This is a genomic window from Paenibacillus sp. FSL M7-0134 (assembly GCF_038007865.1).
GTDB classification, from domain to species: Bacteria; Bacillota; Bacilli; order Paenibacillales; family Paenibacillaceae; genus Paenibacillus; species Paenibacillus polymyxa_B.
In genome coordinates this window covers 1,845,486-1,903,156 of the sequence record NZ_JBBOXV010000002.1, presented here as the reverse complement: position 1 = coordinate 1,903,156, position 57,671 = coordinate 1,845,486, and the positions used below count along the sequence as shown (strand labels likewise).

Sequence of the window (57,671 nt, the reverse complement as noted above, 5' to 3'; positions counted from 1 at the left end):
CCGTTGTTCCACACACGCGCTACTTGTTCATAATCAAAGTCAAAGCTGCTTTTTTCCAGCACTTCAAATCCTTCACCGATGGAAGCCATCATGCCGTATTCCACACCGTTATGAACCATTTTCAGAAAATGTCCGCTTCCGGATTTACCTGCATACAGATATCCGTTTTCCACTGCTGTGTCGCGGAAAATAGGCTCAACAACCGCCCAAGCTTCCGGATCGCCACCGATCATGTAACAAGCGCCATTGCGTGCGCCTTCCATCCCGCCTGAGGTTCCAGCATCCATGAAGCTGATACCATATGCTTGAAGACGGGCATGGCGAGCAATAGACTCTTTGTAATGAGAATTACCACCTTCAATAATGATGTCCCCTTTGGACAACATCGGTTGAAGCTGCTCCAGCACAGAATCCACAATTTGGTGAGGAACCATAATCCACAATACTCTAGGGGATTGAGTTGCCTGTACAAGCTCTTCCAATGTGGAAGCACCTGTAGCTCCATAATCCTTCATTTCTTGGATGGCGGCTGCATTGACGTCGTAAGCCACAAGTTCATGCTTATGATCGATCAAATTTTTCCCGAGATTTAAGCCCATTTTTCCCAAACCAATTAATCCTACTTGCATTGTAAAGGCCTCCTGCCGTAGCAAACATATTTTGTATATACTTTCTTATTGATGTTAAGAACGAACGACTGCTTTTTCAGTGCTTTCGGACTTTTCGTCCAGCCACCATGTAAAGCCTTGCTCTTCCAACAATTGATCTGAAGCTTCTGGACCGTAAGAGCCTGCTGCATACGTATGAAGTGGAACCTCACCACGAGCAAAAGCTTCCAGTACAGGTTGAACCCACACCCATGAAAGCTCAACTTCGTTCCAATGAGCAAAAAAGGTGGAATCGCCGCGCAGCGCATCAAAGATGAGGCGCTCATAGGCTTCTGGTACATCCTTGGCCTCGGAATGATAATTCATCAGAACCGTTTCCAGTTGACCAGCGTTTAACGGGTCTCTGCTATTCAGACGCAGCGTTACCTTTTCATCCGGGTTAACATGGATGATCAGCAAGTTCGGGTCAGTCGGTTGCCCTTGAGCGGCATAAGGATCTGTGCTGTCCTTTTTGAATTCCACAACGATACGAGTAGATTTTTCTTTCATGCGTTTGCCAGTACGAATATAGAAAGGTACACCCGACCATTGTTCGTTGTCAATCCATAGGCGAGCTGAAATGAAAGTATCATTTTGTGAATCAGGACCGATGTCCGGCTCTTCATTATAGGAAGGAACTGCTTTTCCGTTGATCTCACCGTTGGTATATTGGCCTCTAACCACGTTGGAAGCAATATCGGAAGGATCAAGTGCACGAAGCGCGTCCATCACCTTGCTTTTTTCATCACGCACCTGGTCAGCCGTGACATGTCCCGGCTTGTTCATAGCCGTCATCATCAACACCTGTAGCATGTGATTTTGTACCATATCACGAATAGCGCCGGAATGATCATAGTATCCTGCTCGCTCCTCCACCCCTACAGTCTCGGATGCGGTAATTTGCACATTGGCGATGTATTGATTGTTCCATATCCCTTGAAGCAATGGATTAGCAAATTTTAAGGCTTCCAGGTTTTGTACCATGGGCTTACCTAAGTAATGGTCAATACGATAAATCTCATCCTCAGCAAAGGTTCTGCTCAGGCGATCATTCAGCTCACGTGCTGATTCCAGATCATGTCCAAATGGTTTTTCGATAATGAGCCGTTTCCAACCCTTTGTTTCAGCTAAACCACTCTCCCGAATATTGAGGGCAATCACATCAAAAAATTCCGGTGCCACCGATAAGTAAAACATGCGGTTCCCCGGAATTCCCAAGTCATTTTCACGTTGCTCAGCAAGCTGCAGCAGCTTTTTATAATCTTCCGGGTGGTTGACGTTCAATGCGCTGTAACGGAAAGCACTTAAGAACTGATCCATCTGTGCACGGTCTTCATTCACGTGTCTGGAAAAATCCTTAATGGATTGCTCTACATTACTTTGAAATTGCTCGTCCGCCACTTCACGACGCCCCATCCCAATTACAGAAAAGGAAGCCGGAATTTTACCTTCTACAAACAAATTATACAAGGCAGGGTAAATTTTGCGTTTCGCCAAATCCCCTGTCGCTCCAAATAAGACAAATGTCATTGAATCCATGAAATATTCCTTCTTCCCATTATAAAGATGAGGTTATTAAAAGTTACCTGAGGAATTAACGTAACCCATAATACACCCAAAATAAGGGGCAAGTCAATCAAATTTTAGCGAAATCGTGAACATTCGATATATCCTGTAATGATAACGTTTTCTGTGGTATGATTGACGAAAGGAAAGAGAAAAAACTGTTAAATATGTCACAGTTGATACAAAGCGTTATAGTTACTATTGGTATACAGAGTTACTTTTAGTATACTGTTTAAAACAACAATGAAATTGAGGGGATTCAGATGAGCGACGACAGGCAGCCTAAGCTTTTGTGCGGTAAGGTGGAACAGTCCTTTCAGATCATCAGCAAAAAATGGACCGCTCTCATCATTCATACTTTGATGGAACATCCCAAACGATTTAGTGAAATTCACGTCTCCATACCTGATCTTAGTAAACGCATGCTGAACGAACGCATCAAGGAACTAGAGCTTTCCGGCCTGATCCTTCGCAATGTCATCACAGAGCGGCCTGTGCGTACCGAGTATTCGCTGACACGCAAGGGTAAAGAGCTAGGTGATGCATTAAATGGTGTGGAGAGCTGGGCCGAGAGATGGCTTTAACCGCTAACAGGAGGTCGTCACACAGGGTCTCCTGTTATTGTGTTACCCCATGTGGATCATAATACAAACTATAGTACGAAAATAATGGAACAGCCGCGCAGCAGCTCATGATTTCAGAATGAGCCAAGGAAGGATGAGAACGATGGCATTTGGCATTACCCGGCAGGAGCTTATGGCCTGGAAAAGAGAGGTCAGTCGTGGTGAAATTGCTTTCCTGACACATTACTGGCTGGATGATCGCTTTCCAGGCATTACAACCGTCACCAAGGTGGGATGTTCTGATTTGGACAAGCTGCGCTTATGGTGCAACCATAACGGATTGAACCCCCAATATATTCATCAGCGTCAGCCCTATCCGCATTTTGATCTTATCGGCAACAAACAGACGGAAATTTTACGTAAGTACGGCATGAGCGATCAATTAAAACGCTTCGAACTTCAACTCCCAACGAGTACACACCCATCGTTCTAAACCGCAGCTCTCAGAGCTGCGGTTCTTTTGTTTTCATACCAGTTAATACCTTGTGTATCCAAATCGCTGACATAGCTCCTTCTCCCATCGCCACAGTCGCTTGCTCGGCATGAGCTCCTAAGTCCCCGGCTACCCATACATTTTCCACATTTGTCATTTTGCTGCGAGGATGAGTCTCAATATGCTTATTATGCAGCAGATGTACACCCAGTTGCTCCGCCAGCTCTGAATGAACGTGATTGCTGCCAAAGGCTAAAAAGCCCCGCTCTGCTCGAACCACATGTCCATCAGCCAGCCGCACTCCTTCAAAACAGCCCCATTCTCCGGTTATAATCTCTGATATGGCTGCTTCCTTATAGCCAATCCCTTTTTCCCGCAGCTTTACGATCAGCTCGTCCGGCACCTCTGAACGCTCATGATTGACATAAACAAGTTGATCGGTGCGCGCTGATAAAGTCAGAGCCATGGAAGCTCCTGCTTTGCCTGCCCCCATAACGACCGTGCTGCGATCCTGAACCTCATAACCGTCACAATCCGGGCATACATATACACTGTTGCCCAAGCAGGCTTGTAACCCATCCAGCTTTGGAAAACGGTCCGTTAGCCCTGTCGCCAACAGCAGCGTTTTTGACGAATAGACGGATCCTGCCTCCACTTGAATGTCAAAAAGCTCATCTCTTTTGGTGGCTTTTACCGCCTTCCCTTCAACAAATTCAGTACCTAGTTTCGTGGCTTCACTGCGTCCAAGCCGTCGCAGCTCTTCACCAGAAATTCCGTCAGGAAAGCCCAAAATATTATGATACTGGTGGCACAGCGTAGATCGACCATTGCCCGAATCTATCACTAGAACTCGATGACTGCTGTATCTCCCCAATTGAATCGCTGCTTGCAATCCGGCAATTCCCCCACCAACAATAATGCAATCATAGTTCATCACTTTTCCTCCTTTGAATGCGCGTTATCCTAGACATCTGCATAAAATCGCAATAACACCTATGTAAACTTCTCATCCAATTTTAAACATAATATCACCCACTAACGGATGAATTAACCCCTGTGTCCGTATATATCAAAAGCTTACATGCCTTAAAAATGGAATGACAAAGAGCACTGTAGATAACCACAGTGCTCTAATCAGGCTGAACCTTAAACGTCATTTTATCGTGAACATTATTTAAATGTTTTTACGCGTTCCTCAACAGGCTGGAATTCTTTTTCACCTGGTTGGAATGTCGGTTTACCAAATGGCATTTCAGCAATCAGTTTCCAATGCTCAGGAATGTTCCATTCGTTTTTCACTTTTTCATCAATCAATGGGTTGTAATGCTGAAGGGATGCCCCCAGTCCTTCTTGCTCCAGAGCCGTCCATACAACCAATTGCAGCATACCATTAGATTGGTTGGACCAGATCGGGAAATTGTCCGCATAGGCTTCAAATTGTTGTTGCAGACCAGCCACCACGTTATTGTCTTCAAAGAACAAGACTGTTCCGTATCCGCTGCGGAAACCGTTCATCTTCTCGGCAGTAGACTTGAATTGCTCCTCATTGCCTACAACCTCACGCAAAATATCTTCTGTAATATTCCATAGTTTGTCATGATGCTCTCCAAGCAGCACTACAGCGCGTGAAGTTTGGGAGTTGAAAGAGGTAGGTGTGTACTTGACAGCTTCCTCTACAATCTCTTGAATCCGTTGGTCAGAAATGACCTGTTCTTTGCTAATACCATAATAGGAGCGTCTGTCTTTCAGAGCTGTGAAGAAGTCTTTAGCCATTTTGTTACCTCCTGAGAAAAATTAATTACTTTTCGTAACTTAATATACATTACATATATCTTAAAGTCAAGAGATTTCTTTTTAAATATTACCAGTTAGTTGATGATTATACGCCACCATTATATTTTTTCTCACTGGAAGAGGTGTGCTTGGTTGCATCCTTGTCTCTCTCCTCCTGCCTTTCCATCTTCAAATCCTCTACGGGAATGGCGTCTACCGTCTGCTCAATCTCAAAACGGTCAAACAAGCTTTCCTGCTCTGTCGGATACTGCTCTGCATGATCTCGATTGATCGACTGTTCCTGATGTTTAGACTCCGTTGTTCCTTTCCCCGTCTGTCCTTTCTGCTCATTCTGATCGTGCAGGTTATCTTCAAATGGGGCCATTTTACTTCCCTCCCTATCGGATTGGTGTTCACAGTATACTTTTACCTTTCACATCGAGGATTAAACGCAAAAAAGAGAAAATCTCCGCAAAGATTTTCTCTACTCATGTTCTTATAGATGGTTGATTGGATTATTCCGAGCTGGATTTACCTGTACACTCATGAAAAAGATGAGGTTCCAGCTTCTCTCCCGTTACGAGCTTCTGCACCAGTTGAGTCCCCGAGTCGGGGGTCATTTGACCATACCAGTCCCCTTGAGGATATACGATCACAACCGCAGCATCATGACAACGCCCATTACAGCGAGTTCTGGTCGTGTGAATATATGCTTCTGCATTTTGTTTACGAATTTCATCCCGAATTGCCTGTGTAACTTCTTCACCCTCATGTCGCATACATGTGCCTCCATTGCAGATCAACACATGATGCTTCATTGGTTCTAATTCAAAAATGGCCATAGCTTCCCCTTTAATCAACAGTTGTTGGTTTTAAATCAATGTTTATCTGGATAAAGAACAAGCTGTGCTTCCATCTGACCAGCTTCAATCGTCAGCACGATAAATGAATATTCGTCTTCGCCGCGTTTGTCCGTCGGAGACCCCGGATTAAGGACAAGCTGACCGTCAATCGTTTTGACCACCGGAATATGCGAATGTCCATAAATCAGGCAATCTAGCGTTTCTCCCTTAAACGTATTCAATGCGATATTTTCTGTCGTTCCTCGCCAGCCGTGACCGTGAACCATGCCGATCCGCTTGCCTTCAACTTCAACGATTCGCTGATAGCCTAAACGCTCCACGATGTCCATTCCATCATTGTTTCCAGCAATGCCTTGCACAGGCGCAAATTCAGCTAGACATTCATATACGAACCAATCCGTCCAGTCTCCGGCATGGAGAATGAGGTCACTGCCTTTTAACTCCTGTACAAGCCGACTAGGCAACGCTTTGCTTCTATGCGGCATATGAGTGTCTGAAAGTACGATGATTTTCATATAAATTCTCCTTACCAGCGTCTTTACACGGATGAACTTTGTTGCCCCACGCGCTGCTGAAGTGCCTGCTCCAGATCTCGCAGCGTAACGGTCTCGAAAAACGCCTGTATTTTCTGCTCTGCCACGGTATATAAACCATCCAACAATGCGTCTATGTTCCTGCCTACCTCACAATTATGATTGCTGTCGGTATGGATGGCGAACAACGGACCTTCATCCTTGGTCGCCTCATAGATCATTTTCAGATTGATGTTTGAACTGGACATGCTTAGACGAAAGCCGCGTGCTCCAGGCGACGAATCCACCAAACCCGCTTGTTTGAGTCGGCTCATAATCCTTCTCACAACTACCGGGTTTGTATTGATGCTGGAAGCAATAAGTGACGATGTCATTCGATCCGGTGCCCCTTCAGCCAGAAGAAGCAGACAATGGATACTAACGGAAAAATGGGTACTCATGTTAACCACCTTTATGTGTGTGCCTCATTAATTGTTTGGAAAAATGCTTGTTTCCATCATACCACAATAGAGGCACCAACACAGTGCTTACTGCACCTTACTCCGGAAAATAGTCATTTTCAGGACGTACTCGCACTTTTAATTGGCGTACACTATATTCCAACTGCTTAACGATATCCTCCAGTTGACGACGGTCCAGTCCATTAAGGTCGGCCGCAGGCTTGGGTGCATTTTTCAAATCACGTATGGTTGCCTGCTGCTCCTGCCACTTGTCCATCAGGTCGGCTATATTCGCATAAAAGCGTTCATAATCCTTGATCACTTCATCCAGAAAGGCATCCACCTCGTCCGGATCATAGCCGCGCATTTTATTCTTAAACTGTTTCTCATGAATGGAGAGCGCGTCCAGCTGAATGCCCAGTTGTTTAAACAACTGCTTTTGTTTATCCAGACGACGCTTCATATGTTCATCCATCGGTTATTCCCTCCTTAACACACTATTCTTTTTATATCACATTCTAGGCTGGGAATAAAAGTCTCTGCTGATTGCCCGGCCCTCTGAACGGGTATAAAAGAGCATACGTGTCACTTATATAGACTACGAAGGGGAGAGATGATCATGAACCATTTGAACGATTCGCAGCTTGCAGAGCTGAAACATATGTTGCTGGAGCAGAAAAAGGATTTAGAAAAGCATTTTGAACAAAACGGTCAGGAAAACGCTCAATTGGGAGAAACACTGACAGATTCCACAGGTGAGCTCTCGTCCTATGATAACCACCCCGCTGATATAGGGACAGAAACCTTTGAACGGTCCCGTGATCTGGCGATTAATGATTCGCTGCAAGACGAGCTGGAGCAAGTCAATGCAGCCCTTCAACGGATGAAGGATGGGACGTACGGAATATGTGTGGCGAGCGGGGAAGAAATTCCTTTTGAACGGTTGCAAGCCATTCCATATACAGCCTATACAGTCGAGCACACGCCAACTCGAGAATTATCGAATGACCGTCCTGTAGAGGAACAGGTCATGACTCCGCCGCCCAAGGGTGCAGGTGAGGTTCGCCAACGGAATGCAGGACGATTTGACGATGCGGGCGCATGGGACGCCGTGGAGAAATACGGTACATCGAACTCGCCTGCAACTGCCGCCAAGCGTGATGTCACTGATTATGATGAAAATATGTAATGCTATATGCTTATGTATTCGTTCATCTAAAAAAGCAGCTTGTCCTTTGGACAGGCTGCTTTTTATGTCTTTACGGGAATACAGTGATCCCGTTATCCAATTTCTATCCGTTTCCGACTGCGAGCTGACTCAATACAAGCGTCGATCACCTTCATATTGCTCACCGCATCTTCTGGCTCATACGGCAACGGGACACCGTCAAGCACCGCTTTAGCAAAAGCATCCGCTTGCAGTTCAAAGGAATTAAAACCTTTCAGACGTTCCTCACGCGTGACCGAACCGACGTGGACGAAAATTTGCGGTACAACAGACGTTCTTTCCCAACCGAACATTTTGGGCATCGCAATCGTACCCTTGCTACCGAGAATTTCCATGTTGGAACGATTAGCTGCCCACATGCCACAATCGAAAGTAAGGTTGACTCCACCCGGAAATTCCAGCAAACCGGAAGCCATCATATCGACGTTGTCATGCTCCGGGGAAAATAAGGCATGTACCGTCACTGCCTCCGGTTCCCGATCCAAATACATACGAGCGGCTGATATCGGATAGACGCCCACATCATATAGCGAGCCGCCGCCCATGTTTTTATTAAAGCGCACATTATCTGCCTGATCGGTATTGTTAAACGTAAACGTGCAATGGATGCCGCGAATGTCACCAATTTCCCCACTATTGATAATTTCCTTAATTCTTCGATGTTTGGGATGATAGCGATACATAAAAGCCTCTGCAAAGATCACTCCTGCATGTTGACATGCTTCGATCATGCGACTTGTCCCGGCCGAGCTAAGAGAAGATGGTTTTTCACACAAAACGTGCTTCCCAGCCTCCGCTGCCCGAATGGTCCACTCTTCATGCAGATGGTTCGGCAACGGAATGTACACCGCTCCGATTTCGGGATCAGCCAACAGTTCATCATAGCTTCCATAACTTTTCGGAATATCGAACTCCCGGGCGGTCTCAGCGGCTTTATCCGCATTACGACTAGCAATCCCAAGCACTTCTCCGCGTTCGGATTGCTGAATTGCCGGAATTACAGCGATTTGGGCGATCTCCGCAGTGCCTAAAATTCCCCATTTCAGCTTTCTACCCATCATTCTCATCCTTTCGTGGTTAGGAATAGTTGTCTTGTTCCGCTTTATGCAGCATACCTAAGCAACGGTCCAAATCAGCTTTGACCTGCTTCTTGTACAATCGTGCTTTCTCCTCCCCATCATCTGTAAAGTGATAGAGTACAATCTCCTGAAAATCCACGCGCGGGTCTGTTCCTTTCAATCGCTTGGTACGGTAAAAAACACCTTCCTGTACCAGCTCATGCAGCGCCCGGTAAACCTCGCTCTGAGGCGGAACATACCCAAAGCCACTAAACTCATCTTTCATCGATTCGAGCATCTGATATCCATAACCGCGATGCCTCTCCACCATTGTGATCAGATAAATTTTGATAAAAGCCCGCTGGGATATCATAAACGCCATTTCATAGCCTCCTCCACACCTTATTCGTGCACCTTATCTTCCATTATAAACCACTCTGCGTCCATACACTATTTCCTTTGATGATATGAGAGCGTATGAGAACCCTTCATCTCTTGTGACCTGTTTTAAGATGGCGAGAGATATAGAATGAGGCGATATAGAGTAGTGTGCGAAGCGCTGAGAAATGATTTTATTGTTTTTGCTATTATGAATTTTTCATATGTTGAAATAATATAACTAAAGCTAAAAAAATAGAGTTACAGATTACGAAGACTGGATTAATTGTTTTAAGGCCTCCGTATCGTTACTTGTCAAAACAGGAATATATTCTGTTATTTTTTGGATGTCCCAGTCCCACCATTTCAGGGTTTGGAGCATAGCTATAGTTTCCTCATCAAACCGAAAACGAATTAACTTCGCAGGATTTCCTCCTACAATGGAATATGGCCGAACATCTTTAGTCACCACGGCGTTTGACGCAATGATCGCGCCATCACCAATTTGAACTCCGGGCATAATGGTAACGTTGTAACCAATCCAAACATCATTTCCAACCACAGTGTCCCCTTTGTAGCCCCCACTTAAATTGGGTAAACCAACTTCCCAATCTCCGCCAAACGCTCCAAAAGGAAAAGTCGTAAATGCATTTGTATTATGATTAGCACCATTCATAATAAATTTGGCTTTGGCTGCAATCGCACAAAACTTACCAATCTTTAATTTGTCCCCTATAAAATCAAAATGATAAAGGACATTTTTCTCAAAATCCAAAGGGTTATCATTATCGTCATAATAGGTATAATCCCCGATTTCGATATATGGATTAACCACTACATTGTTCAAAAAACACAGACTTCTAATATTTTTCATTGGAAAAACGCTTCTTGTATCTGGACCACTCATTTTGCGACCCTCCCATATGGATGTTCCTTCACCTAACTGGTAAAGGAACATCCAGTCTATCAGTATGCATACTATTAAACAAATGTAGATATAGAAAAGTATCCCTTGGCCTTAGTTCTTGGCTTTGGGATACTCATGTGAACATATGTGATTGGGTTATCAAATCAGGCTTGCTTTTGTAAGGCTGGCGGACCTCCAGTCGGGCGAGGACGAACCCGAAGCCCCACGATCCATTTGCCCAGAGGCAAGCGTGCCAGTAGCCATGTTCCGGCAACGGAAAAGATCATACAGAGAACGAACGAAGCCAGCGTACGAAGAACGTGGCTCCAGTCTGCAAAAAACGTCTCGTCAAAATAATAGGTCACACGCAGCATAAAGGCATGCATGAGATACGCTCCATAGGACAACGTTCCGATGGCCGTCAGCATACTCGCCGCACGTCCCCCCTTATGAGCAATCCACGTCGCTACCCGATAAGCTACAAAAATAGACGCGACGCAATATACAGCCATGACCGGACGCAGCAAAGACAAATAGTTAAAGGAAAGAACTGTACCTCGCGGCGCCTGGAACTGACCGATCATCTCGTACAGTAAGTAGCCTGTAATCACGATAAACAACGGCCAGTATATCATCTGTGCTTTGGTTACCCAAGCATTCCAACGCTTGACGTTCATCCCGGCTGCCGCTCCTAACACAAAATAAAAGAAAAAGTAGATCACATTCCGGTCAGCGTACAGGGTAAACCAAGAGGTAATGACCGGAAGCTGGAGCTTATCCATCGCTTGGTATACGGGTCCAACGGCGAACATGAGCAAAATATATAGCACGCCGAATCCAGCCAATGCAGCGGGTCGCCATTTTGACGGCAGTAGCGCAGACAAATGACGGACCGCATAACGAAACACGGGAAATAACACATAACATTGGATAATCATAACGATGTACCATAGATGATAGCTGCTTTTCCCGTTCAATAGCTTCTGGAAAAAATCCAGCGGGTGAATATATCCACCACTTTGGGCAAGCTGATTTCCCAATTCGTATAAAAGAGACCATATGATATACGGAACAATGATGTCCATGAATCTTTTACGTAAAAACGTTCCGTACTTTAAGACCCCATCATAATTGTAAAATAGCACCATGCCCGTGATAAACACAAACACCGGAACTGCAAATTTGGAACACAGCAGTAAAAGTGTCATCAAAACCCCGTCCTGGATGCGCGCCCCCTGCGCAACCGCATAATGTGCGACGGAATGCTGAAGAACAACGGCGGCAAAAGCCAGCCCTCTTAGCAAAGCGACTTCGGAAATTCTCTCTTTTTGACTCATGTCACTCTCCTGTTACATCTAGCAATTTATAAATCCAGGATTTTTCAAAATCCTCAAATCTATTATAACGACAATTCTGTAAAAATATATAGAAGGATAAACGTGCCAACAGCAAGCAAAGCATCATTTATCTCAGGTTTATTCTATGTTTCACTAACATGTAAAAGCAGCAGCCTTCCCTCTCGGGGAGACTGCTGCTGGAGAAACAACCTATATACAAAGGAGATAGGAAAGCCTGTTAAATCACGTTCTCAACTAGCCGTTAGTTGTTTACAGGTTCCTTCTAGTATCTGTGTACGCATCTGTCCGCGTGTCCGCCACCGTATCATCATACGTTCTGTAACGATCCGCATTCAGCGAACGGTTGGTGCGGAAAATATCATAAACATCCCTGTGATGGTCAGCTGAATCCACCAGTACTAAAATCTTGCCCTGATCGACGTATGTCTCGTATTGACGTGCATCATCTTCTGGAATACCTAGCCCGACCAGTCCACCGACCAAGCCACCTGCTCCCGCACCGACAGCTGCTCCGGTAAGAGTAGCCGCGATAGGTCCAGCAGCGAGGATCGGTCCGATACCCGGAATAGCCAAGGCCCCGATGCCTGCCAGCAAGCCAGCAACGCCGCCTACAATACCGCCGGTAGCCGCACCTGTGGCCACACCCTCCGGTGCTTTGGTGCCTGTCTCTTCACTAATCGTCCTTAGCTCGTCACGGTCACGGGTGATCACAGAAATTTCACTGCTTGGGATTCCTTTGCTCTGCAATTGTCCTATCGCACGAGATGCTTCCTGCTCTGTATCAAAAACACCAACAATTTTCTTTTCATTATAATCGTTTAAGTTATTAGCCATGATAGTTACCTCCCAATATTTTGGTGTTGAGTGGTTCGTCTTTCATTACCCCGCCATTATGACGTTTAAACGATTTTACGAAAATTCAAAAAGTCGATTAGCATAAAACAGCTTCTATTTAACGCTTTGGCTTTGCTCTGTTGGTCGCCACAGCTTCCAGTGGATCATCCGGCCAATAATGCTTGGGATATCTGCCCTTCAGGTCCTTTTTGACTTCAAAGTAAGCCTCGCTCCAGAAGCTGGACAAGTCGGAAGTCACTTGGACAGGTCGCTGGGCAGGTGACAGTAAATGCAATACAATGGGTACGCGTCCGCGTCCAATACGGGGCGTATCCCTCATACCGAACAACTCTTGTAGTCGTACGGCCAGCGCTGGTGCCTCAGGATTCGAATAATCGACAGGAATGCGGGAACCGCTGGGTACGCGGATATGCGTCGGCGCTTCCTGATCAAGCTGCTGCCGCTGTTCCCAATCCAGCCTGCCAAGCAGCAATGCAGCACTGTCCAGCCGTTGCAAATCGGATACATTTTTGGCTCCTAGAGCAAAAGGCAACAGCCACGATTCCAGTGAATCCAGCAATGCCGATTCCGTGCAGTCCGGCCAGTCCTCAGGCGCCGAGAAGTGCATAAAAATCAAACGAGCCTGCAACTGGAGGGTTTGCCGATTCCATGACAGTAGCTTTAGACCGCGTTCACGGATACCCTGCATCAAGGCAGCAGCTACTTCCTCTGCCGGAGGTCGCTCATAGGACGTTTCCTTTAAGACGAGTGAGCCCAGCCGCAGTACCTTGCGGGCTCTCACTGCTGAGGCGGAGCTATCCCAGTATACGTTGGCTTGTTCCAGCAGCAATTCGCTGCAATGCTGAATCAGCTCTTGCAGTTCAACTGGTGCCGCCAACTGAATGGCGCCATCTGCTCCCTTGTCGTCCACTTCAGCGGCGACGAGATAGGACGAACGCGATATCCACTCCACTTGTCGGAGTCGCGCGCCCCGGCCGCCGCTAAGCAAAAAGCGGCCATCCCCCCGGCCCTGCGCGATCCGATCCGGATACGCAAAGGCCAACAGCAGCCCACAAGCCGCGGAGCCGTCAGGCTCGTCCTGAGCTGCGGCTGCTGTCGGCAGCGTGGCTAGCAGCTGCCGGCTCTCCTGCACGATACGGCGAATCACCGTATCGTCTACTGCCCGCAGCAGGCTGTGCGTACTGCGGGCATGGGCCGCCTCGCGCAGGGCATCCAGCCGCGGGCGCAAATCCGTTCCGCCATGTGCGCGGAACGGGTCCCGCTCTTGCAGCAGCGCAGCCAGACGGCTGGCAGTCGGGGCCAGGCTAAGGGCGGCTGCGCGCAACAGCATGTGCCCAAGGCGCGGGTGCGTGCCTAGGGCGGACACCTCGCGCCCATGCGCGGTGATGCCGCCTGTAGTGCCGTCGGCTGCTTCATCCAGGCAGCCGAGCTGGTGCAGCAGACCTGTGGCCTGGCGGTACGCGGCCTCAGGCGGGGCATCCAGCCAGGCCAGCTCGGCGGGCTCGCGCACGCCCCAGGCCGCCAGCTCCAGCGCGAGCGGGGCCAGATCCGCCGCGGCGATTTCCGGGCGACTGGCATCGGGGAGCGCGGCATGCTCCTGTGCGCTCCACAGCCGGTAGCATACGCCCGGCTGGAGACGGCCCGCCCGTCCGCGCCGCTGGTCGGCGGAGGCCTTGGACACCTTGACGGTGGTCAAACGGCTCATACCGGTTCGCGCGGAAAACACCGATTCCCGCGACAGTCCGCTATCGATCACCACCGTAATCCCGGCGATGGTCAAACTGGACTCGGCAATCGATGTGGCCAATACCACTTTTCGACTGCCCAAAGCCGATGAACGTATTGCCTCATCCTGCTGCTCCAGCTTCATGCTGCCGTACAGCGGAATTACCTTGACGTGTGCTGGTAAATGCTTTGAAGCCAATTCTCGTTCCGTTCTATGAATTTCTCTAGCCCCTGGTAAAAACACCAACAGATCGCCTTCATGAACATCAAGCGCCTTTTCTACCGTCTCAGCCGTAAAGGACTCTAATGAGATTGATGAAGGTTTGGACATATGAAAGGTTTCTACTGGAAATACGGTGCCTGGACATTCCAGCAATGGCGCATCCCCTAATAGTCTGCATACAGGCTCTGCCTCCAGGGTGGCAGACATGATCAATATCTTCAAATCCGGTCGCAGCAGCGCCTGGCTTTGCAGGGCAAGTGCCAATCCCAAGTCTGCATGCAGGCTGCGTTCATGAAACTCATCAAACATAATCAGCCCGACTCCCTCCAATGCCTGATCATGTTGCAGCATCCGGGTCAGTACGCCCTCCGTAACCACTTCAATCCGCGTGTTTGGTCCTACTTTTGTATCCATACGAACCCGATAACCCACGGTCTTCCCGGTGGGCTCTCCCAGCGCTTTCGCCATTTGCGCTGCTGCTGCACGTGCTGCCAAACGCCTCGGCTCCAGCATAATCATCTTTTGCCCTGCCAGCCACGGCTCATGCAGCAGCTCCAGCGGTGTTACCGTCGTTTTCCCCGCTCCCGGCTGTGCAATCAGTACCGCCGCCGAATGGGATTGCAGTGTATGTTTAAGCTCGGGGATCACTTGCATAATAGGCAGTTGTTTATCTGTCAATGAAATCTCTCCAATGATACGCTTGATGCGTAGAATCTAAGTTTTAATTCCTTTATTATTGTGAATTTTTCATTACCTGTAATTATTGAATATTGAATTAAAAATGTTAAGCTGCACTCTGGGACTTCTCTTCGGTCTGTCGTGCATAATTCTTCTAAATCTATTATACAGATATTTAAATTTCCCGTCTGGCCATCGCGGCTATGTATGCTTCGTGTTTAGCTTCTATACCTGTCGAGATGCACTCGCGGCAAGTTCGTTTTATAATATGGTTGATATGGATTGCTGAAGGACGGAATATAGAATCGAGGTCACTTTCGTATGGAATTACAGGCCCAACCCATCAGAGGGCGATTTGCCCCAACACCATCGGGATGGATACACTTAGGAAACGCTCGCACTGCCTTATTATCCTGGCTGCACGTTCGCTCCCTGGGTGGAACCTATATTTTGCGCATGGAAGATATCGATATGACGCGAGCTCGCAGCCAGTTGGCGCAAGGGATTATGGAAGATTTGCGCTGGATCGGGCTGGAATGGGACGAAGGACCCGACGTAGGCGGTCCCTACGGTCCCTACACTCAAAGCCAGCGGCTGGAACGCTTCCAATCTGCATTGGAGATACTACAGGAGCAAGATTTGCTGTATCCTTGTTTTTGTAGTCGGGCCGACATTGTGGCTGCCGCCCATGCTCCACATGGACTGTCTGGTGAAGGACCCGCATATTCAGGTGCATGTCGTAACCTTAGCTCTCAAGATGTCGTAGCCAAAGCACAACATAAACTCCCTTCACTTCGCTTTAAAGTACCGCAAAATCCAGATGCCGTTATTTCGTTTCATGATCAGGTAGCAGGCCATGTGACCTTCGGTGCGGCAGAGGGCGGCGATTTTATCGTCAAACGGGCGGACGGCATGTTTTCCTATCAGCTGGCTGTCGTTGTCGATGATGCGGATATGCATATGACCGACGTACTACGCGGGTATGATCTTCTCGATTCAACGCCCCGTCAGCTATTGCTGTACCAAGCTTTGGGGTTGCAGCCGCCACGTTTCGCACACGTTCCCCTTGTCCTAGGCCCTGATGGACGAAGGCTGGCCAAACGACATGGTGGCGTAGCACTCCGAGCTATGCGCCGACAAGGTGTCACACCGGAAGCAGTCATTGGCTGGCTCGCCTATTTTTCCGGGCTGCTGGATTCACCTGAGCCTGTGAAGGCTGTGGATTTAATCGATGACTTTCATTTGGACAAACTGCCCAAAGAACCCGTCATCCTGACGAAACAATGCCTCATGAGATTATCTGCACTGCAACGGTAATGAGGTAAAGCGCGGAAATCAAAGTGTACGGGCAAGGGCATCCGCCCTTTGCTCCTCTCACTTCTATTCCTCTAGTCGCTTACGCATAGCGGACTCATATTCATAAAATACACACGACGTATTTAGCCCTCTTTCCTCCAGCAGCATACGGAGACGAAGTGATTTTTCAGTCAGCCTGCGACTGATCCGTTGTTGCTCTCCTGCCTCATGACAAGCGTGAAGCAAATCACGTAGCTGGACACATTCCTTTTGTAACTGAAGCTCTTCCGGTAAAATGCCTGCATTCTTCAACAGCTTGTACGACATCCGCAGCTCCTCTGGAACATGTGACAAATCCTCGATGACCAGTGGCTTGCCCGCTCCCGGCAAATGATCAAATTCACCTTTGGCCATCGCCTCGGCAATCTTCTGCTCTGCCATTCTGGAGAACATCCCCATCGCCCCTTTCCACTCCTTGTATTAAACATCCTATGTACAATCTATATTAAAGAAACCTGGAGCCCTTTGCCACTGTAGCTTACATATCATTAGTATGTCCTGTTTACATAAAGGAGAAAGAGGGTTATTCTTCGATCCCAAGCAATTGACATACTTGTACTCTATATTTTTTGGCCTTACGTGTTCCATGAATGAGATTGGACAAGCGGCTAGCAGGAATATGGTAGGTATCACAAAATGTTCTCTGATCCATTTGCCTCTCGACTAGCTTTTCTTTGATTTTCCATCCAAAAGGGGTTACAGGATTTCGTAAGTTCAACAACGTTATCACCTCTTCATAGTATAGGATTTAGAATTTTGATTGGGGTTTGGGGTTTGGAGATTGGATTTCACGTTCTACCATTAGCAACATGTCGTGAACTCATTTGTTAGGATTTCATTTTGTATATTTGGTATTGATTCAATAGTTCATCCAGTTTCATGGATTGTTCAATCACTTTGGGATGCGTTAAAAATCCATATTTCTTCTGGATTTGGTACAGTCTTTTTCTGGCCCGTTCGACACGAAGTAAAGTCTCACCTGGATTCATCAGTATGATGCCCCCTTCTGTGTCATATCCTAATACAAAACGTAAACTTTTGGATTTTTTGAAAATTTGCTCGACAAAAAAAGTGCTTCTGGCGCATTCCAGAGGCACTTTTTTGGCGATTTATGTTTATTTAAAATGCAACAGACTCCTACAAGCTGAACTTAAAAATTCAACTATTGTTTCACTACGCAGTCGGATGCTGCTTCCCATCGTCACCACCCCTGTATTTCCTGAATAAAGTCAGATGAGGGTTAAAATCCGTGGCAAAAGCGATCGCTTTACTTGCACAGCAACATTCTGCCTTCTTCGTTTTCCATATACATTTTTATTCAGCTTGGAATCAACACTGAGAAATGATTAATTACTACTAATAATAAAATAATCTTTCTTTTCGCCCTTCTCTAACTAAACTTTCATACTTTGTACACAATGTAAAGTCTGCAAATTGCTTGAACTGCTCAAATAATCTTATACAGCTAATGAAAAAGGCTTCTTTGTTAATGACTAATGATTTAGATAAAACGTCTAGTAAGTATTTAAATCCATATGAGTAATTACCTTTATTTAAGTAGTATTTAGCCAGTTCATATTTAAAACGCGTTGATTGTTCTGGAACCACTTGATGAGTGTACATATCAGCAGATGGTTGCTGTTGGGTGATCGAATCTATCTCCGTTTCGAACTGCTTAAGTATTTCATCCACATCAACATGAAATCGGTTAGCCGCCATCATAATATTCAATAATTGAGTAACCATTTCTTTAGTGGTATTTGATGATACACTAATGTATTCAACATAATCTGGAAGCACACTTATATCTCCGGATAATAACTTATTAACGTAAGTATTACATAGCGCCCAATTTTGAAATAGTTTAATCCAATGCAGAGTATCCTCGTCCGTCTCTTTGACCCAATCTAAATTAACGTAGGCATATGTATATTGTAGAGCTTGTTGGTAATTACCTTGGGCTTCACAGACACTTGCACACAATAAATCAGCATAGGTGATATACACAAACAAAGGACGACTTAGCTTCTTTTCAAGTGCAGGATTTCGTTTTTTCTGCTGATGCTCTAATGTATATTGGATTTTCGCTTTATCTCTCATTTTGCGAGCTATCACATCAAGCCTGTCCCATAAGCGTAAAGAACGATACACATTCGCCAAATCTTTTAAAGCATCAAGCTGGTCTATTTCATCCAGACGTTCCACGAAGGGTTCAAATAGCGTTGCTGCCTTGAGATTACGGCTTTGGTCGTCTCCAACTTGAATTGAGAATATACGATATTGGCAGGTGGCCAAGCGTTCAGAATGCTGATATTTCTCCACTTCTGCGACATTCTCATAGAGAGGCAGCGCAGCAGCATGTCGTCCCTGTTCAAATAATGCTTCTGCAACATCAAATAGCCTGGACGCATACAGCGGATTATCCATGATATGTCCAACCATTCGACGGATTGCATCCAGCTTGTCCAGCTCCGCACAACGATACAATAATGGCTCGATTCGCCTAAAATTCGGGGAAAGGTCAATAATGTAATTTTCTATGTATAGATCGTAAAAATAGCCCTCTGGCAAATCCATAGCCACAGTAATTCGGTCTAGCTGCTGTACGGAAATAGGACGATGCTGAGTAATCCAATTACTAAGCGTTCTTTGATGAACCCCTGAATATTCGGCAAATTGACTCAACATCATATCATTTTGTTTTAGATAATCCTCAAACTCCGCTGAAATCGTAGGTGTATGCTTCAAGTCATAACCACCCTTCACATAAAAATTCCATTATTTTAAAAATCACCCTCTATTCTTCTCCATAATTAACCATCTGTCAATATATTATGCAACTAATGTTTATAGCGAAAATTCAGCATAACTTACACATATTGGGACATGTTGGACAAGCGACATCCTGAAATCATTGGATGGTTCCAAGTAAAAGGTTTCACAATGTTGACATGACGGATTCATTTCCCAATGTGCATTCTCACCAGTAAATGATATAGAGGTCCCATGCAGAAACTCTGTTGGATCTTTTAATTACATGAAAAATCCCCTGATGTTGATGCAATCAAGGGATACATAGGTCATTTCTCTCGCTTCGATAATGCGAAGTTGATTATTTCTCCAATCACAATTCCTGTCAAAATTGCATAGATTCCCATAGCGCTCATCTTATATCCCAAAGCGTAAAATAACCCTATACATATTGCGTAGCCCAACAAAATCACTGCATAGCGCTTTAATTTTAATCCACACACTCCATACAGAGTGCGACATCAAGACTAAACTGGCGAACTTCTTCTTCAGAGAGATTTCAATCCACGCACTCCATACAGAGTGCGACGGAAACCAATTGCGAGCGTGTAGACATGGAAAGCATTTCAATCCACGCACTCCATACAGAGTGCGACAACGAATTTTCGCACAAAAACCACCAGCAGCTTAATTTCAATCCACGCACTCCATACAGAGTGCGACCGACGACCTCTTTGGCTATTCCCTTGAATAGGTGATTTCAATCCACGCACTCCATACAGAGTGCGACGTTTCGTCCCAATCTTGCTTAGTGGCTCGGAAAATATTTCAATCCACGCACTCCATACAGAGTGCGACGGCAAAGTCTGTTCCTACAACGTATTGCTCATAAATTTCAATCCACGCACTCCATACAGAGTGCGACACTGAAAACCGATATAACGAGAGTTAGTCCCGTGATATTTCAATCCACGCACTCCATACAGAGTGCGACTTCTTTTGCTCCTGCAGTTCATCTCTCTGGACTATTTCAATCCACGCACTCCATACAGAGTGCGACACTCTTTCCCCACGCTCTTTCATATTGTAGCTTTATTTCAATCCACGCACTCCATACAGAGTGCGACGATCAGGTAGTAGACGAGCAAGTTAACACACAAACAATTTCAATCCACGCACTCCATACAGAGTGCGACAAGAACTTCGTAAGCAGGAACGTATGGCTACAAAAATTTCAATCCACGCACTCCATACAGAGTGCGACTGGGTACAAATCAGGTTTTACGAACAAGGAGATTATTTCAATCCACGCACTCCATACAGAGTGCGACTGTCACAGGCGTTGCACAGGTTTATTTACTTTAGCGATTTCAATCCACGCACTCCATACAGAGTGCGACCTTTTTTCTTCCTTACAGTCCCTATTGGCAACGTAATTTCAATCCACGCACTCCATACAGAGTGCGACCTTGTTCCACCCTCCGCGTTCATGACCTTGTAAATTTCAATCCACGCACTCCATACAGAGTGCGACGTGAATCTCGCTCCGTTGCATCCGTATGCCTCCACTATTTCAATCCACGCACTCCATACAGAGTGCGACGACGGATTTGAGTAACTGCGCGAACGCCTGGGAATTGATTTCAATCCACGCACTCCATACAGAGTGCGACTCCTGTCCCACCAGTGCAACCACACCTCTGTTGTATTTCAATCCACGCACTCCATACAGAGTGCGACGACGTCTCGGATTGTTGGTCGAGGACAGGCCATTATTTCAATCCACGCACTCCATACAGAGTGCGACAGTAAGTAAAGTTACAAGTATAACCATGAAAATATTTCAATCCACGCACTCCATACAGAGTGCGACAGCGAAAATGTAGTAATTCATACCCTAATGATACCAATTCCACACATTGTCGCAAAAACTGATGCCAAAAAGGCTTGTAACAACTATTGACTTTTTCTCATAGATAGCATCCTTAATGCTTTTCGACAAATTTCGAGGTGCGAAGGACCCGGGGTTTTTATGTGAGCTTCACATTCGCACCTTACAAAATCAGTGGGCTTTCCATATCGCAAGCTTCCTTTGCCCCTATATGCTCTACTTTCTTTTTGTAGTTATCTCCTAAGATGTAGAAGCGCAAGCTGTCTTCTCTTTTGTCTATCAGCTCTTCTAATTCATACTTAAGCGGCGGAACTGGGTCGAGTCCAAAATACATTCAAACACGGAATTTTGCACCCATTGTCCGTGATCTACGTACTTTTACGCAACCTTTGCCAGTCTTTTTCTGCCTTCTCTGTCCACTGTGCTTACATCATACGTAATTAGTATTAATAAGATCAACCTACTTCCACAAAAATGGAGGGTACTCGTCCAGATCTCCCCGAATATATCTAGCCACGAGCAAAGCCTATGAATAGGGCACCAGCCCCCAAGACATTTTCTCATTCAAAATCATTTTTTCATCATCACAGCTCCGTTTTCTTTTTTTTGTAAAATCCTTTCCCATGAATCAATTTTTTTTGTTAATCAATGTAAGGACAAAACGGTCGGCATATACTCCTCGAAGTTCTTCCATCACATCCAATGCCAAGGAGGCTCGCCCTGGACGATCTCTACGCAGAAAACCCACATAAGCATCGAGACCGACAGCTTCCAGTACGGATTTCATATCGTTGGACAGCAGTGTATAGGCAAAAGATAATAGGGCATTCACGTTATCTAACGGCAGGCGTTTATGGCGTCCATGGAAGTAAAAATCATCTTTTTGCTGCAAGATCAGTTCATCCCACACGGAATTGTACTGAACCACCGTCGTCCCCTCCAAACCGCTAATATGTCCAGTTCCTCCACTTCTCGGACTTGCTTCATGATCCGGTCACCACTTTATGTGACCAGGTGACGAGGCTACTACGTCATTATCCACGCACTCGTATAGAGTGCGACACGGATGGAAACTTCACTGTTCCTACAACACACGGGATTTCAATCCACGCACTCATGTAGAGTGCGACCCTCGTCCGGTATCATATTAGCACCTCCTAGATATTTCAATCCACGCACTCATGTAGAGTGCGACCGGTTATCATTAACGGCGAGGAAGGCGTCTTGAAGAATTTCAATCCACGCACTCATGTAGAGTGCGACTTAAATAAGCGGCTTATATAGCCAGTGTGTTGGCTGTATTTCAATCCACGCACTCATGTAGAGTGCGACGCTGTCGTAATAACGGATATCATGCACTCCTTTAGATTTCAATCCACGCACTCATGTAGAGTGCGACGTTGGCTAATACTGTGGGATCGTCACCCTTCAATATATTTCAATCCACGCACTCATGTAGAGTGCGACCTAATCTTGTTACCAGAGATCGCGCCAGGAGCTGTTGATTTCAATCCACGCACTCATGTAGAGTGCGACAGCGAAAATGCAGTAATTGATTATCTAATGATATCATTTCCATGCATTTTCGAAAAAAGCAATGTCTAAAAGGCTTAAATTAACCATTGACTTTTTCTCACTGATAGCATCTTCTATACTTTTCGACAAATTCCGAGGTGCGAAAGACCCGGGGTTTTCATGTGAGCTTCACATTCGCACCTTATAAAATCAGTGAGCTTTCCATATCGGAAGCTTCTTTAGCCCCTATATGCTCTTCTTCTTTTTATAGATATCACCCAAATTATAGAAATGTAGGCTATCTTATCTTTTATCTATTAATTCTTCTAGTTCATACTTTAAACGTCGAAATTGGGTCAAATCCAAAATACTTTCAAATAGGGATACATAATTCTATCCTGTTTCATTGTACCATGCCTTCATTACGATTTTCCTTGTATCATCGTTTCATCATGACAGCCCATTTTCTTGTTAATCAAAAACAGGACAAAACAGTCGGCATACGCCTCGAAACTCTTTCATCATATTCAGTGACAAGGAGGCTCATCCCGGATGGTCTCTATGCAGAAAACCTACATTAGCATCCAAGCCGACGGCTTTCCAGTGCTGATTTCATATCGTTGGGCAGCAGTGTATTGGCAAAAAATAACAAAGCATTCACATGATCTAACGGCGGGCGCTTATGGCGTCCATGGAAGTAAAAATCATTTTTTTGCTGCAAAATCAGTTCATCCCAAACGGAATTGTACTGAACGGCCTCCCTCCCCTCCAAACAGCGTAAAATCTCCAGCTCCTCCACTTCTCTGTGATGCGATGCGTTCATGATGACAGGACATTGGTCAGATTTAATTCTGCCTGGATGATAATATAATCCAGTTTTCATATAAATACCTCAATACTCCCTGTTTATATCATCATCATACGAGATTGAATGTACATCATACGTCCGCGTCTAGGTCCATTACTTCTACTTAATTAGAGGTTGAAGTTAAGAAATAGAGTTTTGAGAGTTATAAGTCAGCAACGGTCAGAATCTACCTCATGCTTGCTTTTGATTGGTTTCCATTTTAAATATTTAACCATGTTTATTGGAAATATGGTAAATTATATGATCTTGATTTAATGTATCGTTTTGTACATAATAGATTCGTGCTGAAAATACCAAAAAAAGGAGGATAGTGATTTTTTATGTAATTGTAACAACAAAAATTTGAGGGAGATGAATGGATTTTGAAGGTTAAGAGTTTGTGTACGTGTGTGGTTGTAGGCATGCTTTCGTTATCGCTAACTTGTTCAGTGGGTGCAGAATCACTCCAAAATGAACAGTTAATCAATCCATCGATGACCAAATCAGACAATGCTTTTTTGAGCGATATCATCAACTCGTTGGACCCCGAAGACAGAGAAAACGTTACATACATAGATGAAACGGGCAAAGTGCTGGTAAACAAGGAAAGTTTAAGGCAGGAAGTTATCCCCCTGGAACCAGTGAGTCAGGTTACGTATAAGAATTCGAATTCATCCCTCACATCCGTAACTGATACTACGTATAAAAATAATAGGTATAAAGATTCGACGGGGCAGCTATATACTTTACCCGTGTTACAGCCTAAACCAGCGTGTATGGGAAATCATTCATTAACACCAATGGATTTTAGCACTAACTCCGCGAGCTTCCCTGAATGTCGAGACCTGAGAAACGGGCCGTATCGTTCGGTATGGTCACATATAGGGTTTGCATGGGCTAGTACACGAGTTCATTTACCAAGTGCTAGAGAGATACGTGATAATAATAGTGGTTATAATGGAAGCACAGGATTTATCTATATGGGTGGTTGGAGTAACACCAATATGGCGGTTGATGTTGGTTTGCAACATAGTACAAAATATAATGACTGGGCTCCTTTCATGCTCATTGAAGGTGTAAAAGAGCCTTATAGTTTTAAGCCACGCTTTGAGCCTGATCAGGAAGTGCAAATGAAATTTTATGTTCCTTCTGACGGTAACATTGCCTTGACTGTATCAGGCTACGCAGACGGTGAAAAGATAAGTAGAACCTATGTTGAGCCGGCCCCAGGTTGGACGGCTACTGGTAATGGTAACCTTATTAAAAGAACGACAAGTATCGGGCAGATACAAGGCCAACAAGACTATAACGATGGCTCTTATATCCGGAAAGTTCGTTGGGCTACATCCTATATTGGTACAAATTCAGAAGATAATATCCCTTGGCGAAACAGTCAAACCTATGATTATTGTTCTATGCCACGGAGTAAAGTTGTAGTGGATTACGTACATGGAGGAGAAGAAACAGATAATATATTTTTAGATTGAATTCCGTGAGGGGCTGCTAGCCCCTCTCTTTTAAGGAGGATATTTTTATGGGAAAGATGTTGTTCAGAATTATGCTTATAGGTGCATTGTTTCTTTGTTTTTCTCTACCCTATACAGGAAAAATGTCAGCTCAGAGTATAGCTCCAAGCTCTCCATTTTTGAAGATTAACAATTACTATGTCTTGTTCACAGCTCCTAAAGCACCTTATATTGATCAGAATAATCGCTATATGGTGCCTTTGAGATCCATTAATGATTTGTTGGGGGGACAGACTACGTTTAACCCAACTTCTAATACGGCCACAATTAAGTTTGGAACACACAAGGTTGAGTTTAAAATGAACTCCACTGAGATTGTTACCGACTCGAGCACGTCCGTGATGGATACCGTCCCTGTGCTTTATAAAAATGCGATGTTTGTCCCTTTAGGGGTACTTACTAAGCACTTAGACATACACCAGGAATGGGATCAGCAAAATAAACTGTATTCCCTATCAGGGAAAGAATTAATGAAGACACCTATGATGGAGAATGTAGAAGATTTGGATCATTTTAGAGAACATGTTGATAATGAAAATGCATTTCAGTTATTATCGTACAAATTGGCCATGGGAGAAAAAATTCATCTGGCCATTACAGCTAAGAATATGACAGGGAAAAAGATTAGTGAGGGCATTGAAGATTTAAATACCACTTTTATTTTTTCTGACGATAGCACGGCCGGGGAAAATAGAAATCGCAAAAGACCCAGTATAGATAAGGATGAAATTGTAACTCGCAAATATGACATAGATTATGTGAAAACAATAGAGAATAAAAAAATTATCAAACATGAACTGTCGTATATTCTCTTTAAGGGCAGAACGCTAAAGACTCACAAGTAAAAAAGTACTTTTACTTGTATAGTGGAATGGGTAAACAGTAAAGCTGATCCTTTCTAGGATCAGCTTTACTGTTAAATATTAGATTTGTGAATTTCAAATTCCTTACGTTCATAAAAATAACCCAACCTACTTCATTGTCAATTAGGGACAAACTTGATAAATAGTGATTGCTTTCTCCGTTCCAAACGGCGTTTTATTTGACTGATTATTTATGTATTAGAAAGTTTATCAAGAGTACGTCTATATTTTCGACTGCCTTCTTTATTCTGGGGTGTTATCATGACGATCATCATTTTTATTCATATAATCCTCCTCGTGCAAATCTTCGTTTGTAAAATGAAAATGCTGACTGTACTGAACCACGACTTGTTCTAAACCAAACCTTTTAGCAGCCAACAAATTCGCAATCCACGCACTCATGTAGAGTGCGACGGCTGCTTTCCATCATCCTCTTTCAACCATTCATAATTTCAATCCACGCACTCATATAGAGTGCGACGATGGCTATGGATATCACCGAACGGGACGTATACGAATTTCAATCCACGCACTCATATAGAGTGCGACGGGGAGTAAATATGGACTCTAAAGACTTGTTAGATATTTCAATCCACGCACTCATATAGAGTGCGACTCACATGATCATTAGATACGGTGAGTATGAGCATATTTCAATCCACGCACTCATATAGAGTGCGACTCACATGATCATTAGATACGGTGAGTATGAGCATATTTCAATCCACGCACTCATATAGAGTGCGACTACAAATTATATACAGAACATACGTTCCGAACAAATTTCAATCCACGCACTCATATAGAGTGCGACTCTTTGGTTCCTTGTACGGTGTCCCGTGTCTTGGCATTTCAATCCACGCACTCATATAGAGTGCGACGCGGAAACAGACCCTGCTAAGGGGTGGGGTGATGTATTTCAATCCACGCACTCATATAGAGTGCGACCCGCACTTGCTGGGTTGGTGCGATGTCAGAATTGTAATTTCAATCCACGCACTCATATAGAGTGCGACGATCTGGCCGCTATGGGCTTGGGAGGCGATTGATTGATTTCAATCCACGCACTCATATAGAGTGCGACCACGAATCAGGACTTAAGCAGCCTGACCGCAGAAATTTCAATCCACGCACTCATATAGAGTGCGACCCAGTCCAGTCAAGGCGCTGAAAGGTTCGGAAAAATTTCAATCCACGCACTCATATAGAGTGCGACCCCCGGATGATGTGAGATCAGCTTTTCGCGAAGGTATATTTCAATCCACGCACTCATATAGAGTGCGACTAGCTTGATACTGTTTTCGAAGATTATCCGGACTATTTCAATCCACGCACTCATATAGAGTGCGACACCAACTTCAAGATGTGTGTGACCATAAGACCATATTTCAATCCACGCACTCATATAGAGTGCGACTCTTGATACTTTTGTATCCTCGCCTGTGTTGTAAGCATTTCAATCCACGCACTCATATAGAGTGCGACACTAGATCGAAACCGAAGTGAAATCCCTCAACTTATTTCAATCCACGCACTCATATAGAGTGCGACCCTGTTAGGCCGTGAAGGTGGTTGCGAGGCTATTGGATTTCAATCCACGCACTCATATAGAGTGCGACACGTAGATACAGGAATTAATACCACATATTCCCCGTGATTTCAATCCACGCACTCATATAGAGTGCGACGTCAGCCGCCACCCATGCCTTCCTATTTCCTTTAGAATTTCAATCCACGCACTCATATAGAGTGCGACCAAAATACTTATCTTCTACGGATTCCAAAGGCATAATTTCAATCCACGCACTCATATAGAGTGCGACAGCGAAAATGGGTCAAATGCCCCCTATTTAAGTAACATTCTAGCGTTATTTTGGCAAAAACGCATCTAATATTACCTTATCCTCTTGCGATCGTTTAAAACTTGTTCACATTCGATGTAATTCGACAAAATCTGAGGTGCGAATCTCTCGGAGAATTCATGTGAGCTTCACATTCGCACCTGGACAGACTCGCTTTTTGGCTTAGCAACAAATACCTGCCTGGACTTATTTCACCTGTGAAGGAGTAAGCGCACATTCGAATATATTTAATTCATCGATAGCTCATTTAAAAGCAGGGTCCCACCAGTTAACACCAAAGCTGAACGTTCTGGCTTTGGGTAAATACATCCGGAAATATCGACTACATTGATCAGAAAAATACCTTTATATTTTCGAAAATCATAAAGGTATTTGTAAAATATTTTATGAAAACGTTCGGCAAAAGTTGAGTTATTAACCCTGTTCATCATACCGGCTGCATTACCTGCATAATCCTTCCCATCCGTTCCAGCGCCTTCTCCAAATCGACGAGCGAGGCTGCATATGAGCAGCGAATAAAGCCCTCTCCGCCTGATCCGAATACATGTCCCGGTACGACCGCCACCTTCGCTTCCTTCAGCATGCGAAGTGCAAACTGCTCAGATGACATGCCAGTAGAAGTAATTGAAGGGAAGGCATAGAAAGCCCCCCTCAGGCTCATGACAAGCAAGCCCGATTGCATTCAAGCCGGCCACAAATAGCTTGCGACGTTCATTGTAGCTCGCCATCATCTCATCCTTGGCAGCCAAGCCATGGCGCAATGATTCCAGCGCGGCAATCTGTGCAATGGTGGGCGCACACATGGCTGTGTACTGGTGGATTTTCAGCATGCCGGCAATCAGCTCATGCGGACCGCACGCATAGCCTACCCGCCAGCCTGTCATCGCAAATGCTTTGGAAAAACCACTGATGACAATCGTACGCTCCTTCATGCCCGGCAAGGAGGCGATACTGACATGCTTTCTCCCGTAAGTCAGTTCGGCATACACTTCATCCGAAATGACGACCAGATTATGTTTGATAATGAGCTCGGTAATCGGCAGCCAATCCTGCTCCGTCATAACTGTTCCAGTCGGATTACAGGGATAATTGATCATTAAAACCTTTGAATGAGGTGTAATTGCCACTTGCAACGCTTGCGGGGTCAGCTTGAATTGCTCCTCTGCCGTAGCCGCCACCTCTACAATTTTACCGCCATGCAGATGGGTAATGGGTTCATAGGCAATATAGCTTGGCGCTGGAATCAGCACCTCGTCACCCGGATCGATCACTGCTCGCAGCGCCAGGTCGACGGCTTCACTGCTCCTCACCGTCACAATCATTTCCTGTTCAGGGTCATAGGAAAGCGCGAAGCTGCCGGAAAAATAAGCAGAGATCTCCTCCCGCAGCTCCATCAAGCCGGCATTCGAAGTATATTTCGTCTGCCCTTCACGCAATGCCTGAATGCAAGCTTCACGTACCTTTTCCGGTGTAACGAAATCAGGCTCTCCGACCCCAAGGGCGATTGTACCTCCGCCTGCTGCATTCAGATCAAAAAAAGCGCGAATTCCCGATGGGGGAATATCCCGTACACGCGAGGATACAAACCGCCCTGTCCCCTTTTCACTAAACATATTACGCCATCCTCCATTCCTGTTTACGCTCATGGAGCGAGCTGGCAATAATATGGTCCAGTAGCTGTGTAAAGGTTATACCCGCAGCAGCTGCACTCTTCGGAAGCAAGCTGTTGGCGGTCATTCCCGGTAATGTGTTCACTTCCAGCACGTAAGGTCTATCCTGACACAAAATCATATCGACCCTTGCATAGACCTTACATTGCAGCAGGCGGTAGCTGGCCAGTGCCGCCTCGCGCACACGCTGTTCAATAACGGTGGGAAGCTCGACCACCTTCTCCTCAGCACCGCCGACCTCATATTTTGCTTTGTAGTCGAACCACTTCGAACGAGCGGAGCTAATGCTAATAATCGGCAATACCTCGCCATCTACGATGGAGCAGGTAATCTCCGTCCCTTCATAATAGGACTCAATCAAGATCGCTTGATCCAAGCTGCAAGCCCCCTGAACAGCCGACAGCAGTTCCTTCTCATTTTGTACAAGCTGGATGCCGATGCTGGATCCCCCCGTATTCGGCTTCACAATAACCGGGTAGCCCAAACGCTCCACCACCTGCGGATCATAATCGTTCATCCCCTGCCAACAAAGGCCTTCAGGGGTATTCACACCCCCTGCCTTCAACAGCGTCTTGGACAACTGTTTATTCATGCATAAGCTGCTTGCCAGGATACCGCTGCCTGTGTAGGGAATGCCCAGCGTCTCCAGCGCTCCCTGCACCGTGCCGTCCTCGCCATACTGACCATGTAGTGCCAGCAAGGCGATATCGATGCCAGCCTGCTGGACCTGCATGATCAAATCCACTCGCTGCTCAATCACCATTGGAACCACTTCATAACGGCTGCGATCCAAATGATTGATCATCTCTTGACCTGTCTGCAGAGAAATCTCACGCTCAGAGGAAATACCGCCCATAATAACACCAATTTTCATCATGACACCTCATTTTTCTTCAAAATCTTTATGTGGTTACGGATTGTTCTTTTGATCGCTGGTGCTTCTCCAGAACAATATTCCGTCTCTGTAGCTCTTTTCTAACCATTATGCTTTAAGAAAGTTACGTGTCTGTTTGCCGATTATTTGAATACCCCGTTCGATATTTTCATCCGTTACTCGTGAAAACCCAAGCCGCAATGTATTCGTCCCTTCGCCTTCTTGAATAAAAAACTTGTCTCCCGGTGTAAAAATGACGCCCTGTTCGTTGCAAGCTTCTAGCAGCTGGCGTGTATTTACGCCTGCCGGGAAGGTAAGGAACAAATGCAAGCCCCCGTCACCAGACACCTGCGCCTCAGGAAGATGTGCTTCACAGCATGCCTTTGTCAGCTCATATTTGCGCTTATACTCTGTACGTGCTTTTTTTACATGTTTATCGAAATTTCCGTTAAGCATATATTGGTATAAAATCGATTGATCGATTGTTGAGGTATGAATGGTGCGCGCACGCTTAATGCTTTCCAGAGTGTCAATCAGTGCTCGGTCTCCAAGCACCCAGCCTACACGCAAGCCAGGGAACAGCACCTTGGAGAAGCTGCCAATATAGATTACTCCGTTCCCTTGGCCTGCTGTCGCTATTAAGGGCGCAATATGCGCTCCCGAGTAACGCAGCTCCTCATTGAATCCATCCTCGATCACCGGAATCTGATGGCGTGCCATTAATTTCATAACAGCGCTGCGCTTTGCCGGCGACATGACGATGCCTGTCGGATTATGATAGGAAGGAGTCAAATAGGCCAAATCGAAGCTATTGTTCTGTAATACCTCCTCTAGCCGCTCTACATCAATACCGTCACACTCCATCGGAATGCCAGTAATCTCAAATCCTTGCAACTTCAAATTTTTGATCGCTGTGTGATGGGTCGGATTTTCACAAATTGCCGCTCCACGGCGTGCAGAAGGGCGTAAAGCCGACAGCACAATGTCAAAGCCTTCTGTAAACCCGCCTGTAATCAGCATATCCTTGCCAATTATATCAACGCCTTTGTTCTCCATATAATGCATCAGGTAATCAATCAGCGGCTTGTAGCCCTTGGCATAGCCGTAGTTGAGCAGCACCTGCCCTTCGATTGCCATCCGATCCATAAAAGCTCGCCTTACATCCCCCAGATCAAACAGCTGCTCATCCGGAGCGATGCTTGTGAACGAGATAGTTCCCTTTTGGGCACGAATGCCCTGCTTCATCATATCCAGATCAACAGCCGATACAGCATACTCGTTCATTCTTGCCTTCCAGTCGATCTCCCAGGTGGAAGAACCGTCAGATCCTCCGTTATCTACGGCCGACTGGCCCACCATGGCGGCCACATAACTACCCTTTCCGGGAATCGCATACGTAAATCCGTCATCCTCCAAGCCTTCATAGGCTGCAATGACTGTATTGCGGCTCACCTTAAGCAGAACGCTCATTTCTCGTGTGGAAGGTAGCTTCTGATCCGCCTGAAGCGCCCCTTTTATAATTAAACGATTGACGTATTCTTTTACTTGTATCGAGACCGGGCGGTCACTTACGAGCTTGAAATCCTGGAACATCCTTCATCCCCTCCCCCTATAATGATGGCATACAAGACGAGTGAAAAAAAGAACCACCGCACTGGATTTTTCATCCTTCGGTGGTTCTTCCGCATTTTATCCCCTGTACGCCCTCATATTCTTGCCTCATTCCCCCGCATTCCTTGGCCGGGCCCGCGGGGGTCAGTAGTTTCAAACCTTCACCAAATTATAACACGGTGAGGGGATTACATTGGGGAAAAGAAGAAAAAACAACTTACAATTAACGTTCAATATTCTGCCGATCGACGAAAAAGCCACCCGTCTTGCGGTGGAGGAATATGTGGAGACAGTTCGGCAGTATCGTCAGATCGGTTTTGTTCGTCGGGAAGCAACAACCACTCAGGCGTATTCATATAGAGAACATCAATCTACAAATGCGATCAGCAAGCAGACGGAGGAAATCGCCACATACAACGTGGACAAGGAGGCAGAACTGGAGGCGAAGTATATGAGGTGGGGTATGTAGAGAGGTTATATAGCCGAATTTATTGGTGCATGCCTACTTATCTTTTTTGTTTTCAGAATTGTGAAGAAGGATTCCGATTATGAGGACCAGTAAAATATAGGTAGTTTCATCACCTTTAATTATATGAATATTGAACAGAGAGAGAATGAAAACTACGAGATAAAACACTATGAGACTGACAAGCATATATAGATAGACCATTTTTATTACCTCCAACTTATTTAAAGGTACCGGGCAAAGTTTATCCCGGTACCTTTATTTTTTTGTGAATTATTTTAGTATGTAAAATTGAATCTGTCTTGGTACTCTTGTTGTCCTGCTCCAGAGAAGTCTATGCTGAAATAGTTAAGTATTGCCAATGCCACACCAGGAATAGTCTTGTGAGCATAAGCAATCTCCACTGCGCCTGTTTGGCCAGTTAGTGATTTAGGAGCTCTTACTTCTTGTCTGGCAAATCCATCTTGCGGATCTGGATATCCTAAAACATCTACCTCGAAGGCGTCACCCTCAATTTGTTGTTTCTGTAGTTGGTTTTCGTACTGATAAAGGTGCGATCCGCTTCTCCAGTTATGGACACTATATGGAGAACGATAAGGAGTAACTTTACTTTGCCAAGCCATTGCCAATGTATCAGTGTAATAAGCCAAAGGACCTCTTTCCCAGTTATAAGAAGCATAAACATGGTAGGCATTTTCTTTACTGTTCGGAGATTCGAGTTTAAATGCATATCCGTACATTTTGAAGATTCCATCTTTTACATCTTGAGTAGAAATTTTATCAGATGGTGCGACTGTTTTGCCATTTTCATCTTTAATGACAACTTCAGGGTCTAACTCTTCAATTTTTATCTTAGTGCCACCGTTACTCGCAATGTCCTTTTTTAATTCCAATGGAGTGAAACCTAATTCTTCGTCAGTAAAGCCCATTTGTTTTAAATAACCGTCAATTTCCGATTCGCTTTTTGTACTAGCATCCTTAAAGGGTTCTAAGCCGTGTGAGTCTGACTCTGCCGGATTTGCGGATACAGGGATGGAAAATACCAATAAAAAAATGAGTGTCAGCAAGGTTGCAGACAGCTTTTTCATTCATCCTCCAGATTACATAAAATTGGTAGCTGGCCAGCTAAATACAATACTATCATACACGAATGACAAATATAACCTATTTTCGCAGAAAAGTTTTTCTGTGGCCTATAATTGGCCTAAATTTGGTCCTTGAAGTGGCCCAACACTCGACTTTTCATATGGTAAATTTGTATCATTGAAAATCAAATAAGGAACACATCGCAGCTTTTCAGCCTCGGTGAATCAGGTCGGCCAATGTGTCGGCCTTTTTGATTTCTCAAAAAAATCATTTCAGGAGGACATGATTGTGTCTACTACACAACCACGTTTCGCATTTTTAAGTAAGGACGGCATCCTGCGCTTGCATGATGAGGAGCACGCCGCACAACATGGCAATCACGTGCTAACATCTTTAACTGATGATGAGAGCGGCTACCCGGTCGTTGAGGGCCAAGGCGATGTATATTATGCCTACGAGGATAAAGCCTACATCAAGGGCAACAAAGGTGACGGCCAACTCATCCCAACACCGCCAGTGCTCAAACAGATCGCAGCAGAGCTCCTGTAATTCAGCAATATCCAGAGGCACTTCCCGAGTTATTCCGGGGCTTTATGGCACGTGCAGACGGCAAGGAACCAGTCAATCAACGGAAACAATAACAGCCTGGTCAGAACCCTTGTGCGATTCAATTCCGCAACGTGTCTTCTATTCATTTCGATGGGAGCGGTACTTGTGAAATTTCAATCCACGCACTCATATAGAGTGCGACAATGACTCCCCAAGCTACCCCGAACCAGATCAAGAATTTCAATCCACGCACTCCATACAGAGTGCGACCCACATATTTCCGCCGTTCTTTGTTGTGTACTTCTATTTCAATCCACGCACTCCATACAGAGTGCGACGGAGGATATATGTAAATGGATAAAGTCGAAAAAAATTTCAATCCACGCACTCCATACAGAGTGCGACCTCGACTGACTTATATCCCCCAAGCTGGGGTTTACAATTTCAATCCACGCACTCCATACAGAGTGCGACTCCCTTTCCATCGAACATCAACTTATAAAGATAATATTTCAATCCACGCACTCCATACAGAGTGCGACCTGGCCCGGGCTCTAAGCTCGTTAATATTCTCATATTTCAATCCACGCACTCCATACAGAGTGCGACGTTTCGTCCCAATCTTGCTTAGTGGCTCGGAAAATATTTCAATCCACGCACTCCATACAGAGTGCGACCGTACTTACCGATAACCTCCAGCACACCTTGAGATTTCAATCCACGTACTCCATACAGAGTGCGACGCTTAGCGGTACCTTTACCGATAGCTGCACCTGGAGATTTCAATCCACGCACTCCATACAGAGTGCGACGAGTGCCTCATATAGGGCGCTCTTTTTTTGTGATGCATTTCAATCCACGCACTCCATACAGAGTGCGACGCAAAGACGTATGTATTGCAGGATCATAACGTTCAGATTTCAATCCACGCACTCCATACAGAGTGCGACGATAAGTGTGTGCATATCAAGCGTAACAATAGATATTTCAATCCACGCACTCCATACAGAGTGCGACTCTGCGAGAGACTTACAGACGTTACGAGCCTTACAATTTCAATCCACGCACTCCATACAGAGTGCGACAGCGAAAATGCAGTAATTCATACCCTAATGATATCAATTCCACACATTGTCGCAAAAACTGATGCCAAAAAGGCTTGTATCAACTATTGACTTTTTCTCATAGACAGCATTCTAATGCTTTTCGACAAATTTCGAGGTGCGAAGGACCCGGGGTTTTTATGTGAGCTTCACATTCGCACCTTATAAAATTAGTGGGCTTTCCATATCGTAAGCTTCCTTTGCCCCTATATGCTCTACTTTCTTCTTGTAGTTATCTCCTAAGTTGTAGAAGCGCAAGCTGTCTTCTTTTGGGTCTATTAATTCTTCGAGTTCATACTTTAAGCTGCGGAACTGGGTCGAGTCCAAAATACATTCAAACACAGAATTTTGCACCCTTTGTCCGTGATCTACGCACTTTTTCGCAACCTTTGCCAGTCTTTTTCTACCTTCTCTGTCTACTGTACTTACATCATACGTGATCAAAATGAGCAAGTGTTCACACCTACTTCCACAAAAATGGAGGGTACTCGTCCAGATCTCCCCGAATATATCTAGCCAAGAGCAAAGCCTGTGAATAGGGCACCAGTCCCCAAGACATTTTCTCATTCAAATAAGGATGAATCATTTTTTCCTGTTTTCGTTCTTGCCATGCCTTCAATACGATTTTCCTCGTATCATCGTCCATCATCACAGCCCCGTTTTCTTTTTTGTAAAATCCTTTCCCATGAATCAATTTTTTGTTAATCAATGTAAGGACAAAACGGTCGGCATATACTCCTCGAAGCTCTTCCATCACATCCAGTGCCAATGAGGCTCGCCCTGGACGATCTCTATGCAGAAAACCTACATAAGCATCCAGACCGACAGCTTCCAGTGCGGATTTCATATCGTTGGATAACAGTGTATAGGAAAAAGATAATAGGGCATTCACATTATCTAGCGGCGGGCGCTTATGGCGTCCATGGAAATAAAAATCATTTTTTTGCTGCAGGATCAAATCATCCCACACGGAATTGTACTGAACTGCCGCCGTCCCCTCCAAACCGCGTAAAATGTCCAGTTCCTCCACTTCTCGGACTTGCTTCATGATCTTTGTCAAAGAAGCGGTCACCTTCTTCATGCGTTCCGTATCAATACGAAGTGGATAATCCCTCGTTGCCCGTTCCAAAATCCATTTATGGTTATATATTTTGCCTATAATCATATTTCTGGCTACAAGAGCACTTCTTCTATCATCATCGGAAATCCGGTACTGTTCTTTTCTCAGTACCACATTTCCCCGGCTTTCCCCGGTAACTCTCGCCAAGAAGCGTCCGCTTCGTGTCATAAAGGTTAGGTCTATATTGCGTGTTGCACAAGCTCCCATGAGGCCTGGACTGGCCCCTGAATAGCCAAAAGTGCAAACCGCCTCCAAATTGTGCAAAGGATACCGTGCAAGAATGGACTCTTCTTGTTTGATCACGATATTTTCCCCATCTAGTGACAAGTACGTATCTGGCATGGTCACAAATAATGTGTTTAGTAGTTTTTTCATTCAGCTATCCTGCTTTCAATAAAGCTTGAAACTGATTTTTTATTCAATATTTCGGGAACACATATGTTATGTAGTGAGCAGCTCAGGCAGTGTGGTCCCGCTTTGGCTTTAGGTGTATGATTTCGCTCAAAATAATGCCGCATTTCCTGCAAGCTTCTACGCACACGCTCTCGGTCAGCCGCCGTGATGATGACCTCTACACGGTGTTTGATCTCATCGTAATAAAAGTAGCCTTTTGAAATCTCACACACGAGCATTTCTTCAAGACACATCACTTGTGCGACCAATTGTGCATGATCCGAGTCATTTCGTTTTGGTTTGCCACGCTTGTATTCAACAGGAAAAGGAAGGTAGGTACCTTCCTCTCCTGCAAGCGGAACACCAAGGGGATCACATATGAACTCTACCACGTCGCAGATTCCCGTAATTCCAAGCTCTCTGGAATGTATAGGTAACGCGCGTACGATGAGCTTATCCCCTCTTTTTTCACGAATCATGGGCTGATCGGCTTTCCTGTGCAAATGATTGCCCTCAATCGTCCGCACGTTTTCTTCCCATTGCTGCTCAATGTGAATAAGCGCCCACTGTCTTCTACAAAAATTAAAATGCTGTAAACCGGACAGCAGCAAATAATCTTCTTCGTTATAGACCTGCATACTCTTGGACCTCTAAGCCTTCGAGCGGTGTTAATATACATTCATAATGTGTATCAAACGATTTGTCGATTACACTTACATTTTCTTTCGGTTTCACTTCCAAAGATCGGTGTACTTTAGCAGATGAGTATTTTCCGAGTTTGGAATTGTGCTCCCACCAATAGACTTTATGAACCTCCATACTACCGTCAGGACGAGCGGATGAGACATCATTCTCAAATAACGAAATCAGCGCATCCTTGATCTTTCCAGCATCTTCGTTGGTAAACCCTGTTTTTTCAGCTAGTTGTGTATTGATGCTTCCTTTGAAAAGGTACACGCCGAAATCCACCCGATGCTTCATCCCCATCGTATCGGAACCTCTTTCTTTCCCTGGTTCGGAGTTTACACTTTTTGTAATTTGCATACTTGTAATATCAATAGGATCTATACTGGTTGCCGTATGTATAGATACAGGCCCTCTTACCCCAACGGACACTCCTGCTCCCTTACTCGCCGCCTTGAACGCAAATACTTGACCGAAGCTACGAACATCTATCCATTCCTGACAGGCAATTTTAGCAAATTCATCACTTGAGCCTTCCTTGCCCTTGAAGAATTTTTCCAATTCAGGATTGGCATCTGCACGTTCTCTTAAACTATTAAAAGCATCCGAATTACGATCATTCGATTGAACAAAAATAGACTCTCCCATGTCTTGCAGACGATTTCTCAATTTCCGTTTCAGAGCCACATCTGAAATCTCACCATAACCATCATAATTTTGCCGCGGACGATTACCATTCAGGGGATCGCCATTGGGATTTGCTCTAGTAACCGACAATACAACTGCGAAATCAATTTTGTGATCCAACACGGACATATGATTACTCTCCTTTAATGTACCCACATATTTTTAAAGTTACTTAGGATTATTGCTGTTCATTCATGTCTAAGGTGTTGTTCTCTTTGTTGTCGTTATTACCCTCAAGATCTTTTTTAAGATTATTATGGTAGATTTCATAGCGTTGGCTACTGAGTCCTAACAAGTATTTCCCGGTCAATGGTTTATTGTTGAATTCGTTGAAGGGGATTTTGTGAAGCACTTCATCAATCATATTGGAATAATAGCTTAAGCGTTTACCAAGTCTGGCCTGATGTGGCTGCAAGGCATTCTGAATGGTCCTCCAGGTTCTTTCTGGATGTTGTGAGAATGCATTCATATATCGGATTGCATTCGTAGATCGCTTCTCATCCTTGTCTAATGCGCTTCGTTCCATCACATCTGCTATCGCCAACAATCTGCCAAATAAATAACTACGATCCATATTATCTTTATCTAATGCCACATTGTATCCCTCCCGTTGGTTAACCAAAGCACATGTCACGCTCAGTGTTTTCTCCCATTCCCACTTGTCCATGGATACCGGGCTAGAGGCGCGGTTAATAGCACTCCTCACAATATCCTGAGGAATGTTTTGACCATCTACTATACAGGGGAGCATTCGTTCCATCAAACCCTTAACGAGTTTATCATTAGCCTTTGAACCGTATGCTGCGAAAGCAATATCTTTCGTTGCTGGAGCACCCCAAAATTGTAAATATTCACCTTGCTCATCCTTCTGATAGCGATGAAGCCATACACAGGTGGAATGCCAGTGAATAAGCTTTTCAAAATACAATTTTTTATCCAAATTCCGATAATAGTTCACAGCCATCCGTCCTGTTGTTGCTGAGTCAAGTACAAGAATATTGACTTTTGCTTTGGAACTAGATTTGACAGCTAGTGTATTGGCATAACCCGTTAACGCTTTGGCTAATTCAAAAGCAAACTCTTCGTTTGTATGACTTTTTATTTCTTTAGCCTTGGATGGCAAGCCCATTGCAAAGATATTATCATTTTCGGTAAAATTCAGAATACTCGGTTCATCATTTCCCCACACTAGAAAAACACGTTGCTCCATGACTTTACCTTGACGGTTAATGAGCCATTTTAAGGCATTATGAGCCTTTTGAGATACTTCATAACTGATACTTGCAGCTTCATGACTGTGGGCAAATCGTCCTCTGAACGTGAATCCACTCGTATCATTGGCGGAAATCAACTTCGCCTTATCCCCGGAATTTCTGATTTTATTGGCATGCTTATCTGTGCTAGGGAGCTGCTTTCCAGTAACATAGCAAATGTCTTCTTCTCCCAGCAACTGGCTATAGTAACCAACAAATGAATCATACATTTCTTTATCTTCCCAAACTTTAGCTAAAACTTTATCTGGAGAGTACACATTAAAACGAATGAATACGCTCTCTTGTTCACCAGGAACCGCTGTAAATATAGGTGGTTTTTCCCCATGTATAGGTTCGTACTTCTTGTCCCATGTACTTATTAATTTCTGATTCGCATCAAGATATAAAATCGACTCGTCTACTAAGTCTTTAATCAGGCGGCGCTTGCTTAAGTAACGATATATGCTTTTCACCTTAGAAGTTGCATAATCTGAAGTAGCCCAGCCTTCTAACTGCTGAATATAAGCAGAAAATGGCTCTTCTTTTTTTATTTTTCCACCATATGCTACAAAATCTCCGGCAACATAGCTTAATTTATCATGCAGCGGATAAGGCGATATGACAGAGCCGGCTCTACTGGCGGATTTTTCAGTAGAAGGAATCAATGTACTAAACTCATTTTTATCCAATATCCTGGCTGAATGAAAATCACCTTGTTCTGTAACTTCGACTTCGATCTGCGCATTTTGGGTCGTGTGGGAAATAGGCAACAATGTATATTCACGATCATTATGTTTCTTCTCAATCACACCAACATGGTCAAGATTAGATTCATACGTTTCATATAAATTTAACAACCAGCTCATTTAATTTCCCACCCTTCCCATTGCGCAAGCAGCTCATCAGCGGATTGAACGTTATTTTCATTAAACCGTTTAGGTTGCATATTCGCTATTGTGCGAACTTGTGTGCATTCTTCCGGCCGAATAAAATCAATGACTCCGTCCTTCATTACTGGATTCCACAAACGGACTTCCATTTGATCCCTGCCTGTCTCATCTGGATAGTTAATCCCATGTACCATATTGCCTAAATGAATGTCACCATAATTATCGTAGAAACCTGCTTCTATACCAAATTCACAAGGCTCTACATAAGCTTGACATTCTCGTGTACCTAGAAAAATATCTCTACGTCCACCAGCAAGTAATGATCGCTTGAGAATGTTATGATGCTTATTCTCATTACGGTCATATTCCATCTCGGGACGATGCGGATTAAATACAAAATGAGCCTGAACCTCATAACAGGGATCTTTCAAGTAAGTATAATTAGCAAGGGTATTACCACCGCCATATTCGATGGGGCGAACGCCTTTGGATTCCATCCGAATAGCATGAAGAACACGAACTTTGTCTATTACCATCATAATCGTAGGCTTCCAATAAATACTTTCGACAATACCTTTTAACGCCTGATATGTTGGGACACTATAAGTTAATTTCTCACCACCAAGTTTGGTTAGTGGATCTGTGAACAGTGCATAATCTCCATAAACTTTAAATTCGATCGCATTTCTCAACTAGCATTTACCTCCTTTCTATGACTATTTTTTCTAAACCCAGTACCAGAATATTACTTTTGGCAGGGTCAGTCAATGTAGAATATAAGTCCCTAGACCCAATTAAAGTGTTTTTAAAGGATAAATCTACTATGCAGACTGTCATTTTCAAGATTAAGTCCATAACTGTCATCATAAGCTCCATCGGTTAGTGCATATATTTTTCCATCCAAAAAAGAAACTAACCCCTTATTTTGATCTAATCGGTCTTTCTCATAGTTAAATATATTAATAGTGAATTGTTGTGCCCTGCGTAACAAATCGGTAAGGTCTTCTATGCTTTGCTGTCCATTTAGGTCCGCGATGATCTCCTTTCCTTCTTTTTCTCCATCCCCATAAGGAACAATTACCGCCGTAGTATGATCCTCAATGACTTGAAAATGGTCCGCTGCAGTCCTATAGCTATTCGCTAAGAATAAGGGAAGAATCGTCTCATTTTCTTTGCAATAAGATTGAAAATAAGTATTTTCTATACGATTGGCATATAATAGTTCAGTCATGTTTTTTCTCAATTTAGGAATAAAATAATTTAAGTCGGTCTTTAACTCGGAATAATATTTTTGAAAATATATTTCCATGGACTGAGCTGATAATACGTTTCCGCCTAAGCAAGTTTTGTTACGTTTTAAGTCAATGAACATTTTTCTGGAAATCTCTTTACCTATTCTGATTTCTTTTAATCGCTTGAGATCTTCTTCTTCATGGTCAATGACATATACTTGCTTCATTCTATCTTCTCCGTGGCGATTACATCTGCCCGCCGCCTGAGCAATGGAATCCAAACCAGCCAAGGACCGAATGACACACTTAAAACTGATATCCACTCCCGCTTCAATTAATTGTGTACTGATGCAAACGACAGGCTCTTTATGTTGCAGGTGATTTTTAACTTTCTCCAATATGGAATTGCGATGAGCTGGACACATGGATGTACTTAAATGGTAGATCGGGACTGTACCGCTTTCTTCTTTTAATCTGTGATATAGGTTTTTCACCACTGTTTTTGTATTTAAAATAACGAGCACGCTTTGTTCATCAGCAAGTCTTTCCTCAACAAAGTCGGCAAGTTTCTCCGTATTAAATTTCATATCCGTTGCTTTATCCACAATTTCAACCCGCTTAAACGCTTCTATAACATGGTTCAGGTCATGCACCATTTCTGCATCTGGTTCGATCTCTAGCTTGTTATGTACAAAATCCAATTCGGGTTGTGTAGCCGTGCAGAGAACAATACCTGAATGAGCATATGTTTTCAAAAAATTCACTGCTTGATTAAATAATGAAATACAGTGAGTAGGAACTTTTTGTACTTCATCAAAAATAATGACAGACTCGCTTAAATTGTGAAGTCTACGAATATTTCTACTGCCGCCAGCATAAAAAACATTTAAAAATTGCACCATTGTGGTGAAAATGATCGGCGAATCCCAATTGTCCTTAGCCAGCTTTAATTTTTGGCGCGTACTCACAACTACATCTTCAAGCTCATTACTCTCTCCCTCTTCTACATCGTCCATGACCACATTAGAATGATGTTCCAGAATATTCGCATCGTCCACTATTATTTCGCGAACTTCTCGGGCATTTTGTTCAATAATGGTCGTAAATGGAACGACATAAATAATATGTTTCTTCTTAAATGTTACAGCATGTTTTAAGGCATAACGAAAGCTGGCGAGCGTCTTTCCACCGCCTGTGGGGATCGAGAGCGTATGTATTCCAGAGGGCCTTTCTGCAAACTGTTCGCATTGTTCGGACATTTCTTTTCGAAGTAGATTAATAGGTGTATTGGCATCCTTGGCTGCTTGTAGGGATTTGATGTGCATCATTAATTTTTCGTAATACTCATGAAATAACATTTGGTGATTCATTGCTTCAACTGCGATCTTATCGCCTGTGTTCTTATTTTCTTCAAAGCAGCGAGTATTGGTTCGATCTGCATCGATCAAAGCGCTAAACACAAACTTGGATAAATACATCAATTTGAGTTCAAAATCTGCCTCATCATCTCGGTTCATATATTGATCCAACTCAGCCTTTGCTTGATTCACATAATCAAAAAATGTAGATTTCTCCATGACCTGCTTATAGAAAAACGCTACTGCATCTTCAAACCCTTCTATCTCTAGGTCACGCACCCGATACAAAAATCTTGATTCCAGCTGTGGGGTTAAAAAATCCTGCAAATAAGAATGGTGTGAAATAATAGCGTTTGCTACAACTTCGGTCAATACATATTTGATAAATAAATCCTGCTTATCGAATGTGCCTTTAGGTTGAATGTGAAAAAGATTAAATAATAACTTTCCACCCGCACTAGAATGATCTACACTTCCTCGTTTCGGTGGATTGTCAGGATTTTGTACCGCCAAACGTATGTAATTTTGAAACTTTTCCGTGTACTTCCCCAAGTCATGAAGCATGCCAGCGAGTCCGGTGATATGTCGAATACCTATTTTGTCTCCATAGGCTTCAGCTACTTGTCGGGTTTCCAATAGATGTTCAGCAACCGTTTGAATCTCTTGGTCGCTTTCCCGTATGTGGGCGATATATTGCATTTTTTAATCTCCTTTAGTTTTCTTCGTGAATAACCTCTTCCAAGTAATGACTAACCACATCGGAAGCCAAAAAAGCATAAATAAAATATAGATCGCAGCAATAACACCTTTCTGACCTATTAAATGATAAAGATCATGTAGAGCTTGATAAAGACCCTCTCTAGCTGTTGACAGTTCCTCATCGTTTTCCTCTGGGTTCTCTTGCTGCATTTCCTGTGCACGTTCAGTTAATTCCTTAGATACAAACCAATATCCCACGATAAGGCCTATACCTAGATAGATATAAAAATATAAACCAGGAATGAATAATAAATTCATCTATTTTCCTCCTATGAGCAAATACTTAAACTGTATAATCGTGCCTTAAGGTAAATAGCGACAGCATCTAGAATCCACACTTGGACATTTCCCGTTGTTAAGTGAATTCATAGATAGTGCTAATATAATTGTCCTAGTGTTGTAATTTCTCTTCCTTTCCTCTCTTATCTACTTAATTCAAGGATTACGGTTTCACATCCACAGCTCTATATTCATTTTATGACTTTTAGGTGGTTATTGAAGGAGACTTATATTCCGCTTAAAATACTAGATTCTCTTCTACTTACTAATCATATTAGATCTATTCTCGTTATGTAAACAAATATTATTTTAAATCATGTGGAAATAGTATTTTTAGAGAGAACTAAACTAATAATCTTAAAGTTCATAACACAAATTATATTGGCTCCAATCATGTAAAGTCTGCTGAGAGTTGTTATGCAAGGTTACGAACACTATAGATACTTCAATCCACATACTCGTATAGAGTACGACATGTGAGGCATTGCTTAATTAACATTTGTCAGAATTTCAATCCACGCACTCATATAAAGTGCGACTGTGTTTACGATGGATTACTGGGAGGGTAATGCATTTCAATCCACTCACTCATATAGAGTGCGACACTGACTTCAACGACAAAGCGCTAAGGGACCATTACATTTCAATCCACGCACTCATATAGAGTGCGACTTGACCCTCGTTATATCGGTTTTTACAGGCCGCACGAGGATTTCAATCCACGCACTCATAAGAGTGCGACAAGATACAGGCGAGATCATAGCGTTGGCTGATGATTTCAATCCACGCACTCATATAGAGTGCGACAGTATCTGTCTTCCGACTATGGCGTACCGGAATCTATTTCAATCCACGCACTCATATAGAGTGCGACCAATAATGAGTACACTATGCACTTCCGTTTAGTAGATTTCAATCCACGCACTCATATAGAGTGCGACCGTAACCGTCCCGTTGCTAGGAACCGAGATTAACAATTTCAATCCACGCACTCATATAGAGTGCGACCTGCTCACCGTGAGACGGATACACAAGCCAGCCTGTCATTTCAATCCACGCACTCATATAGAGTGCGACTCTTCGTATCTCCGCACGCTTGCGACTGCGCCGTTATTTCAATCCACGCACTCATATAGAGTGCGACCAGTTCGTTCGCTAGGTAAAAGCAGATAACTGCATTTTATTTCAATCCACGCACTCATATAGAGTGCGACAACAACACTCCGGTATGCATATGAACAGTTTACTGATTTCAATCCACGCACTCATATAGAGTGCGACCATCCAACGTTGTATATACCGAGATTGCGAAGTGATTTCAATCCACGCACTCATATAGAGTGCGACCTCCGAGGAGGGCGAAGTCTTACGCGTCGGTCTCGAAGTATTTCAATCCACGCACTCATATAGAGTGCGACGCCGTCACGCAGACAAGCCATCAATGGTTCGAAGACATTTCAATCCACGCACTCATATAGAGTGCGACCGCACTATTTTCAATATTTCTTCGTATAGGGTTATTTCAATCCACGCACTCATATAGAGTGCGACTTTCTTACTGTTATCAATCAATGAGTCCGTCCAATTTCAATCCACGCACTCATATAGAGTGCGACTTAGTAGAGACTCGTATATTAAATCTGGAGCTAGCAATTTCAATCCACGCACTCATATAGAGTGCGACCAGATGCATTTTATCACGAGGGACATAGGGTCATTTTTATTTCAATCCACGCACTCATATAGAGTGCGACTGTGTCCCATCCGACCAACTCCTTTGTGTCTGATATATTTCAATCCACGCACTCATATAGAGTGCGACGGAGGCTTAGCCCTCCATAAGGGGGATACAAGAGTATTTCAATCCACGCACTCATATAGAGTGCGACTCAAACGGACGATCGCGATGTCCTTATCGGAAGTGATTTCAATCCACGCACTCATATAGAGTGCGACGTCCAAGCCAGACGCAACTAAACGCAGCGATGGCATTTCAATCCACGCACTCATATAGAGTGCGACGTAAGAAGTACGCGGATTATGACGAGTTGAAAACATTTCAATCCACGCACTCATATAGAGTGCGACGACACTTTCCATATTTCTTGTCCCACTCGTATGGGATTATTTCAATCCACGCACTCATATAGAGTGCGACTATGGACGTCTTGCCTGGGTGAATCCAGTACCAAGATATTTCAATCCACGCACTCATATAGAGTGCGACCCCCACAGCGCAAGGTGCGTGACCAGGAGCTCACGATTTCAATCCACGCACTCATATAGAGTGCGACGGCGTGATGGTCTGCTCAAGTGCAGCACTGAGCGTAGATTTCAATCCACGCACTCATATAGAGTGCGACGAAAGAGCCTGACAGAGAACTATGAAGGGCTCGGTAAATTTCAATCCACGCACTCATATAGAGTGCGACGGTGTTCAACGTAGATGCGCTTGCGCTCCAGTACCGTATTTCAATCCACGCACTCATATAGAGTGCGACGCCCGACAAGGCAAGAATCCAATATGAGCGATTGATTTCAATCCACGCACTCATATAGAGTGCGACAGCGAAAATGAAGGAATTCATACCCTAATGATATCAATTCCATGCATTTTCGAAAAAAACGATGCCAAAAAAGCTTGAATCGACTATTGACTTCTAACGAAGAAAGCTAATCCGAATCCATTTCGACAAATTTCGAGGTGCGAAGGACCCGGGGTTTTTATGTGAGCTTCACATTCGCACCGTAACCAAGACAATACACTCAGGATACCACAAAACATTTCTCCGTCCCAGAGCATGCTCTATTTTCTAAAACAATAACGACTCTGCCCCATCAATTACAATTTGTGCACCAGTAATGTGACGCGAATGATCTGAGGCCAAAAATGTCACCAAATCAGCTACCTGCTCGGGTTGACCCGGTCCATCTGCCAACGGTTGCCCTCCTTCGGGAAACTTGACGGGGATGGTAATTTGCTTTAACCCTTCCGATTTCTCCGTGGTTTCATCAATATTGGTCGAAATGGCCCCAGGATAGATGACATTGACACGAATACGGAACTTAGCCAGCTCCAGCGCAGCCATTTTAGCAAAACCGGTTTGACCCGCCTTCGATGTACTGTAGGCTGACATCCCAAAGCTGGTAAAGCGCTGATTTCCATTAATGGAGCTGGTAATAATAATGCTGCCGCCACCGTTCTTTTTCAAATGTGGTATTGTATACTTCACCGTCAGGAAGGTACCATCCAGATTCGTGGACAATGTTTGCCGCCAATCCTCAATGCTCAGATCCTCGATCGGTCCGACGACCCCGTTAATCCCGGCATTAGCAAAAATGATATGCAGACCGCCAAATAATTCAACCGCTTCCAGAACTGCTTTTTCCACACGCACCGGATCAGCAATGTCCACGTCAAATGCCCGAGCTGATCCTTCACGTATGGCATTAATTTCTCTTTCCGTCTCCAAAATGCGCTCATTACTTACGTCAAAAAGAGCGACATTCGCTCCTTCTCTGGCCATTTGAATGGCCGTTGCCTTTCCAATCCCAGAACCAGCCCCCGTGATTAGAGCGGTTTTGCCTTCAAAGCGCGCGCCTCCTGCATATGTGTAGCTCATATGTATCGCTCCCTTTCAGTAATCTGTATAATCACAAGATTACCCAAAAGGATATACTTTATAATCACCATTTTTGCGCATTTTTTGCTATTCCTTTGCGGTATTTAAGAAAAGGACGAATATTACGCGCATTAGCGCGTCTTTCCTTCTCCTCCTCGTTACATTCTATAAATATCTTAACGAATCGTATTTTTCTATGTATTCATCAAAAAAAGGACGTTATACAACCATGGATATGGATGCATACGTCCTTTTGCTTATTCATTTACCACTGAAGCTCAATAAATGCAGCATCATCATCAAGTCCCCCGGTATGGGATGCGTCCAATAATACCTGTATCTGCTCATCAGGGACAGGCTCGCGAATGGGGTCCAAATCGGATAAACCGTCCGTATACACCTGTAATCTCATAGGCATTTCTGCGGGTATGCTTCTTTCGTACCAATGAGGCTTCCCACCAATCGGCCCACGACTTGTAGACCAGCGCTCCGATGTAGAAAAGGTATGATCGAACAGCTCGCTAATTTCCTCGGCACCGTTCCATAGTCGCAAACGTGAATCCCCTTGCCAGGCAAGTCGGAGACGGCCACGGCTACCACGCTTCGGCAGTTCGATTTTACCGCAAATATACATGGACTGGCTTCCCTGACGACGTTTATCTTCCAATACCGACCGCATTAAGCCTGATTCATGATCCAAAGGCTGCCGATCCAGTTCCTCTGCCGCTGTACCTGCCAAACGTTCAAGGTACACTCTTAACTGATCAACAGACAGATCTTGTCCCCGTTCCATCCAATCCAGTAAAGAGGAACCCAGATAGCGGGCTGCAAAATCTCCTCGGTAACTGAGCCCGACACCATCACACAAGACAAAACAACAGACGGATTTATGAATACGTACTGCGGCGAAATCCTGTCCGCTTTCCCCCATACTGGCAGATTCGGCAGATCTTCCATAGCCATAACGACACATAAAACGACTGTGATGAGATGATAAAGGCTGATCGCCTGTCTGAGAGCTTATGTAAGCAAATTGCTGAGTCAGCCTTGCATTCATTCCCTTTTTTTTGCTCGCGGGGAGCAGGGACAGCAGTGGATTCATGCTTTTACCTCCTTACCGTACAGGCGTTGCAGCCGACATTTGGAACCCAATGGACACCAGTTCCGCACAGGTTCCGGGCAGCATCATAATGGCTCCTTCACCTAACTGATAATCCGCCTCAAATAGCATTTCCCGATAGCTTTCAGGCAGCACAGAAGACATATCACGCAATTTCACAGCATGTTCATCCTGCAACGGCGTATTATGTGTCAGACCTTTCCATCGACGGGGGTCCTGAATAGGCGTTTCCAGCAACCTGTCGGATAAAAATATATTTTCCACCAGTACATTACCGTCCGGTACACTCATGCTCATAATGCGCTTCGCAATCGGTTCCGGATCATCGCCAGTGGAAACCCCATCTGTCATATGACAGACCAAAGGTGCAGGACAGTCCTGCATCCCTGGTAATTCTGCCTGCAAAATACGCTCAGCTTGCAGGAAGGCTTTTGCTGAATCTGAAAATCGTTTGGGTGTCAAATCGGGCAACGAACCAATGGCCGCGATTTCATCAATTCCCTTGACACCATTCAGCAGGTCATACACGTCGTCACTATAAGCTAAAATCGCAATCCGATAGCGTGCTGTCAGCCGATTTCCTTTGGTTGATCGGAAAACCATCTGCCGGATCGCCAACGATATAGCTTCATATACAACGTCAATACGCCGCCGCCCCTCCATCAGCATGTTCATCGACGCGCTGATGTCAATCAGGTAAATGATCAGGGCGGGAGTGCGTTGTGAAGCCTGTATTGTATAATTCATGGTTTGTACATGCTCCCCTCAGTTACCTTCTATCTTCATCTGTTTTGTAGCTATCATTCCGCCCATATATAAACATATGAAATATTAAATTTTAGGCAGTCTAAAATTCGTATCGCCTAAAAAATTATAGATCGAGGAAGCCCGATATCCCACTTCGCCTACCGAACGATAATAAGAAGGATTACTATCATATAGTGTTCTAAAACGCTTCGCAAAGCTCTTTGCCTTCGCAGCGCTTCCACCTTCCTGAGAGGCATATGCCTTGTTGTACAGGGAAATAAGCTGAAGAACGTTCTCCTTGTTTCGTGCATGCATAGACTCTTTTTGCTTTTGTTCCGCCTCGGCTGCTGCCTTACGAGCTGCCTCTTCCTGGGCGGCACGGGTTTCCTGCTCCTTTTTCAAAGCCAAGTATTTTTCATACTTTGCCTGTTGATCATACGCTTTTTGCTTCGCCAACTTGGCAGCCGCCTGCTTATTTTGTTCCTTTTGGGCGAGATAAGCTTCATATTTAACCTGTTGATCGATAAGGGCTTGCTGTCTCTTCTGCTCTTCCTGTTGCTTTTGAGCGGCAAGTACCTGCTGTTTGGCCTGCTGTTCCGCTTCCTGGCGTTGTTTCTCCGTCAGCAATTTTTGAGCGGCTTCCTGCTCGGCTGCCAGCTTTTCCTCGGCCGCCTTTGCAGCCTTCGCTGCCTCTTCCTGCTTGGCCGCCTCGATTTGCCGCTGATTGGACTGATCTGCAAGAATATTCACGGCTGGGATTCCAGCTGCCAACAGAACGACTGCGGCCGCAGTTGTCACGATAAACGCTTTGGAGCGATACCAGGCTTTTGATTTTTCAGGTTGCTCCGGCGTCTTGGGATTCAACTGCTCCTCTAGCCCTGTGATCGCAGCCGACACCTCCACATGCAGAGGACTGCCGTCTTCTACAAAATGATACAACGACCGGTATACTTCCAGCGCTGCAGCAGGTTTGTTCTGCTGCTCCAAATCACGTGCCTGTCGGAACAGCTTGTCCGTTACCCCACGCTCTCCCTGCTCCAGGGCAGCCTGATTTAGCAGTGCAGCCTGTTCAGCCTTGAGCGGTGCAGGTGCTGACAAAGAAGATGCAGCTTCACTGGAAAGGCCACTCACCGCTGCCGATTCTATTGTTTCTGTCGCAGCAGGCTCCGGTTCTATAGCCTCAACTGGAATTTCCTGCTCAGTAACTGCATTAAGTACAACCAACCATTCGCCAAAAGTAGGGCAACTGCTTAAATCCTGACTATCCCAGGCGCGGCTGAACAATTCTACCACCTTGCTGCCCCAGCGGGATTCAAGTGATTTTCGTAAAATAAAATAACGTTCGCAAGGCGTCTGCATTTCATGCTGATCAAAATAACTTTCGCCCCACGCTTTGTCGACTACAACACGGTCAGACCAGCCTAGCATTTCTCCTATAATAATTGCCCCTGCAAAACGGTCTGCATACGCACTCCATAAACCGCTGTGGACGGTACGATGGGCGGCATACCCTGGCGAACCTGCCAATAGAGCATCTGGACGATCCATTTTAGTACTATACATTTGTTCCACGTCCACCAATTCCACAGCTGACGTGCCTTGAGGCAGTTCCACTTCAGAAAAAAACGGAAGCATCACATTCGGCGCCGATAAATCACAGTGCGCCAATCCTTTTTGCTCCATAGCTGAACCGATCCCTGCCAATGCTCTGGCTAAAGCCAGACTATCGGAAGCCTCAAGCTGACGCTGATCTGTGAGACAATCGAACCATGTCATACCGTGAACCCATGGCATCAGCACCGCATACAGCAAATCAGGCTGCTCCGCGATCAGACTTCCGTTTCTTTCTGGAGTGAGCACATCACGCTTGCATACCTGCAAACCGGGAATATCCCCGTATGCTTCCATATGCTCAGATTGATAAACCATAGCCGGGATGCGGAACTTCGGAAAAAACACTTTAAGGGCTTTTGCCTCATGCGGTGCTCCGTTTTTGGCATTCAGCTGGTATACAATTCCCTGCCGCCCTGCTTGAGCATAGGCTAAACCGGGTGCAGCGGGATGTCGTCCAACCACATAAGCTGTGCCGTTTATGATCAATTCGTCTCCCGGATTCGGTTGAAAAGACATGAAACATCCCTCTCCTTACATCATTCAGTATGCTAGTTTTCCTCACCTTATTATATACATCTATGGATGGCAAGAAAACCGGGTATCCGAAGATCGCCCGGTTTTTCCTGAACATCCTGTGCCAAACCGTGAGGAATGGCTCACATATTGCTTCTTATAGAGTGGTATATGACAAGTTAATGCCTATCAGGCAAGGCAACTTATTTCGTTTGGTCAACCGTACGGAATTTGTTAGCGATAGCTGTCAATTCTTGGCTGATGCTGTTCAAAGTCGTTACGAAAGCTTGCATTTGTTTGCTAGCTTCCTGAAACTCTTGGAAGAAGCGTTGTTTAGTCATACCTTCCCATTGACCTTCCATACCTGAGATGGACTGTGTCAAACTGGAAACGATCTGTTGGCTTTGCTCACCACTTTGTTTAAATTGGTTAGCCACCTGATCAACCTGTTCTGGGGTAATTAAAATGCGTCCTGCCATTTTTTGCGTCCTCCTTGATGATAAAAATGTTTTTGTTTTATCTAGTTCAAATTGTACTATGGCTATTTAATTCCCTACAAAAGGCAAAGGACCTAATTGTAACAATCCCACTTTTTAACTATAAAACAGCATCTAACAGTATAATATTAACAAAACAACCACCTAATAAGTCCCATAAAGTCGGGAATTGCGAAACGAATCAAGTAAATTTTGCAGTCGATCCAGATTGTCCCGGAACGCGATCCCAACTAAGCGACAGGCTGATCTCTTGCTGTAGACGGATCAGTAAAATACCAATCCTGCGGACTGCTAGAAGACGCCTGCATCAGAATATCCTGATGCAACGTTTCTACATCCGAAGACTGTACACCAGCAATGGCATGTACGACAGACTGCGGGTTTGAAATCAGACTGCCTGCTTCCGAAGCTTGCCCAGGCAGAATAGACGGTGATTGCTGATTCGACCAATCGAGCATTGTGACGGGTCGTCCCAATGGTTGGCTGGCAAATGACAGAATCGTTTGATAGTTGTGGTCAACAGACTGAAACTGCTCTGCCTTTCGGTTCAGTTGTGTACCTGATGTATGGAGGTAAGCATGGATCTGTTCTGACATCCGCTTGGCCTGCATCCAATGATTCAAGATCGCCTCGCGTGCAGATACATCCCAATCCAGCGATTGTAACGCCTGCTCCAAACCTGCTGTTAACTGTTGAATTTGCTCCGCCGCATGCTGTAGCTGCCCGCTAAGCCCCCGAAGCACATCCGGTTCAACTCGAATGCGCATATCCATCACCCTTCTTCTGTCACTTCTTCATTCACTGCCGACTGTTTCAACCAATTTAATAATAAATCCACAAACTGATCTCTTGAAGCCATAGCTGCAATCAGCCAGTCTCCGTTACCACTTGAGCTCATCCGAAATATCCAGTTCATTGCAGGACACAGGACAAAGGCTGCCCGTTGTGATTCCCACTCCCTGCCGTTCCATACCAGCAATTGCAGTTCTCCCTCGGCAACACGGGAACTCAAAGACTGAGCCAGTCTTGCAGCCCCCTCTGCATCTCCGCTAGCCTCGGTCAGTTTACTGCTGATCAGAGACACACTTTCTCCTGCCGATTGCTCGTAAATTTTATTAAATGCCTGCTTGGAGAACATAAGTGCGGGGGATTCAGGCACAAGTCGATCTACCCAACCCATTTTATCAATCAATGTCTCGCAAGCCTTTTCCACATTACCCAGATCATACAGTCGATACTCATCGGGTTCATCAGCGGATTTCACGAGTTCCACTACACGCTCGTTCGTGCAATGGAGATAGCCTTCAAACCGCTTACCTCCCCGCACATAGCGTATACGGCAAGCCCTGTTGGATAATCCCGCGATAGCGACTCTTGAAAAAACGGTAGGAGGCATTGCTAGCTCTTTGCCCTTATCTACCCGCTTTAGATACCCCTTTTCCAAAAGAGTAGCTTTTACCTGCTCCCACTCTTCCGCCAACTCCTCTGCTAGATAGCCCTTAAACGGATCTTCCACCCCAAGCAGTCTGTCAGAACCCAGTACGCCTGCCAGAAAAAACAGTTCCTTCGCCTTGAGGGTTATTAACTTCTGCTTGGAAGCTTGAAACGTTAACATTATGAGCCACCTCCCTTCAAACTACAACATGCCATCGGTCACGAATTTTCGTTATCCAATCCTCACAGCTCACTTGCTCTGAGAAGGGAATTGCCGCTTTTATCCTGGTAAATTTGCGCCGTACGTAGTATCCCTGCCCAGGTGGCAGGACTTTTAGGCCACCAGCAGCGGCGTTCGCCTCCGAATAAGGGATACGAAAGAACGATAGATCATTCGAATCTAGTGTTCCAAATAGCATACCGCTTTGGCTTGCCTTGACATCATTAAACCAGTCCACACCAAAGGTAGGGAAATCAGATGGCACACCCGAGAGCACGACATGCACATTGCGATCACGTCCCAACCGTACAATGGCAGAGAGCTGATCCTTTATCATAAAATCGTTCAGTTGCTTACTTAACATATCCGCATCATCAATGACCAGGAGCAATTCGGGATCATTCCCCTCCTTGTTCCGCTGTTGAACGATATCATACACTTTCTGTACCAGAGGTCCCATTTCTTCCTCGCTTTCGGCAGCAGCCTTAACATGAGGAAGATGCCGTAATCTAGATAGTCCTCCGCCTCCATAGCGTGTATCGATCGTATAGACCTCCAATTGATCGGGTGATGTGTAATAAGCAAGCGATATAATCCAGCTCATTAGAAAAGAGGTTTTTCCACCCTCCATTGGACTACCCACTATAAAATTGGGCCCTTCTTTCAGATTCAGGAGAAAAGGCTCAAGATCGTCACTCTGTAGACCTACAGGTACTTCATAAGGAAGTGCACCCGATGGTCCACTTGTTCGATCCCACTGCTGAAGCAGTTCCGACAGTGGAATCCGCTCAGGTAATGGGAGGATGGCTGGTGCGTGCTTGCCTTTCCATTCCTGCACAATGCCAGCAATATTGCGACGTAACCGTGCTGATCGCTCCGCCTCATCTTCTCCTGGTGAAGGCAATGCCGTCTGGAACTCCAGCGGAGGAACATGCCCTTTAACCAGAGCGCGGCCTGGAATTAACGGTCCTGGCGTTTTGGCTGGTCGTCCTACCGCATAGTAATAGTCACTCGGGTCGGACATTTCAAAAGAAACAGCATTCGGTATGTTACTGCGGAATTTCTCAAACACATCGGTAATCCGATTCGCTGTAATGATAAACGTAATACCTAGACTGCCTCCTTCTCGCAAAAGAGATTCCAGCAGTTCATTTTCATCTGGATAAGCATTACGGAAATTAAGATATCCATCAATAACTACGACAATTTGCGGAATATCCTCAACAGCAGAACGTCGATAAGAGCTTATTGTTTTGACACCAGCCTCGGAAAGCATTTCCTTGCGTACGGCCACCATCTTGAACAGATAACGGAACAGTCGCTTGATCCGGTCATCCTCCTCAGCCATCATAACAGCCCCGATTTGGGGAAGTTCCCCAAAGTCGCGCATCGTTCGACCCATATCAATGATATACCCGTTCCAATGATTCGCTGCAAAACGCTGAGCCGTGGACATCAGCAATGTATGCAAAAAGGTCGTTTTTCCCATGCCCGGCATGCCATACACAGCCCAATGACCATGATCCAGCGATGCATAAATTGGCTCCTGCCGCTGATTCGGCAAATCATCCACCAGACCAATAAGGGCCTTCAACTCCAAAGGTGATGATGTACTATCTATTTCGGTGCATGCCGGCAGATTTGTTAAATCCAGCAATTCAGGCAGCGGCGGAAGCCACGGTCCCTGAAGTCGTTCGATCCCTGCCTTAGCAGCCTCATTCGCAATATAATCAATAAATACTTGAAGCTGTTTAGGGGCTTCTTCTCCTTTTAAGCCTGAGCTTGCCCGTTCGCCGCCCGTCAGTAGCGCTTCACGTTTCCCGTTCAGTCTCACTTCATGTACAGGTAGTGCAGAAGAAATATCGCTGTTGCCTATATACGGCGCACCGCTCCAAGCAAACTGCATCTCTTCAAACACCTCGTCGCTACCGACCTGGAAATATCCTCGTCCCGGCTTCGTAATCCACGCGGCATTCGGTATTTTCAACATGTCACGGCTATCACCTTCGCTTTGCACCCGTAAGCAGATGCGGAACCTGGAGTTACTCCAGATCTTATCATCTACGACACCTGCGGGCTTTTGCGTCGCCAAAATCAAATGGACACCTAGTGTCCGCCCAATCGCGGCAATACTGATTAGCTCGTCCATAAACTCTGGCTGATCCCGCTTTAATTGTGCAAATTCATCAATAATAATAACCAGATGAGGCAGCGGTTGTTCCTGCCGCTGCTGGAGTAGTCTGTAATATTCATCAATATGCTGTAAATTGCCTGCATCGTTCAATATCTTCTGTCGACGAACCAGTTCTGCTTTAAGAGATATTTTGGCGCGTTCAATCAAATTATTGTCCAAGTTCGTGATCGTACCCACAACATGCGGCAAGTTAACGAACGTGTTGGACATGCCTCCACCCTTGTAATCGATCAGCATAAAAGCAAGATCATGCGGATGAAACTCGGCAGCAAGCGAGGCTACGATGGACTGGATAACCTCACTCTTCCCTGAACCCGTTGTACCGGCGATCAAGCCATGGGGACCATGTCCTTGACGCTCTATCTTATCATGCAGGTTAATCATAATCCTCTTACCGCCTGCTCGCACGCCCATCGGCACAGGTAAGGTATCGGGATGGCGGTTACGTCGCCACCGATCTGCCACGTTCAGTTCTTCCACACTCGCTACGCTCATCATATCAAACAGAGGCAGCACAGCGGGAATGTCAGAAGCAGAGGAACGCTTCAAGCGAATAGGAGCCATGTACCGCGCCAATGCATCGGCTTCCTCTTTTGACAAACGATCCGGTTTAAAACTTTGCTGTTCAACCTCTGCCGATTCTGATTTGCGGGCATATACGCCCTGCTCTTTGGAAGCCTCCACAATCAGCTGACACTGCATCGGCAAAGCCTCTTTACGAGAAGCCAGCACAATCGTACACGCATCAATGGCTCGACCGTCCTCCAGTAACAACGGCAGCAACGGTTCCTCCTCAATCAGCTGGGTGTCAGATAAAACAACGATATAACACGGGACTTCCATCCCTTTGCCCTGGCGATCATTGCGATTATTTTTACGGCGGTTCAGTCTGGCAAACAGAAAATCAGCTAATTGATGTGCACTGCTACTGCGGTCTGACATCATTCTCTGGATGCGGTCATCATCCCACACATGTGGGAGCCAGCGCATCCAAGTCCATTCACTTTCCTCTCGCTCGTCATAGAAGGAAGCAATTTTCACTTCATCTGGCGAGTGACGAACCGTCACCTGTGCCAAAATGACTCTTAACGCAGCAAGGGTATGCTCCCGGTCGCCGACCAATCCAACCACTTTGGATTGAAACAGCGGTAATGCAATGGAAGCAGCGTCTACCAGACGAAATTCCTCTTCCAGCTCATCCGCAGCTCCCAACAAAGGATCTCGGTCATAACCATCTGGACGTGGAATTTGCAATTTAATATGAAAGGGAACTTGTCCAGTCCCAATACGCACCTGCAAAAAGTCCTCATCCTCCGGTGATCGTTCCCAGAGTGAACTATTGCGGTTTTTGACGATTTGAGTGCATATTTGCGGGTCACCGTGAATTTCATATAGTGTGCGAATTTGCTCCTCGCGTTTCATTTCAAGTTCTTCACGATGCTTTTGAAGCTGTTCCCGGTACATCCGGTCCCGTTCCTCCAGATTGCGCTTGTATTCCTTCTTATTATTTAAATAGACGAAAAAAGGAATCGTATAAGATGTAAGCATCATGACCACAGTGACCATCTGGAACATCAAATAGTTACTGTTACCCATCTTGCCTGTTTTGCTCATATATACGTAAAAGCCTATAGTCACCAACGTCATCATTAACGGAATAAGTATAGATATAATAGAAAAAGACGGCTTGCTCGGCTCAGCCGGAGGCCGTAAAATCTCCAGCTTCTCCTCTCGGAGCGCCGGCCTTAATCTCGGGGATCGCTGGTATAATGCATTCAAGACAAAAGTCCCCCTTT

General features: G+C 44.9%; 46 protein-coding genes, 4 pseudogenes and 4 CRISPR repeat arrays (1 of these 54 only partly in view). Of the genes and pseudogenes, 8 read left to right on the top strand and 42 right to left on the bottom strand.

Features of this window, described 5'->3' with window-relative positions:
- Positions 1 to 629 carry the 5' portion of a phosphogluconate dehydrogenase (NAD(+)-dependent, decarboxylating) gene (gene gnd / locus NSQ58_RS24380; RefSeq protein ID WP_341058333.1) on the bottom strand. 265 nt of this gene lie to the left of the window's left edge, so only the first 629 of its 894 coding nucleotides appear in the window; the start codon lies at positions 627 to 629; the stop codon falls past the left edge of the window.
- Between the two features lie 54 nt (positions 630 to 683).
- Positions 684 to 2,186 carry a glucose-6-phosphate dehydrogenase gene (zwf, locus tag NSQ58_RS24375; protein ID WP_023988303.1) on the bottom strand — a complete coding sequence of 501 codons (1,503 nt, stop codon included), beginning with the start codon at positions 2,184 to 2,186 and terminating at the stop codon, positions 684 to 686.
- 290 nt (positions 2,187 to 2,476) lie between these two features.
- On the opposite strand from zwf, the gene NSQ58_RS24370 reads away from it, so the two are divergent.
- Both NSQ58_RS24370 and NSQ58_RS24365 read left to right on the top strand, forming a co-directional pair.
- Entirely contained in the window at positions 2,477 to 2,797 is a 321-nt protein-coding gene (locus NSQ58_RS24370) for a winged helix-turn-helix transcriptional regulator (protein WP_007430161.1), read from the top strand.
- Between the two features lie 142 nt (positions 2,798 to 2,939).
- Positions 2,940 to 3,269: a hypothetical protein gene (locus NSQ58_RS24365; RefSeq protein ID WP_023988302.1), complete on the top strand. Its 330-nt coding sequence runs from the start codon at positions 2,940 to 2,942 to the stop codon at positions 3,267 to 3,269.
- Between the two features lie 10 nt (positions 3,270 to 3,279).
- Here the strand turns inward: NSQ58_RS24365 and NSQ58_RS24360 are convergent, their stop codons facing one another.
- From NSQ58_RS24360 to NSQ58_RS24330, 7 genes are all read right to left on the bottom strand, one after another.
- Positions 3,280 to 4,203 carry an NAD(P)/FAD-dependent oxidoreductase gene (locus tag NSQ58_RS24360; RefSeq protein WP_340981375.1) on the bottom strand — a complete coding sequence of 308 codons (924 nt, stop codon included), beginning with the start codon at positions 4,201 to 4,203 and terminating at the stop codon, positions 3,280 to 3,282.
- Between the two features lie 236 nt (positions 4,204 to 4,439).
- On the bottom strand, positions 4,440 to 5,042 hold the full coding sequence (locus tag NSQ58_RS24355; RefSeq protein WP_025722870.1) for a nitroreductase family protein: 603 nt from the start codon (positions 5,040 to 5,042) through the stop codon (positions 4,440 to 4,442).
- Between the two features lie 106 nt (positions 5,043 to 5,148).
- Entirely contained in the window at positions 5,149 to 5,427 is a 279-nt protein-coding gene (locus NSQ58_RS24350; RefSeq protein WP_013310018.1) for a hypothetical protein, read from the bottom strand.
- Positions 5,428 to 5,557: 130 nt separating this feature from the next.
- Positions 5,558 to 5,884, bottom strand: coding sequence for a (2Fe-2S) ferredoxin domain-containing protein (locus NSQ58_RS24345; protein WP_023988299.1), 327 nt, complete (start codon positions 5,882 to 5,884; stop codon positions 5,558 to 5,560).
- Between the two features lie 35 nt (positions 5,885 to 5,919).
- Complete coding sequence (locus tag NSQ58_RS24340) at positions 5,920 to 6,420, bottom strand: metallophosphoesterase family protein (protein ID WP_023988298.1); 501 nt, start codon at positions 6,418 to 6,420, stop codon at positions 5,920 to 5,922.
- A gap of 23 nt (positions 6,421 to 6,443) precedes the next feature.
- Complete coding sequence (locus tag NSQ58_RS24335) at positions 6,444 to 6,878, bottom strand: Rrf2 family transcriptional regulator (RefSeq protein WP_076294861.1); 435 nt, start codon at positions 6,876 to 6,878, stop codon at positions 6,444 to 6,446.
- Positions 6,879 to 6,975: 97 nt separating this feature from the next.
- A complete protein-coding gene (locus NSQ58_RS24330) occupies positions 6,976 to 7,353 on the bottom strand; it encodes a DivIVA domain-containing protein (protein ID WP_023988297.1) in 378 nt (125 codons plus the stop codon).
- 144 nt (positions 7,354 to 7,497) lie between these two features.
- Between NSQ58_RS24330 and NSQ58_RS24325 the strand changes: the two genes are divergently transcribed.
- Entirely contained in the window at positions 7,498 to 8,067 is a 570-nt protein-coding gene (locus NSQ58_RS24325) for a TraR/DksA C4-type zinc finger protein (protein WP_053325293.1), read from the top strand.
- A 92-nt stretch (positions 8,068 to 8,159) separates the two neighbouring features.
- On the opposite strand, the gene NSQ58_RS24320 is transcribed toward NSQ58_RS24325, so the two are convergent.
- The 6 genes from NSQ58_RS24320 to hrpB all read right to left on the bottom strand — a co-directional run bounded on the left by NSQ58_RS24320 (position 8,160) and on the right by hrpB (position 15,288).
- The gene (locus NSQ58_RS24320) at positions 8,160 to 9,164 is read right to left on the bottom strand and encodes a Gfo/Idh/MocA family protein (protein WP_341058332.1); all 1,005 of its coding nucleotides are present in this window, start codon (positions 9,162 to 9,164) and stop codon (positions 8,160 to 8,162) included.
- 19 nt (positions 9,165 to 9,183) lie between these two features.
- A complete protein-coding gene (locus NSQ58_RS24315; protein ID WP_013310011.1) occupies positions 9,184 to 9,546 on the bottom strand; it encodes a helix-turn-helix transcriptional regulator in 363 nt (120 codons plus the stop codon).
- A gap of 264 nt (positions 9,547 to 9,810) precedes the next feature.
- Positions 9,811 to 10,449, bottom strand: coding sequence for a CatB-related O-acetyltransferase (locus NSQ58_RS24310; RefSeq protein WP_341058331.1), 639 nt, complete (start codon positions 10,447 to 10,449; stop codon positions 9,811 to 9,813).
- A gap of 164 nt (positions 10,450 to 10,613) precedes the next feature.
- The gene (locus tag NSQ58_RS24305) at positions 10,614 to 11,786 is read right to left on the bottom strand and encodes an acyltransferase (protein WP_341058330.1); all 1,173 of its coding nucleotides are present in this window, start codon (positions 11,784 to 11,786) and stop codon (positions 10,614 to 10,616) included.
- A gap of 270 nt (positions 11,787 to 12,056) precedes the next feature.
- Complete coding sequence (locus tag NSQ58_RS24300) at positions 12,057 to 12,641, bottom strand: general stress protein (RefSeq protein ID WP_028542417.1); 585 nt, start codon at positions 12,639 to 12,641, stop codon at positions 12,057 to 12,059.
- Positions 12,642 to 12,759: 118 nt separating this feature from the next.
- On the bottom strand, positions 12,760 to 15,288 hold the full coding sequence (hrpB, locus tag NSQ58_RS24295) for an ATP-dependent helicase HrpB (protein ID WP_310168580.1): 2,529 nt from the start codon (positions 15,286 to 15,288) through the stop codon (positions 12,760 to 12,762).
- A 321-nt stretch (positions 15,289 to 15,609) separates the two neighbouring features.
- On the opposite strand from hrpB, the gene gluQRS reads away from it, so the two are divergent.
- Positions 15,610 to 16,605, top strand: a complete 996-nt coding sequence (gene gluQRS / locus NSQ58_RS24290) for a tRNA glutamyl-Q(34) synthetase GluQRS (protein WP_310168579.1) — start codon at positions 15,610 to 15,612, stop codon at positions 16,603 to 16,605.
- 63 nt (positions 16,606 to 16,668) lie between these two features.
- On the opposite strand, the gene NSQ58_RS24285 is transcribed toward gluQRS, so the two are convergent.
- The 7 genes and pseudogenes from NSQ58_RS24285 to cas1 (NSQ58_RS26830) form a co-directional block, all read right to left on the bottom strand.
- Entirely contained in the window at positions 16,669 to 17,043 is a 375-nt protein-coding gene (locus tag NSQ58_RS24285) for a DnaJ family domain-containing protein (RefSeq protein WP_310168578.1), read from the bottom strand.
- A gap of 124 nt (positions 17,044 to 17,167) precedes the next feature.
- On the bottom strand, positions 17,168 to 17,362 hold the full coding sequence (locus NSQ58_RS24280; RefSeq protein WP_023988289.1) for a Rha family transcriptional regulator: 195 nt from the start codon (positions 17,360 to 17,362) through the stop codon (positions 17,168 to 17,170).
- A gap of 109 nt (positions 17,363 to 17,471) precedes the next feature.
- Positions 17,472 to 17,639 (bottom strand): aspartyl-phosphate phosphatase Spo0E family protein, encoded by a 168-nt coding sequence (locus NSQ58_RS24275; RefSeq protein WP_081047516.1) that lies wholly within the window; start codon positions 17,637 to 17,639, stop codon positions 17,472 to 17,474.
- 361 nt (positions 17,640 to 18,000) lie between these two features.
- Positions 18,001 to 19,392: a helix-turn-helix domain-containing protein gene (locus tag NSQ58_RS24270; RefSeq protein ID WP_339201917.1), complete on the bottom strand. Its 1,392-nt coding sequence runs from the start codon at positions 19,390 to 19,392 to the stop codon at positions 18,001 to 18,003.
- 490 nt (positions 19,393 to 19,882) lie between these two features.
- Positions 19,883 to 21,268: direct repeats of the CRISPR family, unit length 33 nt; unit sequence ATTTCAATCCACGCACTCCATACAGAGTGCGAC.
- A gap of 181 nt (positions 21,269 to 21,449) precedes the next feature.
- Positions 21,450 to 21,742: pseudogene (cas2, locus tag NSQ58_RS24265) on the bottom strand (CRISPR-associated endonuclease Cas2).
- A gap of 4 nt (positions 21,743 to 21,746) precedes the next feature.
- Positions 21,747 to 22,246 (bottom strand): annotated as a pseudogene (gene cas1 / locus NSQ58_RS24260) (CRISPR-associated endonuclease Cas1); the annotation flags it as partial.
- Between the two features lie 917 nt (positions 22,247 to 23,163).
- Positions 23,164 to 23,606: pseudogene (gene cas1, locus NSQ58_RS26830) on the bottom strand (CRISPR-associated endonuclease Cas1); the annotation flags it as partial.
- A gap of 425 nt (positions 23,607 to 24,031) precedes the next feature.
- Between cas1 (NSQ58_RS26830) and NSQ58_RS24250 the strand changes: the two are divergent.
- Together NSQ58_RS24250 and NSQ58_RS24245 are read left to right on the top strand one after the other, a co-directional pair.
- Entirely contained in the window at positions 24,032 to 25,135 is a 1,104-nt protein-coding gene (locus NSQ58_RS24250) for a YrpD family protein (RefSeq protein ID WP_068940711.1), read from the top strand.
- Positions 25,136 to 25,182: 47 nt separating this feature from the next.
- Complete coding sequence (locus NSQ58_RS24245; RefSeq protein WP_279830781.1) at positions 25,183 to 26,019, top strand: copper amine oxidase N-terminal domain-containing protein; 837 nt, start codon at positions 25,183 to 25,185, stop codon at positions 26,017 to 26,019.
- Positions 26,020 to 26,419: 400 nt separating this feature from the next.
- Positions 26,420 to 27,860: direct repeats of the CRISPR family, unit length 32 nt; unit sequence ATTTCAATCCACGCACTCATATAGAGTGCGAC.
- 466 nt (positions 27,861 to 28,326) lie between these two features.
- On the opposite strand, the pseudogene NSQ58_RS24240 reads toward NSQ58_RS24245, so the two are convergent.
- The 3 genes and pseudogenes from NSQ58_RS24240 to NSQ58_RS24230 all read right to left on the bottom strand — a co-directional run bounded on the left by NSQ58_RS24240 (position 28,327) and on the right by NSQ58_RS24230 (position 32,036).
- A pseudogene (locus tag NSQ58_RS24240) lies at positions 28,327 to 29,512 on the bottom strand (aminotransferase class I/II-fold pyridoxal phosphate-dependent enzyme).
- Between the two features lies 1 nt (position 29,513).
- Positions 29,514 to 30,443 carry a D-alanine--D-alanine ligase gene (locus NSQ58_RS24235; protein WP_341058572.1) on the bottom strand — a complete coding sequence of 310 codons (930 nt, stop codon included), beginning with the start codon at positions 30,441 to 30,443 and terminating at the stop codon, positions 29,514 to 29,516.
- A gap of 108 nt (positions 30,444 to 30,551) precedes the next feature.
- Positions 30,552 to 32,036 (bottom strand): aminotransferase-like domain-containing protein, encoded by a 1,485-nt coding sequence (locus NSQ58_RS24230; protein WP_068940704.1) that lies wholly within the window; start codon positions 32,034 to 32,036, stop codon positions 30,552 to 30,554.
- A 211-nt stretch (positions 32,037 to 32,247) separates the two neighbouring features.
- On the opposite strand from NSQ58_RS24230, the gene NSQ58_RS24225 reads away from it, so the two are divergent.
- Entirely contained in the window at positions 32,248 to 32,523 is a 276-nt protein-coding gene (locus NSQ58_RS24225) for a hypothetical protein (RefSeq protein ID WP_341058325.1), read from the top strand.
- A 275-nt stretch (positions 32,524 to 32,798) separates the two neighbouring features.
- Here NSQ58_RS24225 and NSQ58_RS24220 read toward each other — a convergent pair whose 3' ends face one another.
- On the bottom strand, positions 32,799 to 33,608 hold the full coding sequence (locus NSQ58_RS24220) for a hypothetical protein (RefSeq protein WP_023988278.1): 810 nt from the start codon (positions 33,606 to 33,608) through the stop codon (positions 32,799 to 32,801).
- Positions 33,609 to 33,888: 280 nt separating this feature from the next.
- Between NSQ58_RS24220 and NSQ58_RS24215 the strand changes: the two genes are divergently transcribed.
- Positions 33,889 to 34,155: a hypothetical protein gene (locus NSQ58_RS24215; protein ID WP_034095017.1), complete on the top strand. Its 267-nt coding sequence runs from the start codon at positions 33,889 to 33,891 to the stop codon at positions 34,153 to 34,155.
- Positions 34,156 to 34,392: 237 nt separating this feature from the next.
- Positions 34,393 to 35,240: direct repeats of the CRISPR family, unit length 33 nt; unit sequence ATTTCAATCCACGCACTCCATACAGAGTGCGAC.
- 180 nt (positions 35,241 to 35,420) lie between these two features.
- On the opposite strand, the gene cas2 (NSQ58_RS24210) is transcribed toward NSQ58_RS24215, so the two are convergent.
- From cas2 (NSQ58_RS24210) to essC, 16 genes are all read right to left on the bottom strand, one after another.
- Positions 35,421 to 35,711, bottom strand: coding sequence for a CRISPR-associated endonuclease Cas2 (cas2, locus tag NSQ58_RS24210; protein WP_023988276.1), 291 nt, complete (start codon positions 35,709 to 35,711; stop codon positions 35,421 to 35,423).
- Positions 35,712 to 35,721: 10 nt separating this feature from the next.
- Entirely contained in the window at positions 35,722 to 36,753 is a 1,032-nt protein-coding gene (cas1c, locus tag NSQ58_RS24205; RefSeq protein ID WP_028542681.1) for a type I-C CRISPR-associated endonuclease Cas1c, read from the bottom strand.
- Positions 36,750 to 37,409, bottom strand: coding sequence for a CRISPR-associated protein Cas4 (cas4, locus tag NSQ58_RS24200; protein WP_023988275.1), 660 nt, complete (start codon positions 37,407 to 37,409; stop codon positions 36,750 to 36,752). Before cas4 ends, cas1c begins: the two co-directional genes overlap by 4 nt.
- Complete coding sequence (gene cas7c / locus NSQ58_RS24195) at positions 37,396 to 38,271, bottom strand: type I-C CRISPR-associated protein Cas7/Csd2 (protein WP_340958262.1); 876 nt, start codon at positions 38,269 to 38,271, stop codon at positions 37,396 to 37,398. The genes cas4 and cas7c overlap by 14 nt, the downstream gene beginning before the upstream one ends.
- 49 nt (positions 38,272 to 38,320) lie before the next feature.
- Positions 38,321 to 40,261 carry a type I-C CRISPR-associated protein Cas8c/Csd1 gene (cas8c, locus tag NSQ58_RS24190; RefSeq protein ID WP_341058323.1) on the bottom strand — a complete coding sequence of 647 codons (1,941 nt, stop codon included), beginning with the start codon at positions 40,259 to 40,261 and terminating at the stop codon, positions 38,321 to 38,323.
- Positions 40,258 to 40,977: a type I-C CRISPR-associated protein Cas5c gene (gene cas5c, locus NSQ58_RS24185; RefSeq protein WP_023988272.1), complete on the bottom strand. Its 720-nt coding sequence runs from the start codon at positions 40,975 to 40,977 to the stop codon at positions 40,258 to 40,260. The genes cas8c and cas5c overlap by 4 nt, the downstream gene beginning before the upstream one ends.
- Before the next feature lie 113 nt (positions 40,978 to 41,090).
- Positions 41,091 to 43,574: a CRISPR-associated helicase/endonuclease Cas3 gene (locus NSQ58_RS24180; RefSeq protein ID WP_071558840.1), complete on the bottom strand. Its 2,484-nt coding sequence runs from the start codon at positions 43,572 to 43,574 to the stop codon at positions 41,091 to 41,093.
- 3 nt (positions 43,575 to 43,577) lie between these two features.
- A complete protein-coding gene (locus NSQ58_RS24175; protein WP_071558841.1) occupies positions 43,578 to 43,892 on the bottom strand; it encodes a hypothetical protein in 315 nt (104 codons plus the stop codon).
- 795 nt (positions 43,893 to 44,687) lie between these two features.
- Positions 44,688 to 46,480: a CRISPR direct-repeat array (repeat unit 32 nt; unit sequence ATTTCAATCCACGCACTCATATAGAGTGCGAC).
- A 246-nt stretch (positions 46,481 to 46,726) separates the two neighbouring features.
- Positions 46,727 to 47,536: an SDR family oxidoreductase gene (locus NSQ58_RS24170; protein WP_023988269.1), complete on the bottom strand. Its 810-nt coding sequence runs from the start codon at positions 47,534 to 47,536 to the stop codon at positions 46,727 to 46,729.
- Positions 47,537 to 47,801: 265 nt separating this feature from the next.
- Positions 47,802 to 48,638, bottom strand: a complete 837-nt coding sequence (locus NSQ58_RS24165; RefSeq protein WP_341058322.1) for a hypothetical protein — start codon at positions 48,636 to 48,638, stop codon at positions 47,802 to 47,804.
- Positions 48,639 to 48,650: 12 nt separating this feature from the next.
- Positions 48,651 to 49,403: a vWA domain-containing protein gene (locus tag NSQ58_RS24160; protein ID WP_013309992.1), complete on the bottom strand. Its 753-nt coding sequence runs from the start codon at positions 49,401 to 49,403 to the stop codon at positions 48,651 to 48,653.
- 84 nt (positions 49,404 to 49,487) lie between these two features.
- Positions 49,488 to 51,533, bottom strand: a complete 2,046-nt coding sequence (locus NSQ58_RS24155) for a hypothetical protein (protein WP_076264229.1) — start codon at positions 51,531 to 51,533, stop codon at positions 49,488 to 49,490.
- A gap of 200 nt (positions 51,534 to 51,733) precedes the next feature.
- Positions 51,734 to 52,009: a WXG100 family type VII secretion target gene (locus tag NSQ58_RS24150; protein ID WP_013309990.1), complete on the bottom strand. Its 276-nt coding sequence runs from the start codon at positions 52,007 to 52,009 to the stop codon at positions 51,734 to 51,736.
- Positions 52,010 to 52,257: 248 nt separating this feature from the next.
- A complete protein-coding gene (locus NSQ58_RS24145) occupies positions 52,258 to 52,794 on the bottom strand; it encodes a WXG100 family type VII secretion target (RefSeq protein WP_025719059.1) in 537 nt (178 codons plus the stop codon).
- A 5-nt stretch (positions 52,795 to 52,799) separates the two neighbouring features.
- Positions 52,800 to 53,642, bottom strand: coding sequence for a hypothetical protein (locus NSQ58_RS24140; protein ID WP_068940682.1), 843 nt, complete (start codon positions 53,640 to 53,642; stop codon positions 52,800 to 52,802).
- Positions 53,643 to 53,658: 16 nt separating this feature from the next.
- On the bottom strand, positions 53,659 to 57,654 hold the full coding sequence (essC, locus tag NSQ58_RS24135) for a type VII secretion protein EssC (RefSeq protein WP_076294871.1): 3,996 nt from the start codon (positions 57,652 to 57,654) through the stop codon (positions 53,659 to 53,661).
- Positions 57,655 to 57,671: the final 17 nt, after the last annotated feature.

Coding starts and splice junctions, on each gene's coding strand:
- zwf (WP_023988303.1), bottom strand. CDS start 2,186: ATGGATTCAATGACATTTGTCTTATTTGGAGCGACAGGGGATTTGGCG.
- NSQ58_RS24370 (WP_007430161.1), top strand. CDS start 2,477: ATGAGCGACGACAGGCAGCCTAAGCTTTTGTGCGGTAAGGTGGAACAG.
- NSQ58_RS24365 (WP_023988302.1), top strand. CDS start 2,940: ATGGCATTTGGCATTACCCGGCAGGAGCTTATGGCCTGGAAAAGAGAG.
- NSQ58_RS24360 (WP_340981375.1), bottom strand. CDS start 4,203: ATGAACTATGATTGCATTATTGTTGGTGGGGGAATTGCCGGATTGCAA.
- NSQ58_RS24355 (WP_025722870.1), bottom strand. CDS start 5,042: ATGGCTAAAGACTTCTTCACAGCTCTGAAAGACAGACGCTCCTATTAT.
- NSQ58_RS24350 (WP_013310018.1), bottom strand. CDS start 5,427: ATGGCCCCATTTGAAGATAACCTGCACGATCAGAATGAGCAGAAAGGA.
- NSQ58_RS24345 (WP_023988299.1), bottom strand. CDS start 5,884: ATGGCCATTTTTGAATTAGAACCAATGAAGCATCATGTGTTGATCTGC.
- NSQ58_RS24340 (WP_023988298.1), bottom strand. CDS start 6,420: ATGAAAATCATCGTACTTTCAGACACTCATATGCCGCATAGAAGCAAA.
- NSQ58_RS24335 (WP_076294861.1), bottom strand. CDS start 6,878: ATGAGTACCCATTTTTCCGTTAGTATCCATTGTCTGCTTCTTCTGGCT.
- NSQ58_RS24330 (WP_023988297.1), bottom strand. CDS start 7,353: ATGGATGAACATATGAAGCGTCGTCTGGATAAACAAAAGCAGTTGTTT.
- NSQ58_RS24325 (WP_053325293.1), top strand. CDS start 7,498: ATGAACCATTTGAACGATTCGCAGCTTGCAGAGCTGAAACATATGTTG.
- NSQ58_RS24320 (WP_341058332.1), bottom strand. CDS start 9,164: ATGGGTAGAAAGCTGAAATGGGGAATTTTAGGCACTGCGGAGATCGCC.
- NSQ58_RS24315 (WP_013310011.1), bottom strand. CDS start 9,546: ATGGCGTTTATGATATCCCAGCGGGCTTTTATCAAAATTTATCTGATC.
- NSQ58_RS24310 (WP_341058331.1), bottom strand. CDS start 10,449: ATGAGTGGTCCAGATACAAGAAGCGTTTTTCCAATGAAAAATATTAGA.
- NSQ58_RS24305 (WP_341058330.1), bottom strand. CDS start 11,786: ATGAGTCAAAAAGAGAGAATTTCCGAAGTCGCTTTGCTAAGAGGGCTG.
- NSQ58_RS24300 (WP_028542417.1), bottom strand. CDS start 12,641: ATGGCTAATAACTTAAACGATTATAATGAAAAGAAAATTGTTGGTGTT.
- gluQRS (WP_310168579.1), top strand. CDS start 15,610: ATGGAATTACAGGCCCAACCCATCAGAGGGCGATTTGCCCCAACACCA.
- NSQ58_RS24285 (WP_310168578.1), bottom strand. CDS start 17,043: ATGGGGATGTTCTCCAGAATGGCAGAGCAGAAGATTGCCGAGGCGATG.
- NSQ58_RS24245 (WP_279830781.1), top strand. CDS start 25,183: ATGGGAAAGATGTTGTTCAGAATTATGCTTATAGGTGCATTGTTTCTT.
- NSQ58_RS24235 (WP_341058572.1), bottom strand. CDS start 30,443: ATGAAAATTGGTGTTATTATGGGCGGTATTTCCTCTGAGCGTGAGATT.
- NSQ58_RS24230 (WP_068940704.1), bottom strand. CDS start 32,036: ATGTTCCAGGATTTCAAGCTCGTAAGTGACCGCCCGGTCTCGATACAA.
- NSQ58_RS24220 (WP_023988278.1), bottom strand. CDS start 33,608: ATGAAAAAGCTGTCTGCAACCTTGCTGACACTCATTTTTTTATTGGTA.
- NSQ58_RS24215 (WP_034095017.1), top strand. CDS start 33,889: ATGATTGTGTCTACTACACAACCACGTTTCGCATTTTTAAGTAAGGAC.
- cas1c (WP_028542681.1), bottom strand. CDS start 36,753: ATGAAAAAACTACTAAACACATTATTTGTGACCATGCCAGATACGTAC.
- cas4 (WP_023988275.1), bottom strand. CDS start 37,409: ATGCAGGTCTATAACGAAGAAGATTATTTGCTGCTGTCCGGTTTACAG.
- cas7c (WP_340958262.1), bottom strand. CDS start 38,271: ATGTCCGTGTTGGATCACAAAATTGATTTCGCAGTTGTATTGTCGGTT.
- cas8c (WP_341058323.1), bottom strand. CDS start 40,261: ATGAGCTGGTTGTTAAATTTATATGAAACGTATGAATCTAATCTTGAC.
- NSQ58_RS24180 (WP_071558840.1), bottom strand. CDS start 43,574: ATGCAATATATCGCCCACATACGGGAAAGCGACCAAGAGATTCAAACG.
- NSQ58_RS24175 (WP_071558841.1), bottom strand. CDS start 43,892: ATGAATTTATTATTCATTCCTGGTTTATATTTTTATATCTATCTAGGT.
- NSQ58_RS24170 (WP_023988269.1), bottom strand. CDS start 47,536: ATGAGCTACACATATGCAGGAGGCGCGCGCTTTGAAGGCAAAACCGCT.
- NSQ58_RS24165 (WP_341058322.1), bottom strand. CDS start 48,638: ATGAATCCACTGCTGTCCCTGCTCCCCGCGAGCAAAAAAAAGGGAATG.
- NSQ58_RS24160 (WP_013309992.1), bottom strand. CDS start 49,403: ATGAATTATACAATACAGGCTTCACAACGCACTCCCGCCCTGATCATT.
- NSQ58_RS24155 (WP_076264229.1), bottom strand. CDS start 51,533: ATGTCTTTTCAACCGAATCCGGGAGACGAATTGATCATAAACGGCACA.
- NSQ58_RS24150 (WP_013309990.1), bottom strand. CDS start 52,009: ATGGCAGGACGCATTTTAATTACCCCAGAACAGGTTGATCAGGTGGCT.
- NSQ58_RS24145 (WP_025719059.1), bottom strand. CDS start 52,794: ATGCGCATTCGAGTTGAACCGGATGTGCTTCGGGGGCTTAGCGGGCAG.
- NSQ58_RS24140 (WP_068940682.1), bottom strand. CDS start 53,642: ATGTTAACGTTTCAAGCTTCCAAGCAGAAGTTAATAACCCTCAAGGCG.